This window comes from Ancylobacter rudongensis, assembly GCF_900100155.1.
Lineage (GTDB): Bacteria > Pseudomonadota > Alphaproteobacteria > Rhizobiales > Xanthobacteraceae > Ancylobacter > Ancylobacter rudongensis.
This window is the reverse complement of the sequence record NZ_FMTP01000002.1, coordinates 338786-395126: the sequence shown is the minus strand read 5'-3', so window position 1 is coordinate 395126 and position 56341 is coordinate 338786. Positions and strand designations below refer to the sequence as shown.

Sequence of the window (56341 nt, the reverse complement as noted above, 5' to 3'; positions counted from 1 at the left end):
CGCGATCGAGGGTGAGGTCGGGCGCGTCGGGGTTCTTCATACCGACAATATGGTAGCCCGCATCCACATGGTGCACCTCGCCGGTGACGGCGCGTCCGAGATCGGAGAGCAGGTACATGCCGGCATCGCCCACCTCATCGATGGTGACGGTGCGGCGCAGCGGGGCGTTCAGCTCGTTCCACTTCAGAATGTAACGGAAATCACCGATGCCGGAGGCGGCCAGCGTCTTGATCGGGCCGGCCGAAATGGCGTTGACGCGGATATTCTTCGGGCCGAGATCGGCGGCGAGATAGCGCACGCTGGCCTCCAAGGCGGCCTTGGCAACGCCCATGACGTTGTAGTGCGGCATCCATTTCTCGGCGCCGTAATAGGTGAGGGTGAGCATCGAGCCACCATTGGACATCAGCTTCTCAGCCCGCTGGGCGACGGCGGTGAAGCTGTAGCAGGAGATCAGCATGGTCTTGCTGAAATTCTCTGCCGTGGTGTCGACATAGCGGCCATCCAGCTCGTTCTTGTCCGAGAAGGCGATGGCGTGGACGAGGAAGTCCAGCCCGCCGAGCTGGCGCTCGGTTTCGGCGAACACCGCGTCGATGGTGGCGGGGTCTGTGACGTCGCAATGGCCGACGATGGCGGCGTCAAGTTCGGTGGCGAGAGGCTCGACGCGCTTGCGCAGCGGTTCGCCCTGATAGGTGAGGGCGAGCTTCGCCCCCTGCGCGTGGGCCGCCTTCGCGATACCCCAGGCAATGGAGCGGTTGTTCGCCACTCCCATCACCAGGCCGCGCTTGCCGCTCATCAATCCGCCCGATGCCATGCTCGTCACGATGCTCCGTACTGCTGCCCACCTTTCTGGGCGCAGGTTCCTATCGCACAGCAACAGGACCCGCTCAAGCGAGCGGTGGCGCGCGGGCGGTTCCCGCCGCAGGCATGGCTCAGGCCTTGGCCTCGCGCCGGCGGCGCATCAGTTCCTCAAGTTCCGGGTCCGGGGCCTCGGGAAGCATGATCCGCATGGTGGCGAGCAGATCGCCCGACGCGCCGTCGGCCTTTGGCAGGCCCTTGCCGCGCAAGCGGAAGGTGCGGCCCGACTGGGTGTGGGCGGGAACGGAAAGCGAGACCTCGCCACCCAGCGTCGGTACCCGCACCTTGCCGCCGAGCACGGCATCGGTGAGCGGGAGCGACACATCGGTGCGCAGGTCGGTGCCCTCGATGCGAAAATGCCGGTGCGGGGCATAGGCAACGACCACATAGGCATCGCCTGGCGCGCCGCCGAACGGGCTCGGCTCGCCCTGTCCCTTCAGTCGCATGCGATGGCCTTCGACCGCGCCGGCGGGGATCTTCACCTCCACGGCGCGTCCATTGGGCAGGTGGACCTTCACCGACCCACCCTCGACGATTCGCTCCAGCGCGACCGGCACGGTGATGTCGACGTCGCCGCCGCGCGGCATCTCGCCGCCCGCGCCGCGTGCCTTGCCCCGACCTCGCCCGCCGAGGCCGCCGAGTATGTCGGCGATCACATCGTCGAAGCCGCCCGCATCATGGGGGCCATGGCCGGAACGGCGCGCGCCCTCGGGGCCGAAGGAAAAGCTCTCATACGGATTTTCGCCCGGGGAAGCGCGACGGAAGCCGCGATTGAATCCGCCGCCGGGAAAGCCCTCGAAGCCGCGCGGCTTGCCTTCGGCATCGATTTCGCCGCGGTCGAACTGGCCACGCTTGTCGACGTCCGACAGGATTTCATGCGCCGCGTTCAATTCGGCGAACTGCTCCTGCGCCTTCGGGCTGTCCTTGTTGGCGTCCGGGTGCAGCTTCTTGGCGAGCTTGCGAAAAGCCCGCTTGATCTCGTTCTGGTCGGCGTTGCGAGCGACGCCGAGGATGTCATAGGGATCGCGCATGGATGGTGTTCTCGTCCGGCGGTTCCGGCTTTCGAGCATGTAGTGACGGTGTTGCCGTGATGCAACGGCAGGAAGCGCGGGTTGAGAACGCGCGTGAGCGGATCAACTCCGGTCGAGCAGGCGCGCCTGGTCGACCTTCCAGCCGCTCTTGCCGGAGCGGCAGGCCTCACCCTGCAGCCAGTCTTCGCGGCTCTCGCGGACGAAGCTCATCAGGAACTCGCGGCATCTGCCACCGTCGCGCGTCTCGCTGAGCGGCGTCACCGTGCCGCGCGTGGCGCTGGCATAGTTCTCCCACGGCACGCTGGGGGCGGCTTCCTTCTCGTGCAGCGCTTCGGCGAGAGCGGTGCGGGCGGCGGCCCAATCGTCAGGTGCGATGCCCTTCGGCACCGGCTCTCGGGCATAGGCGCGGGGCGTCACCGAGCCGGTGGCCAGCGTGTCGAGGTTCGGCCCCGATGAGCAGCCGCCCAAAAGCAGGGCCACGCCGACCAAAGTCAGCGCGCAGGGTGCTGTGCGGAGCGATGCCGCGGGCTTATATGGGAGGCCGGTGCTCGCCGCACCGCCTGCCGTCCGCCTCCGCCGCCTGTGGAACATGCCCATGGGTCCCGTATTCTTCCGCCTGAAGAGACCCTCATGGAAGCGCCTGAACAGTTAACATCCGGTGATTTCACTGCCTCGACGGAGCCTTTTCTCCTGTTTGAGGAATGGTTTGATGAGGCCAAGAAGAGCGAGCCGAACGATCCCAACGCCATGGCCCTCGCCACGGTGGACGCCGATGGCCTGCCCGATGTGCGGATGGTGCTGCTGAACCAGCGCGATGCGCGTGGCTTCGTGTTTTTCACCAATACAGGCAGCGCGAAGGGGCGCGAGCTTGCCGCCGTGCCGAAGGCGGCGGCCGTGTTCCACTGGAAATCGCTGCGCCGGCAAGTGCGGGTGAGGGGCGCGGTGGAAACGGTGAGCGACGCGGAAGCCGACGCCTATTTCGCCTCGCGCCCGCGCCTGTCGCAGATCGGCGCCTGGGCGAGCCAGCAGTCGCGGCCCATGGAAGGGCGTTTCGCGCTGGAGGCGGCGGTGGCGAAGGTCACGGCGCAATACGCTCTGGGCTCGGTGCCGCGCCCGCCGCACTGGACCGGCTTCCGCATCCGCCCGGTCCAGATCGAATTCTGGCACGATCGGCCGTTCCGGCTGCATGACCGTGTCTTGTTCGCGCGCGATAATGCCGACATGCCCGACTGGACGAAGACCCGCCTTTTCCCGTGAGTGGCCTTTCACCGAGCGGCTTTGTCCCTGACACCGCCCTGCCTCTGAGCTAAGACATCGTCCCATGAACAATCAGCCTCGCCGCACCCTCCTGCTCACCGGCGCCTCGCGCGGTATCGGCCACGCCACCGTCAAGCGCTTCTCGGCGGCAGGGTGGCGCGTCATCACCTGCTCGCGCCATGCTTTTCCCGAGAACTGTCCGTGGGAGATGGGGCCTGAGGACCATATCCAGGTCGACCTCTCCGACCCGGTGGACACGCTGCGGGCGGTCGACGAAATCAAGGACCGGCTGGCCAATGGCGAACTGCATGCGTTGGTCAACAATGCCGGCATTTCGCCCAAGGGGGCGGGTGGCGCGCGGCTCGGCACGCTCAACACGCCCGAGGAGGACTGGCGGCGGGTGTTCCAGGTGAACTTCTTCGCCCCCATCCTGCTGGCGCGCGGCCTGCTGGAGGAACTGAAGCGCACGCATGGCGCGGTGGTGAACGTCACCTCCATCGCCGGCTCGCGGGTGCATCCCTTCGCCGGAGCGGCCTACGCGACCTCGAAGGCGGCGCTGGCCGGCCTTACGCGGGAGATGGCGGCCGATTTCGGCCGGCTGGGCGTGAGGGTGAATGCCATCGCACCGGGTGAGATCGACACCTCGATCCTGTCCCCGGGCACGGAGAAGCTCGTCGAGCAGATCCCGATGCAGCGCCTCGGCACGCCCGACGAGGTGGCCAAGATCATCTATGTCTTGTGCACGGAGACCTCGTCCTATCTGAACGGAGCCGAAATCCACATCAATGGCGGCCAGCACGTCTGATGCGGGCGGCATGACGGCGTCATCCCGGACGGCAGCGGGCCGATCCGGGATCGTTGGCGGAGTGTAGAGCGATCCCATCCCTCCGCTGCACGGCGACCGGAAGGACGGGCTATCGTCTCACAGCCAGCGCTTCCACTTGAAGAACAGATAGGGGCCTATCGCCGCCGCCAGCATGGCGATGAGGGCGAGCGGGTAGCCCCAGCGCTCGTCGAGTTCCGGCATGTCCTGGAAGTTCATGCCATAGACCGACGCGATCAGGGTCGGCGGCATGAACACCACCGAAAGCACGGCAAAGATCTTGATGATGTTGTTCTGCTCGATCCCCACCATGCCGAGCGTGGCGTCGAGCAGGAAGGTGATCTTGCTGCCGAGATAGGACACGTGGTCGTTCAGCGAGACCACGTCGCGCTGCATGCTTTTCAGCAATGCGCGCTGGTCCTTGTCGAAGCGCTGCGCTTCGCCCTCGGTGGCCAGGAAGGTGACGAGCCGCCCCATCGAGACGAGACTCTCGCGCACCTTGGAGGCGAGATCGCCGCGACGGCCGAGCAGCTTGAGAATAGTACGGAAGCGACCACTGTCGCCGGCGCCTTCCGATTCGGTCTCGAACACCTGTTGCGAGACCGAATCGATATCGGCCGACAGCCTCTCGATGATGTCGGCGGCGCGGTCGATGATGGTGTCGAGCAGAATCAGCAGCAGCCGTTCGCCGCGTGTGCCCGGCGGGCAGGCACGATCCAGCTTGGCGATGACAAGGCGGAACGGCTTTGGCTCCTCATAACGCACGGTCACGAGCTGGCTGCCAGCGAGGATGAAGGAAATCTCGGCCAGGGCCGGCTTGTCGCCCTCGCTGTTGGTGACGATGGCGCCCGTCATGTAGCGCGCGCCATTCTCCACCCGCAGGCGGCTGGAGGGTTCGATCTCGACCATTTCCTCGCGCGTCGGCACCGAAAGGGCCAGCGCGGCCTCGATGATCCGGTCCTCGCCCTCGCAGGGCCGGAACAGGTCGACCCAGACGGCGTCGGCGGGCATGTCGTCCACGGTCCGCACGGGAACCGGGGCGAGCAATCCCTCGCGGATGCAATAAGCGGTGATCATGGCCCCTCCGGCAATGTCGCGTCGGCGCCGACCATGCTCTGGATCGCAAGCGGATTCCAGCGGGCCCTGCCCGACGCCTTTCCGATAGGCGGAAACACCCGATCATTCAGAAAGTGCCAAGGCGCAGAGCCGCACCATTGCGGTCTCCCAGCGCGAATCGGGCGCGCCTGTCCTGTCCGGGCGCACGCCAGCGCGGCACCCGGTCGGGGCGGTTCGTCCTTCATCGGCTCTGGGAAAAGGGGCGGCGTCAGGCCGCGAAATATTCCACGTCGCGAAGCGTAATGATTTTGGCTTCCGCATCGTCGGTCCGCGCCGCGCCCGGAACGGGGGCATCGGATACCGTCTTCTTGGAGGAGGCGTAGCGGGCGGCGGCGGCAACGGCCGAAATGCCGATCTCGCGCCAATGGGCGCTCTGCTCTGCGCGGTCCCAACGCTCGCTGGGGCGGCTCTCGGTCGCGCGGCTCTGTTGGGCCGGGCTTTCTTCTTCGGTAGACATCACGTTCTCCAGGTTGAACCATCCCGCTCCGGGTGGCTGCCGACGAAGTGGGCGCCGACTGCGTCAAAAATATGCAAAGTTGGGGTCCGAGATAAGGCCTCTCGTTGCGTAGCCGGCATCCTCTCGGCTTTTTCGACCTCTTCCAACGGAACTGATGTTTTTCCGCAACAACTTATGGCGACGAACCCGTGTCTCTCATGTGGCCCCTTCAAGGCGGACCGCACTTGGTCTAATCGACGGGTAGCGAGCGATTTGACGCGCGAGGCGCGCGTGGCGGGATTCGGAGCTTTGGAAATGGTTTTGCGCGGGGCGGCGGTTGTCCTGTTGGCGGTTCTTCTGGGTGCGTGCAGCAATGCACAGCGGCAGGCGGCACCCGAGGCGTCGTTGACGCCGCGGGACAAGAAGCTGCTGGCCAGTGCGCCGTACAAGAAGGTGCTGCCGCCGGAGATGTATCAGCGGGCGATCGTCGATTATGCCGGCAGCGAGAAGCCCGGCACGATCGTCGTCGATACGGACAAGAAGTTCCTGTATCTCGTCGAGGGCAACGGCAAGGCGATCCGCTACGGCGTGACCGTCGGCGAGGAAGGCCTGGCGTTCAAGGGCGAAGCCAAGGTGGGGCGCAAGGCCGAATGGCCGACCTGGACGCCGACCCCGGAGATCAAGCAGCGGCTCACGGGCATTCCGAACTTCGTCGGTCCTGGCCCGCACAACCCGATGGGTGCCCGCGCCCTCTATCTCTACCAGGGCAACAAGGACACGCTGTTCCGCATCCACGGCACCAACCAGCCCGAATATATCGGCTTCGCGATCTCCTCGGGCTGCATCCGCATGCTCAACGAGGACGTGATCGACCTCTATACCCGCGTCCCGCAGGGGGCCAACGTCGTCGTCCTCTGACGCTGGCGTCACGGTTGTTATGAAAAGGGCGCTGCCGTCGGCAGCGCCCTTTTTGTTTGTGCGGGGCAAGTCTGGGCCCTTGGTGACGTCGTCCCAGACGGCAATTCAGGCTGGGGACATCATGGCCGGGCCTGTCCCGGCCATGATGCGTCTTTTCGTGCGGCTCGCCCGACGTCCTGCATCCCCGGGTCCAGCCCGGGGATGACGATCGGAATGCGTCGCCGCCTCACGCCGCCAGCAGGTTCTCGCGCACGGCATAGTCCAGCGTCTTGTCGAGGGCCCGGGTGAGGCGGTCGAACAATTCGTCGATCTCCGCCGGGGAAATGACCAGCGGCGGGCAGATGGTGACGGCGTCGCTGAACACGTTGCGCAGGATCAACCCTTCCTGCTGGCAGAAGGCGACGCACTTGGCCGCCATGGCGAGCTTGGGGTCGAACTGGTGTTTGGTCTTCTTGTCCGCCACCAGCTCAATGCCGGCCACCAGCCCCTTGCGGCGGGCCTCGCCCACCAGCGGGTGATCTTCCAGCGCAGCGCAGCGGGCGTCGAACTGCGGAATCTTCGCCCGCACCCGCTCAAAGATGCTCTCGCGCTCATAGATCTCCAGCGTCTTCACCGCCACGGCGGCGGCCACCGGGTGGCCGGAATAGGTGTAGCCATGGCCGAAATTGCCGAGCTTGGTGCTCTCGGTCAGCATGGCCTCATACATCATCTCCGGGATCATCACCGCGCCGATCGGCTGGTAGGCGGAGGAGAGCGCCTTGGCCACCGAGATCGAATCGGGCTGCATCTCCATCGCTTCGCTGCCGAAGGCGGTGCCCAGGCGCCCGAAGCCGGTGATGACCTCGTCGCCGATGAAGAACACGTCGTACTTCTTCAGCACGGCCTGGATCTTCGGATAGTAGGTCTTGGGCGGCACGATCACCCCGCCGGCGCCCATCACAGGCTCGGCGATGAAGGCGGCGACCGTCTCCGGACCCTCGGCGATGATGAGGGCTTCCAGGTCAGCGGCGAGGCGGGTGGCGAAGTCCTCCTCGCTCTCCCCCGCTTCCGCCAGCCGGTAATAGTGCGGGCAGCTGGTGTGCCGCACGCCGGCGATAGGCAGGTCGAAGTCGTTATGGTTGCCGGCAAGGCCGGTCAGCGAGGCCGAAGCGATGGTCACGCCGTGATAGGCGCGCATGCGGGAGATGATCTTCTTCTTCTTCGGCCGGCCCAGCGCATTGTTCATGTACCAGACGAGCTTCATCTGGGTGTCGTTGGCTTCGGAGCCGGAATTGGTGAAAAATACCTTGGAGATCGGCACCGGGGCCATCTCCTTCAGCTTTTCCGCCAGCTCGATCGCGGGATCGTGGCTCTTGCCGCCGAAGATGTGGGTGAAGGGCAGCTTGCGCATCTGCGTCGCCGCGGCATCGACCAGTTCGTCGTTGCCATAGCCTAGCGCCGTGCACCAGAGCCCGGCCATGCCTTCGAGATAGGGCTTGCCGTCGACATCGTGCACCCACACGCCCTTGCCGCGTTCGAGGATGAGCGGCCCGGTCTCGCGAATGCTGGCGAGATTGGTATAGGGGTGGATAAGGGTCTCGACGTCGCGAGCCTGAAGATTGGTAAGCATGGCAGCTACTCCGCCGGCCGGGTGGAACCGGATCCCACCCTAAAGCGCCGGCGGGCGCGCCGGAAGCGCGCCCTTGGTCGGACGTGCATTCCTATTGACTTGTGCCGGGGTTTTCGGTGGCCGAAGCGCCCTCCGGGGCTGGGTGATCCGCTCTCTCGGCATCTTCCCCATCGTCAGTCGCGGCGGGAATATCCGGCCTTTTCGGCGGGCTCGGCACCTTGGCCTTCGCCTCGACGGCCCAGCGGCAGAGCACCGCCCTGCTGCGCCGCTCGGCCCGGTCCACATGCAGGTGCAACTCGTGATAGCCATCCGAGCCGGGCCCGAGGATGGTGGTGAACTCCGCGCAGGCGCTTGCCTTCAGCAATTCCTGGAAGGCGACCGGCATCGGCTGGTCAGCGCTGCCCGGCGCAGGCGCGCCGATGATGAAGCGCCGACCATCCTTCAGCACATAGCCGCGGGTGTCGATGGCGTTGCCCCTGCCATGCTCGCTGATTTTGGCGCCGGCCACGCGATTGCGGGGACGGCATTGCTGCGAGGCGGCGACCAGCACCTTGTCGAGCGGCGCGCCGAGCGTGGCGACGGCGGGCTCCACCCCTTCGCGCACCCAGCGCGCAACGGCGGCAGCCATCTCGCAGCGAAGTGTTGCCGCTGGCTCCAGCGTCACCAGCCGGCCATCCTTCATCCGCACGGCGGAAAGGCTGACGCCCCGGTCGACGGTGCAGGCCGTGTTGGTGGCCGTGACCGCAACGGGGGTGAAGACACCGAGGTCTTCATTCGAGAGTTCCGGGCAGATGGTAGGCAGGGCGGCGCTGGCCTGCGGCGCGTCGGTGGGTGCAGGGATCGGGGGCGAGGGCGGCACGGGCGGAAGAGCGGCCAACTGGCGCTCCGGCCCGGGCGTGGGGAGAGGGACGGCGGCCGCTCCAGCTGGCTCTGATGGCGTGTCCGGGCGGACCTGCGGCGAAGGTGTCTCATCCGGCCCTGTGACGCTTTCCGGCGCAGGCGATGCCGCGATAGCCTGGTCCCTGCGGCTCGGGCGCGGCTCCACCGGGACCACAGGGGAGGCGGGCGACGCCAGTGTCACGGGAGCAGAAACGTCAGTGTCCGTTGGGGCGCTTGCGGTTTCGGTAGCATCGACTGGCGTGGCCGAGGTGGCCTCCGCCGCTGTGCCCGCCGCCGTCGCGGCCGCTATATCCTGCGGGCGGGGGCGCGGAAGCGGTATGCTGGCGCTTGCCCTTGGCTTTGTCGACGCCTTGCGTCGGGCAGGCCTTTCGGGCGCCACGCCAAGCCATTCACCGAGCTGGCGGTTGACGGCGGTGCCCGCCTGGTCGATCGACTGCTTCAGCTCCTGAACCGGCTCTGCCGAGAGTGCCAAGCTACCTGCCAGCAGGAACGCGAGGCCCGCCACGAGTGCGGGGAGACGCAAGAGGGGAAAGCCGGGGCCGGATGGGAGCCGGGGAAAATCCATGCTATCAGGCCTCCAATGCCGGCTTACAGGCCCGGACCAACCGGATTGCGACAGACAGTGAACGCGCCACGCGCCATTCTGTTCGACAAGGATGGTACTCTTGTCGACTTTGACCATACCTGGGGACCCGCCGCCGGTGCGGTGATGCGGCGTCTAGCGGGAGACGAAGGCGAAACGCTGGAACGGCTGTTCCACGCCAGCCACTATGTCGCCCATGAACGGCGATTCCTGCAGACCTCGCCACTTATCGCCGGTTCCTCGCGCCAATACGGTCCGCTCTGGGCGGAGATTCTGACGCGCGTGGCTGATGCGGCCTTCTATCATCAGGTCGACCTTCTCTTCTGCGAAGAAGGAGAACGATTCCTGACCCCCATCGGGCGGCCTGCTGAAACGCTGGCGCGACTGCACGCTTTCGGCCTGCCGCTCGGCATTGCCACCAATGACGCGGAGCCGAATGCGCGTCTGCAGGCCGACCGTCTCGGCCTTTCGCCCTATCTGAGCGCCGTCTATGGCCATGATTCGGGTTATGGCTCGAAGCCAGCGCCCGGCATGGTGCAGGCCTTCGCCGCGCTGACCGGCCTGCCCCCGGCCGCCATCGCGCTGGTGGGCGATACCCGGCATGATCTTGAAACTGCCCGTGCCGCCGGCGCGATGGCGGTCCTTGTGCGGTGCGGTCCCGCACCGGTGGACGATTTCGCTCATGAGGCCGACCTCGTCGTCGACACTGTAGAGGAACTCGCCGCGTTGATCCTCGGCGCGGCGGAGGTCCAGGTCGCCTTGGCGTGAGGCGAGCGGGGGAAATATGGCAGTGATCCGCCGACGGCTTTATATTGAGGAGCGCATGTCGCGGCTCGCCGTCTGGAGTCTGCGCACCGCCATCTTCGCCTTTCCCGTGACTTTCATCGGCGCCGTGCTCTACGCGACCGAGACGCTCGATTTCCGCAGCGCGCTATATACCGTGCTGGCCGGGGTGGGCGTGGCGGCGCTGGCGTTGGGGCTGGCGCTGGCGGGCTTCGTGGTGATCTGGGCCGAGGGGCTGAAGGGGCTATGGCGCGTCATCGGTGCCGTCTTGCTGGCGCTGGTGCTCATCGTGCCGACGGCCACCCTGGCCGCCTTCGGCATGGGCGTGCGCAACCTGCCCGATGTGACCACCGACACGGTGGATCCGCCTGATTTCGTCACGCTCGGTGCGGTTCGCTCGCGCGTCGCCAACAGCCTGGTCTATCCGGGCGACAGGCTGGCGGGGGTGCAGCTCGATCTCTATCCTGGGATCAAGCCGATGACTTTCGATGCGCCACCTGACGAGATATTCCGTGGGCTGCTGCTGTTGGCCAAGCGCCATAAATGGCTGATCGTCGATGCGGTGCCGCCGCGCGAGGGCCGTGACGGCCGCGTCGAGGCCGTGGCCCGCAGCCTGCCCTTCGGCCTGCGCGATGATCTGGTGATTCGTGTTCGCCCGATCGCGACCGGCACGCGGGTCGACATGCGCTCCACGGCGCGCAGCGGTGATGTCGATTTCGGCTCCAACGCCCGGCGCATTTCCCAGCTCTTCGCCGAACTCGCCGACCAGCAGGGCCGCCCGCTGCGCCGCTGAGGTGGCTCAGCGCCCCCGACCGGCCGTCCAGGCGACCTGGAGAGCAGGCCGGTGCTAGCGCGGCTCAGGGCAGACGGTAGAGGCCCGTGAGCGTGGCAGGGCCCTCCGTGACCACGTCGCCGCGCTCCACCAGGTCCTCAAGGTGGGCCAGGGTGGACAAGCCCGCCGCGCCGGCAAGCCGGGGGTCGAGGCCGAAATAGATCGCCCGCACGATCTCCGGTATCGCGCGCGGGCCCCGTTCGAGCGCCCGCAAGATGGCCGTCTCGCGGGCCTGGCGGTGACGAAGGAAGCGCTCCACGAAGGCCGGGCCCCGCGTGATCACCCCGCCATGGCCTGGAAGATACAGTGTCTCTGGCCGCTCTCCGAGCCGGCGCAGCGAGTGCATGTAGTCGTTCATCGAGCCGTCGGGTGGGGCCACCACGGTAGTGGACCAGCCCATAACATGATCGCCGACAAAGATGGCGGCCGCCTGCTCCAGCACGAAGGCCATATGATTGGCGGTATGGCCCGGCGTTGCCAATGCCGTGAGCGTCCAGTCAGTGCCCTGGACCCGGGTGCCGTCGGCCAGTGCGACATCGGGCAGGAAGGCCCGGTCACCGGCGGAGTCGAGAGCGGGGATCTCCTGCGCGTGCAGCGGGCGGGCGGAGCGGTGCGGTCCCTCGCCATAGGTCGGCGCCCCCGTCGCCGCCTTCAGCGCCGCCAGTGCGCCACTATGGTCGCGATGGGTATGGGTCAGGAAGAGGTGCGTCACCCTCTCTCCGCGCACCGCCGCCAGCACGGCAGCGACATGCGAGGCGTCGTCCGGTCCCGGGTCGATGATCGCCACCTCGCCGCGTCCGACGATATAGGTGCAGGTGCCGGTGAAGGTGAACGGCCCGGGATTGGGCGCCAGCACCCGGCGCACGCCAGGTGCCACCTCGTCTACCACCCCTGGCAGGGCGTCGAAGCGCCGGTCGAAGGGAATGTCTTCCGCCATGGCATGCCTCTTGCGGCAGCCGCTCCGCGCGTCGGCTCCGCCCCGTTTGCGCGCCGGCCCCGGCACGTCTATTCAGCTACTGCGCGGACTGCCTATCGCAAGGATGAGGGATGGACAAACTGCTCGACGGCTATCGCCGATTTCGCGTCACCGCCTGGCCGGAACGCAAGGCGCTTTTTGAACGGCTGGCGGCTCTTGGGCAGAAGCCCGAGACGCTGGTCATTGCCTGCTCCGACAGCCGCGTCGATCCGTCCATGATCTTCGATGCGGGGCCGGGCGAGCTTTTCGTCGTCCGCAACGTCGCCAATCTGGTTCCGCCCTACACCATCCCCGACCACCTGCACCACGGGACCAGCGCGGCGATCGAGTTTGCCGTGCGGGTTCTCGAAGTGCGCGAGATCGTGGTGCTCGGCCATGCGCTGTGCGGCGGTGCTGGCGCACTGGTCGACGGGGCGCCGCCGCAGGCGCAGGACTTTCTGCCGGACTGGATACGCATCGGCGGCCCGGCCCGCGACATCGCGCTGAAGCTCAGCGACGATCCTGCCGAGCGCCGGACCATTCTCGAATATCAGTGCGTCAAGCTCTCCCTGCGCAATCTCGAGACCTTTCCCTGGGTGCGCGAGCGGATCGAGGATGGCCGGCTCACCTTGCAGGGCGCCTATTTCGCCGTTGCCACTGGCGTGCTCGAAAAACTGCGCCCGGATGGCACCTTCGCTCCGGCCTAATACTATCGGCCTAACGAGCATGGAACCCGGCTGGCCACCCAGGCGTTTCGCGAATGGCCGGGTTCTCCCGACCTTCAGTCACGGCGGGAGGATGTGCCATGGGACTGCTCTCGAAAGATATCAGGTCATTCGATGATCTCCTCGTCCAGGGTCTGGGCGAGCTTCTCTACACCGAGCGCCGGGTCGCCAAGACACTGGCGATCATGGCTGGCAAGGCCTCGGACACAGCTCTCGGGCAGGCACTGGATCAGTGTGCGAACGCCGGCACCGCCAACCTCGCCCAAATCGAGCAGGTCTGTCGGCGGCGTGACTGCCGGCCGCAGGTGGCGGAGAGCCCGGCGATTGACGGCATCTTCATCGGTGCGGAGGAGCTTTCCGGCGAGATAGACGACTGCCGTGTGCTCGATACGGCCATCGCCGGTGCCGTCGAGTCGGCCGCGATCTACACATCGGGTCGCTACACCACATTGATGGGTTGGCTCGACGCTGTCGGGCGCCCTGACTGCGCGCGGCTGCTCCAGGCCGGGTTGGTCCAGCATCAGCGGACGGCGGAGACGATGCGCCAGCTGGCCGAAAAGCGGCTCAATCCCCGCGCGTTGGGAAAGGGTGGGCATGGCCCGGTGGCCGTGGCGATCGCCAGCTGAAACCCTCGGCGGGCTTGTAATGTTCTAGCCACTGGCCCGCCGGCACGCCTCGGCGAGCCGGTCCGGATCGGCGGCGAGCGCCTCGACAGCGACCCAACGGTTCCAGTCCGCCGCCAGGCTCCAGCCGGGCCGGCCCACATAGGCCAGCGGCAGCCGATAGTGCAGCACGGCGCGCGGCTTCACCTTGCCGCGAATGCGTGGGCCTACCTGATGGGGAAACAGCTGCAGGAAGAGCGGCAGCAAATCCAGCGACCGCTTGCGCGTCGGATTGGCGGCCAGATAGTCCGCGCACAGTTGCTCAATGTCGGGTCGGTAGTTGGGCGAAAGCGTCCGCCTGATATAGGCCGCCGGATAGGGCGGCGGCGCGTGAAAGCGCTCCAGCCGGCTGGTGAGGCTTTCCGCGCGCAGGCCAGGCTCCAGCACCAGATAGGCCTGCAGCAGCCTCAGCAAGGCGGGCGCATCGGTTGCCACCGGCATGATGTTGAAATGCAGACCGAGCGAATCGCTCAGGATTGCGCCTTCGCCGCCTGCTCCCGCCCCGCGCAGCCTCTGCGTGACCGTGTCGATCTCGCCGAGCCGCTCCGGCGCCAGCGGCCCGGTGATCATCTCCCGCGGCACGAAGGCCTGCACCGCCGCGCCGAGCCAGGTGGAGAGCGGCGGTGCCAGCCAGCGCCCTGGCCCGTTGCGCCGGGGATGGACATGGCGCATGTCCAGCTCAACGCCGATATCGCCGAGCCGCGAGCCCCGGAGCCGAAAGGCGTGCGGGTCCTCTTCCTCGACCATGCCGCCGAGTAATCCCCGCAGGCATTCGGCGGCCTTGCGTTCGGACAGACGGGTGAACTCGATCTCGACGCCGACCAGCCTTGGGCGGCCGTCCACCGTCAACCGCGAGGTCAGCGAATGAAAAGGCGGGGAAGGCGCGCTCACGTGAGGTGCCAGCGGGTCTGTCTCATCGGCCGGATATGGGGAGCGCGCGCGTCTTGTCCAGACGCGCCTCACACGCCGCCGGCACCGCCCCGAGGGGCGGCGGGTCGTCTCGGCAGAAACGTGGATAGTCTCGGGAAATTATGGTCGGAGTGGCAGGATTTGAACCTGCGACCCCCTCGTCCCGAACGAGGTGCGCTACCAGGCTGCGCTACACTCCGCCTTGGCGCGAGCCTCTAGCATGCGAATGAGCGGGCCGACAAGGGCCCTGTCGCCACTTGCTTGGGGATCGGTGGATAAGCTGCCTGTGGCCTGCCCAAGCGTCGAGGTTGAAAGCGGCGGCCAGCTGTGGCTATCTCCGCGCCCACGGAACGCGCCGGCCCGGTCGCGACCCGTTGGGGCGTCGCCAAGCGGTAAGGCAGGGGATTTTGATTCCCCCATGCGGAGGTTCGAATCCTCCCGCCCCAGCCATCTCCATTATCCAGCTGATGTCATAATCGTAGTTCTGCATCTGCCGTGCCTGCCGACGACTCGGCGTGCTTTGTGAGCCGCTATGGAATTCTCCGAGAGAGGGACGATGGGTCCGCCGCGCCTCTATGTGATGGGAGCATCGTGCTCCGGCGTTTCCACGCTGGGGAGCACTCTGGCCGCTCGGCTCGGCCTGCCGCATCTCGATGTCGACGACTTCTACTGGATGCCGACCGATCCCCCTTACAGCGTCAAACGTCACCCGGAGGACCGCGTTCGCTTGATCGCGCAGCGGCAGAACGACGCCGAGGGGTGGGTCCTCACAGGGTCATTCATCGGCTGGGGTGACGCTTTGGTGCGGGTCGTTGATCTGATCGTCTTCCTCTCGACGCCCACTGCCGTTCGATTGGCGCGGTTGGCGGCGCGCGAGGCGGAACGGCATGGCCCGCGCATTTTACCCGGCGGCGACATGCATGAAGCCCACTGCGCATTTCGTGAGTGGGCGTCGCGCTACGACGATCCCTCCTTCGAAGGGCGTAATCAGGCGCAGCATGAGCGTTGGTTAAACGAGCAATCCGCACCGGTGCTTCGTCTGCGCGGCGAACGCCCGCCCGATGAATTGGCGCAGTCGGTTGTGGCTGCGCTCTCCCGCCGCCCACTTCGCGACTGATCGAGCGGCCCCGCCCATCTGCGTCGTCGCGACGCGGCGCGCTTCGCAGAACACTTCCGCCGATCGCATGCTTGTCTCCTCAAGCCGGTGCAAAGGCGGCTTGGGCAGGCTGCCCGTGTGCGTTCCCCCGGCGTGCCGCAGCGTGCTAGAAAGGCTGCGGCTTCTTCCATCGCCGGGCTTTTCCATTGCGCATCCATCTCGTCAATCCCAACACAACCCGCTCCATGACCGAGAAGATCGCGGCGGCGGCCCGTGCAGTGGCGGCACCGGGAACGGAGATCGTCGAGGCGACGTCGACCATGGGGCCGGCGTCGATCGAAGGTCACTATGACGACGCCCTCGCCCTGCCCGGCCTGCTGGCAGCCATTGCCCAGGCGGAGGCTTCGGGCGTTGATGCCCATATCATCGCCTGTTTCGACGATACCGGGCTGGACGCGGCCCGAAGCCTTGCCCGCGCGCCGGTCGTCGGCATCGGCGAGGCCGGGTACCATTTCGCCAGTCTCATTGCCCATCGCTTCACGGTGGTGACGACGCTCTCGCGCTCGATCCCTGTCATTGAGGCAAATCTCCTGCGCTCGGGGCTGGAGAGGCGTTGCGCTCGTGTGCGGGCCTCGGAAGTGGCGGTGCTGGAGCTGGAGGACCCTGCCTCCGATGCGCGCGCCCGCATCTCCGAAGAAATCGGCCGCGCCGTGCGCGAGGACCGGGCGGAGGCCATTGTGCTTGGCTGCGCCGGCATGGCGGACCTCGCCCGCGCGTTGGGCGAGACACATGGCGTGCCGGTGATTGACGGCGTGGCAAGCGCGGTGGCCCTGGCCGAGGGTCTCGTGCGGGTGGGGCTCGCGACCTCGAAAAGCGGGGCCTATGCGCCCCCGCGCGCCAAGGCGTATAGCGGCCGGATGGCCGATTTCGCCCCGACCGGCGGGTGACGTGCGTCAGCCGAGCTTGCGCAGAAGCCGCATGGCCTGCTCGCGCTCCGTGGCGGTGAGCGGTTCGAGCGTCGCGGCAGAGATCTCTCCGGCGACAAGTATGGCGGCGTCGACGACCTCGCGGCCGCGAGCGGAAAGGTCAACGGCGCGGCGGCGCCGGTCCAGCGGGTCGTCGGTGATGACCAGCAAGTCGCGCGCCTGCAGCCTGTCGACGACGCCCTTGATGGTCGCGGCGTCGAGATGGATCAGGCGTCCCAGGTGGTTCTGCGAGCAGGCGCCGATTTCGCGCAGTTTGGCGAGCGCGGCGAATTGCGGCGGGGTCAATCCCTCGATCATGCGGGCGGTGAAAAGGGCAGTATGGCGCTGGCTGGCCACGCGCATCAAGAAGCCCACCTGCTCGTCGAGCCTGTAGGCGGCGGCGCCCTCGCGACCGGCGCCGTCCGGCTGGTCCGGACCGCCCCTGTTCATCACCGCAATCCCCCTCGAGTACCTCCGACCTATGAGAGCACAGCGCAGCCGGCGCGCAAATGCAAATTGTCAGCGAGTTGGTGCGTTCCCCGGCGCCAGGGCGGCCTTCAGCGACGTTTCCGATGCCTGCCCGGTCCTAGGACCGTGTGCACGCAGTTCGCCCTGTTCGATGCGGTACGCCCGATCGCAGATCGCCGCGCATAAATCCGAACTCTGCTCGGAGATCAGCAGGGAAAGGCCGCCTGCCTTCAACCGCGCCAGTGCGCGGGTCATCTGCTCGACGACGATCGGCGCCACTCCTTCGGAGGGCTCGTCGAGCAGCAGAAGCGAGGGATTGCCGACAAGGGCGCGAGCCACTGCCAGCATCTGCTGCTCGCCGCCAGACATCTGGCCGCCGAGGCGCCCACGCATATCGGCAAGCTGGGGAAAGAGGTCGAACACCGCATCCGTTGTCCAGTCCGGCAAGGTCATGTCTGCCGGGCGCTGGCGGCGGCCGAGATCGAGGTTTTCCAGGACGGTTAGGTCGGCAAAGATGTGCCGATCCTCTGGCACGTAGCCGACACCGAGACGGGCGATGGCATGGGTCGGCAAGGCCAAGAGGTCGGCGCCGCCCAGGGTCAGTCGGCGCGCCTGCCGCCGAACGAGGCCGATGATCGCCTTCATCGTGGTGGACTTGCCCGCGCCATTGCGGCCGACAAGGGCGACGGCTTCGCCGGGTGCGATGTGGAGCGTCAGGCCGAACAGGATCTGCGCCTCGCCGTACCAGGCGTTGAGGCCTTCGATCTGAAGCAGGGGTGTGGTCGCGCTCATGGCGTCTCGCTGATGGAGGCGGAGACACCGCCGAGATAGGCCTCGCGCACCGCCGGGTCGCCCTGTACCGCCTCGACGCTGCCATTGGCGATGAGCCGACCGCGCGCCAGCACGACGACCCGGTCGGCATGGCCGAACACCACGTCCATCGCGTGCTCGGTGAATAGAACGGCAAGGCCGCGGGACCGGGTGAGCCGGCGCACCAGGGCGATCATCGCCTGCCGCTCTTCGGCCGACATGCCGGCGGTGGGCTCGTCCATCAGCAGCAGGCTGGGGTCGCCCGCCAGCGCCATGGCGAGTTCGAGCCGCTTCACATCGCCATAGGCGAGCGCGGCGGCGGGGCGCTCGGCCAGCGCGGCCGTGCCGGTCTGTTCCAGAAGGGCGAGGGCCGCTTCGCGCGCCATGCGGCGCGCCGGCGCCCACAGGCGAAAGACGCGGCCCTGCGCGGCGATCAGCGCCATCTGGACATTTTCCAGCGCCGTCATCGAGCCGAAGACGGTGGCGACCTGGAAGGTGCGCCCCACTCCCAGCCGGGCGATGCGGCGCGGGGCGAGCCCGGTGATGGCGCGGCCATGCAGGCGGACCTCGCCCGCATCCGGCCGCAGCTGGCCGTTGATGATGTTGAAACAGCTGGATTTTCCGGCGCCGTTCGGGCCGATCAGCGCCAGCAATTCGCCGGGCGCGATGGCGAAGCTCACGCCGTCCAGCGCCCGCACGCCACCGTAATGCTTGGTGAGCGCCGAGACCTCCAGCACCGGCGCAGGTGCGTTTCCGCTCATGCTGCGCTCCCCCTTTTGCGGCGCAGTCCGGCGGCGAGGCCGGAGGGGAAAATGAGGACGATGAGGAGGATGATCAGGCCGAGCAGACCGCGCCAATAGGGGCTCTCGCGCATCACCATGTCCTGCAGCAAGGTCAGCCCGCCGGCGCCGAGCAGCGGCCCCATCAGCGAGTGCACGCCGCCGAGCAGCACCATCACCAGCCCGTCAATGGAGCGGCCGACCGAGATCGCCTCCGGCGAGATCGAGCCCTTGGCGAAGGCGAACAGCCCGCCCGCCGCGCCGCACAGCGTGCCGGCGATGGCGAAGGCGAGCCAGCGCACCCTGTCCACGGCGATGCCAAGCGCTTCCGCCCGCAGCCGCGAATCCCGCCCCGCCCGCAAGGCGAGGCCGAAGGGCGCGAAGACCAGCCGCCGGATCAGGACCAGCCCCAGCACGGTCACGCCCAGCGCGGCAAGATAAAGCCCGCTGGCGCTGTCGAAGGGCGGGTCGGGCCAGACGCCGAACAGACCGTTCGAGCCGCCGGTGACCTCTTCCCATTGATGGGCGATCGACCACACGATCTGCGCGAAGGCCAAAGTCAGCATGGCGAAATACACCCCCTCCAGCCGCACGCAGAACCAGCCGAACAGCACGGCGCCGGCCGCTGCCGTCGCCATGCCGACACCGAAGGCCAGCGGCGTCGGCAGGCCGAGCACGGTCGCGGCATAGGCGGTGCCATAGGCGCCGAGGCCGAAATAGGCGGCGTGGCCGAAGGAGGCGAGGCCGCCGGGCCCCATCAGCAGATGCAGCGAGGCGGCGAACAGGGCGGCGATCACCATATCCAGCGCCAGCACCGGGGCGTAGCTGGCGACGGCGCTGAACAAGGGGATGGCGGCGAAACACACCAGCACCGCCAGCGCGATGAGACGCCCGGTCCGGCCGAGCGGCACCAGCGGCGCCTCGGCTTCCCCGCGCCGGGCCTGCGCCGGCTGCGGCCGGCCGAACAGGCCGTGCGGGCGGATGACGAGCACCACCGCCATGACGAGGAACTCCGCCACCAGCGTCAGCCGCGACATGTTGAAGGTGAAGCCGCCCAGCTCCACCAGGCCGAGCGCCGTGCACAGCGCCTTCACCTCCGCCACCAGCAGGGCGGCGAGATAGGCGCCGCGGATCGAGCCCATGCCGCCGACCACCACCACGACGAAGGCGTCGCCCAGCACGGAGAGGTCGAGGGCGAGATTGGCGGGCTCGCGCGCCATCTGCAGCGCGCCGCCGAAGCCTGCGATGCCGGTGCCGAGCGCGAACACGGCGGTGAACAGCACCGCCTCGTTGATGCCGAGCGCCGCGACCATTTCGCGGTCCTGCGTCGCCGCCCGGATCAGCCGCCCGAAGCGGGTGCGCGTGAGGAGCATATGGAGGGCGACGAGGACGACGGGGCCGATGAGAGCAAGGAAGATGTCGTAGTCCGGCAGCCGCCGGCCCAGGAACTCCACCGAGCCCGACAGGCCCGGCGCGCGCGGGCCGAGAATGTCCTCCGGCCCCCAGAAGGCGAGGGCGGCGTCGTTGATGATGAGCAGCAGGGCGAAGGTGGCGAGCAGCTGGTAGAGCTCGGGCGCGGCATAGATGCGCCGCAGCAGCACCACCTCCACCAGCGCGCCGAGCGCCGCCGTCACCAGCGCGGCCCCGAGAATGCCGCCCCAGAAGCCCAGCGCACCGCCAAACGCCTCGCCCAGCAGCGGGGCGAGGGTGACGGCGAGGTAGAGCCCCAGCATGTAGAAGGAGCCATGCGCCATGTTCACGATGCGGGTGACGCCGAAGATGATCGACAGTCCCGCCGCGACGAGGAACAGGCCGGAGGCCGAGGCGAAGCCGTTGACCGCCTGAAACAGCAGTGCCTCGAACGACATGACGTCTTCCTGCCTTCCGAAGCGTCAGTTCGCCGCCGGCCGCAGCTTCGATACCTCGGCATCCGAGGGCAGGACGCTGGCGCCGTCGATATAGACGGGATCGAGCATGATGCCGCGCCCGTGCTTAACCGCCAGCGTGCCGACAAAGGCCCCCAGCGTCGCCTGGTGGTCGCTGGCGCGGTAGACGAAGGGGCCGAACGGCCCGTTCACCTCAAGCCCCTGGAAGGCGTCGACCAGCTTCTCCGTGTCGGTGCTGCCGGCCTTGGCGATGCCGGCGGCGATGGATTTGATGGTGGCGTAGCCGACGATGGAGCCCAGGCGCGGATAGTCGTCATAGGCGGCGCGGTAGGCATCGAGGAAGGCCTGATGCGCGGGAATCGTGATCGCGTACCAGGGATAGCCGGTGACGACCCAGCCGATCGGCGCCTCTTCCTTCAGCGGGTCGAGATATTCCGGCTCGCCCGACAGCAGGCTGACGACGAAGGTGCCTTCCAGCGCCCGGCGGGTATTGGCCTCGCGCACGAAGCGGGCGAGGTCGGCGGCGAACAGCACGTTGAACACGGCATCGGGCTTGGCGTCGGCGATCGCCTGCGCCACCGGGCCGGCGTCGATCTTGCCGAGCGGGGTGGCCTGCTCGGCAACGAATTCGACATCCGGCTGCGCCGCCTTGAGCAGGCGCTTGAAGGTCTCGGCGGCCGACTGGCCATATTCGTAATTGGGATAGACGATGGCCCAGCGCTTGCGGTTGGCCTTCACCGCCTCCGGCATCAGCATCGCCACCTGCATGTAGGTGGAGGGGCGCAGGCGGAAGGTGTAGCGGTTGCCGTCCGACCAGGTGAGCTTGTCGGTCAGCGGCTCGGCGGCGAGAAAGAACACCTTGCGGCGCTTGGCCAGATCCGACACCGCCAGCCCGACATGGGAGAGGAAGGTGCCGGTGAGGAGGTCCACCTTGTCGCGGGTCAGCAACTCGGTGGCGACCCGCACCGCGTCGCCGGGATTGCCGCCATCGTCGCGCGAGACGAGTTCCAGCGGCCGGCCGATCACCCCGCCGGCGGCGTTGATCTCCTTCAGCGCCAGCTCCATGCCCTTGCGATAGGGATCGAGGAAGGCGGCCTGCGCCTTGTAGCTGTTGAGCTCGCCGATGCGGATCGGCTCGGCGGCCGTCGCCCTGGAGGAGAGGACCGGCGCCACGAGCGCGGCGGCGAGGGTCGCGGCGGTGAACAGGGCCGCGCGCAGGCGCTTGGTGGGGCGCATCGCAGAACTCCGGGTGGATCGACGGGACAGCGCCGACATGGGGGACGTCGAGGGGGCGTTTGGCGGCCTAACCTATCGTCTTGCGGCGCGGGGTCCAGCCCCGCGCCGGTGAAGCGCGGCCTAGGGGCCGACTTCGACCTCGGCCTCGCGCAGGCGGCTGCGCCGCGAGGCGATGAGCGCGCCGCCGGCAATGAGCGCGGCGCCGGCGAGCGTGCTGGGGGAGGGGATTTCGCTGAACGCCACCAGCCCGATCACCAGCGCCCAGAGGAAGGCGGTGTACTCGAAAACGCCGAGCCGGCTGGCATCCGCCCGCCCATAGGCCCAGGCCATGCACAGATGCCCCGCCGTGCCGAGCACGCCGATGAGCACGAACAGGCCCAGTTCCCCGCCCGACACCGGCACCCACTGCCAGGCGCCGAGCGGCGTCACCAGCACGCAGGCGAACGCATTCTGCAGCAGCACGATGGTGGGGATCGGGTCGCGCGCCGCCCGGCTCTTCAGCGTCACCATGGCGAGGGCATAGGTGACGGCCGCGACCAGCGCGGCGGCGATGCCCGGCCCGTTGGCGAGGCTGCCGCCGGCGCCCATGTCCAGCTCGTTCCACAGCACCACCAGCACGCCGGCAAAGCCGAGGCCGAGGGCCAGCAGGATCGACTTGCCCGGTCGCTCGCCGAGGAACAGCGCGGCGAACAGGGCGATGAACAGCGGCGAGGTGAAGGACAGCGCCAGCGCCACCGCCAGCTGCAGCACGGACAGCGAATAGAAGAAGGTGAGGGCGGTGATCGACACCAGCACCGAGCGCCACAGATGCGGGCGCAGCATGGACCGGCCGGGCAGCGGCGTGCGGCAGGCGGCGAATACCGCGCCCGCCGCCAGCGCGCCGACGGCATAGCGCAGCATCGCGATCTGCCCGGTGCCATGGGTGGCCGCCACATATTTTATGACGCCGTCCATGATCGACAGAATGCCGATGGCGGCGATCGTCACCAGCGCGGGGCCGTTGAGAACGGCGCGTCGAAGGGTTGCCTGCCACATGGGGATCAGCCTTCGCGCGTTCCGACCGCCGCGAGGGGCAGGCGGTAGGAATATTCCCAGGTGGCGGACAGATCGTGGCACTCCCGCGCCGGCCCCGCGCGGGTGAAGCCGCAGCGCTCATAGAAGCGGTGCGCGTCGGCAAAGCGCGTGTCCGTCCACAGCCGGATTTCCCGCGCGCCGGCGGCGCGGGCCGCGGCGAGGGCGGTCTCAAACAGGGCGCGGGCGATGCCGCGCCGGCGGGCCGCGCGCGCCACATAGACCTTGAAGATTTCCAGCCCGCCGCGCGGGGCGTCGGGGTCGCGTGTGGGGGCCAGCGCCATCGAGCCGATGACGCCGCCCCCGCCCTCGGCGACCCAGATGGTGCCGCCGCGCCCGGCGAAATGGCTGGCGATGGCGTCGAGTTCGGGGAATTCGGCGGCGCGGTCGAACACGCAGCCCTCATATTCGGCAAAGGCGGCGGCGATCAGTGCGGCGATGGCATCGCCATCCGCATCGGTCGCCGGCCGGATCAGGAAATCGGTCACGTCGTTCACTCCGGCCCGGCGGTCCATTTTCTCGCCGGGAAGGCTGGGAGAGTTCGACGGCGGGGCGCGGGCGGACTATGTTCGGCTGGTCTTCTGGCGTAAAGACCATTCATTATGCCCGATACATGGATCTGAAATGGCAGGCCCGCGCTTGATCCGTGACTGCCCGCCCGCCCGCCAGCCTTCCGTTCCGGAGTGCTCTATGAACGTGTCTCGCTGTGTTGCCCGCCTCGCCTTTGTCGCCACGCTTGCCGCCGTGCTCGCCGGCTGCGCCTCCCCGCCGCCGCCCCGGCCGATCGAGCCGGCGCGGCCCCAGTTCACCTCGCCGATCACGGCGCAGCAGGTGATGGGCAAATGGGGCCTTGCCGCCTATCACCGCCCGGAGGACGCGGCCCGCACCGAGGCGCAGGCCCGCCAGGGCTGCCGCCAGCCTTATGTCATCAATGCCGGCCCGTCGGGCGGCTTCATGATGTATCTGGCCGACGACGCGCAGCCGTCCGAGGTGGTGTCGAAGCAGGTCGGCAACGGCCCGATCTATATCGGCCTGCCGGACGAGCCGCCGGGCGCGCGCTCGGACCGCGAAGTGGTGCGATTCGACGGCCAGGTGCTGGTGCTCAAATGGATGGACCCGGAAGTGGCCGGCCGCTACGGCACCATGGTCTATGTCCGCTGCCCGTGAGCGGGCGGGACTGATTCGCCGCAGCCGCGGGTAGCCACCCGCGCACGGGGCTGGGTTGCTTGAGCGGCCCGGCCCGCCGCTTGGAGCCGCGCGGCCTCTCCGCTATGGTCCGGCCCGAATTCGGATCGAACGCGGGAGCCGCGCACCCATGGTTGGCGACACACAGGCCGGGGACACACACGGCAACGGCGCTGGCGCCGACACCCATTTCGGCTTCCGCACCGTGCCGCTCGGCGAGAAGCAGCGCATGGTCGACGAGGTGTTCCACTCGGTGGCGCGCCGCTACGACCTGATGAACGACCTGATGTCGCTCGGCCTGCACCGGGTGTGGAAGGACCTTCTGGTCTCGCGCCTGCGCCCGCCGAAGAGCGAGCGCGCCTTCCGCCTGCTCGACGTCGCCGGCGGCACCGGCGATGTCTCCTTCCGCACGGTGGAAGCCGGCGGGCCGGGCACCAGCGCCGTCGTCGCCGATATCAATGGCGGCATGCTCGGCGTCGGCCGCGAGCGCGCGGCCGCTCTCGGCCTTGCCGAGCGGGTGGAGTTCGTCGAGGCCAATGCCGAAGAGCTGCCCTTCGCCGATAAGAGTTTTGACGCCGCCACCGTCGCCTTCGGCATCCGCAACGTGCCGCGCATGGACAAGGCGCTCGCCGAGATGCGCCGCGTGCTGAAGCCCGGCGGGCGCTGCTTCGTGCTGGAATTCTCCCGCGTCGACGTGCCCGGTCTGGACGCGATCTACGACACCTATTCGTTCAAGCTGATTCCCGGCATGGGCAAGCTGGTGACCGGGGACGCCGATTCCTACCAGTACCTCGTCGAATCGATCCGCAAATTCCCCCCGCCGGAGGCCTTCGCCGAGCTGATGCGCGAGGCGGGGTTCAAGCGCGTGGCGTGGCAGCCGCTCACCGGCGGCATCGTGGCGCTGCATTCCGGCGTGCGGATCTAGCGCCGTGGCCACGCCCCTCGGTGATTATCTGCGCCTCGCCCGTGCCGGCTTCGTGATGGCGCGCGAGGGCGTTGCCTCGCGCATCGATCCCGGCGTGCGCCCGCCCGGCTCCGAGCCGCTGTTCGCGCTCGCCGCCCTGATCGAGCGGCGCGGCCCGGCCTCCAGCGCCGCCCGGCTCGGCGCCGCGCTGTCGCGGCTCGGCCCTTCCTATGTGAAGCTCGGCCAGTTCCTCGCCACCCGGCCGGATGTGGTCGGCCCGCAGCTGGCGCGCGACCTGGAGCTGCTGCAGGACCGCATGCCGCCCTTTCCGCAGGATGTGGCGGAGGCGACCATCGCCCGCACCTTCGACCGGCCGGTGAGCGACGTTTATGCCCGGCTCGACCTGCCGCTGGCCGCCGCCTCGATCGCGCAGGTGCACCAGGGCGAGGTGATCGAGGCCGACGGCACGGCGCGCCGCGTCGCGGTGAAGGTGCTGCGCCCGGACGTGCAGCGGCGTTTCCGCATCGACCTCTCCTCCTTCTACCGCGCCGCCCGTCTCGGCGAGAGCTCTTCCCCCGAGGGCAAGCGGCTGCGGCTGGTGGCGGTGGTGGACACGCTCGCCCGTTCGGTCTCGATGGAGATGGATCTGCGGCTGGAAGCGGCCGCCATGTCCGAGCTGGCGCAGAACACCGCCGAGGACGCCGATTTCCGCGTGCCGGCGGTGGACTGGGACCGCACCGGCCGCGAGGTGCTGACCACCGAATGGGTCGACGGCATCAAGCTGAACAATCTGGAGGCGCTGCGCGCGGCCGGGCACGATCTGCCGCAGCTCGGGCGCATCGTGATGCAGTCCTTCCTGCGCCACGCCCTGCGCGACGGCTTCTTCCACGCCGACATGCACCCCGGCAATCTGTTCATCGACCCCGAGGGGCGGCTGGTGGCGGTCGATTGCGGCATTATGGGGCGGCTCGGCCACAAGGAGCGGCGTTTCCTCGCCGAAATCCTGTTCGGCTTCATCACCCGCGACTGGCTGCGCACGGCGCAGGTGCATTTCGAGGCCGGCTATGTCCCCCCGCACCATTCGGTGGAGGATTTCGCCCAGGCGATCCGCGCCATTGGCGAGCCGATCTATTCGCGCCGCGCCGACCAGATTTCCATGGCCAAGCTGCTGACCCTGCTGTTCGAGGTGACGGCACTGTTCGACATGCAGACACGGCCCGAACTTCTGCTGCTGCAGAAGACCATGGTGGTGGTGGAGGGCGTCGCCCGCAATCTCGACCCGCAGCTCGATATGTGGAAGACCGCCGAGCCCGTGGTGCGGGCCTGGATCGAGCGCAATCTGGGCCCAGCCGGGCGGATCGAGGAGGTGGCGGTCGGCATCGGCGCGGTCGGCCGCTCGCTGCAGACCCTGCCCGAACTGATCGCGCACGGCCAGCGCATCGCCGCCCAGCTCGACGCCGCCACCCGCGACGGGCTGACCCTCTCGCCCGCCACCACCGACGCCATCGGCCGCGCCGAGGGGCGCGGCAATCGCTGGATGACGCTGGCGCTCTGGGCGATCGCCGGGCTGATCCTGGTGCAGATGCTGTTCTGAGGCGGGGCTGGGTGAGTCTCGTCCACAATGAGCGGGCGAACTCTCCGCGACCGATCTGAACGGCGTTGCCATTGCCGTGATGGCGGTGGGCGGGCTCGGCCCTCTCCTCTCAGTGCTGAACGGCGGCACGGTCTCCGCTCCTCGCATCGGCCCGGCCGAGGGAAGGATTAACCTCGTCCATCATCCGGAACTATCGCGCGCCCGGCTGCCGGCCTAGTCTCGGCGCCGACGCCGGCCACGGAACTTCCCATGCTCGCCACCAAGCGAATCCTACTCGTCATCGGCGGCGGCATCGCCGCCTATAAGAGCCTCGACCTGATCCGCCGGCTGAAGGAGCGCGGCGCGGCGGTGCGGGTGGTGATGACATCGGCCGCCCAGCATTTCGTCACGCCGCTGGCCGCCGGGGCGCTGTCGCATGACCGCGTGTTCACCGAGCTGTTCGACCGCGAGGCGGAGCAGGATATCGGCCATATCCGCCTCTCGCGCGAGGCGGACCTTCTCATTGTGGCGCCGGCCACCGCCGACCTTATGGCGAAGATGGCGCATGGCCTCGCCGACGACCTCGCCTCCGCCGTGCTGCTGGCGAGCACCCGGCCGATCCTGCTCGCGCCGGCGATGAACCCGGCGATGTGGGCGAATGCCGCCACACGCCGCAACGCGGCGCAGCTCGCCGCCGACGGGGTGCGTTTTGTCGGGCCGAATGCCGGCGCCATGGCCGAGCGCGGCGAGGACGGGGCGGGGCGCATGGCCGAGCCGCTGGAGATCGTCGCGGCGGTGGAAGCGCTGCTGGCGGCCGGCGGGCCGCTCACGGGGCGGCATGTGCTGGTCACGTCAGGCCCGACGCATGAACCGATCGACCCGGTGCGCTATATCGCCAACCGTTCCTCCGGCAAGCAGGGCCACGCCCTCGCCGCCGCCGCCGCCCGGGCCGGGGCCCGGGTGACGCTGGTCTCCGGGCCGGTGAACCTGCCCGCGCCGTCCGGCGTCACGGTGCGCCCGGTGGAAAGCGCGCGCGACATGCTGGCGGCGGTGGAGGCCGCGCTGCCGGCCGATGTCGCCATCTTCGCCGCGGCGGTGGCCGACTGGCGCGCCGCCAGCGAGGCGCCCGAGAAGATGAAGAAGGATGGCGGCGCCCTGCCGCCGCTGGCGCTGACCGAGAATCCCGACATCCTCGCCACCATCGCCCACCGGACGGAGGGCCGTCCGCGCCTCGTCATCGGCTTCGCGGCGGAGACGCAGAATGTGGTGGGGTATGCGCAGGCCAAGCGCGTCCGCAAGGGCTGCGACTGGATCGTCGCCAATGACGTCTCGGCCCAGAGCGGCATTCCCGGCGGAGTGATGGGCGGGGACGCCAACGAGGTGCACCTGATCACCCCCGAGGGCAGCGAAGCGTGGCCGCGCGCCTCCAAGACGGAGGTGGCCGAAAGGTTGATCGCCCGCATCGCCGCCGCGCTGGGCGAGAAGGAGAGTGAATCATGAGTATCGAGGTTGCCGTCCGCGTCCTGCCGCATGGGCAGGGCCTGCCGCTTCCCGCCTATGCCACGTCGGGTTCCGCCGGGCTCGACCTGATGGCGGCGCTGGCGGAGGGCGAGACGCTGACGCTGGCCCCGCTCGCCCGCGCGGCGGTGCCGACCGGGCTGGCGCTGGCGCTGCCGGAAGGGTTCGAGGCGCAGGTGCGCCCGCGCTCGGGCCTCGCGCTCAAGCAGGGTCTGACGGTGCTGAACGCGCCGGGCACGGTCGATTCCGACTATCGCGGCGAGGTGAAGGTGATCCTGGTCAATCTCGGGGCCGAGCCGGTGGTGCTGGAGCGTGGCCAGCGCATCGCCCAGATGGTGGTGGCGCCGGTGACGCGCATTCATCTGGTCGAGGTCGGTAATTTGGAGGAAACAACGCGGGGAGAAGGTGGATTTGGCTCGACAGGGCTCGACGGCCGGCAAATATCGCGCTAGCCAAGAGCCATGCCGCGCCTCTCCGATAAAAGCCTCCTCGCCATCGCCGCCGTCGTCGACGTCGCGCTGCACGCCCGCGGCATGCCGGTGGCGGCCAAGGCGCTCGCCGCGCGGCACGAATTGCCGCCCCGCCATCTGGAGCCGGTGCTGCAGGCGCTGGTGCATGCCGGGGTGCTGAAGGGCGTGCGCGGCCCGCGTGGCGGCTATGAACTGGCGCGCGAGCGGCGACGGATCACGGTGGCGGAAGTGGTGCGCGTGGTCGAGGCCGAGAGCGAGGAGGCGCTGGACGCCTTCCCCCCCATCGTCCGCGATATCGTGCAGCCGGCCGTGGCCGAGGCGGAGCGCGCCTTCGAGGCGGCGCTCGACGCGGTGACGGTGGAAGACCTCTGCCGCGCCGCCGCGCAGAACACGCTGCGAAAGGGCATGCCCGAAGGCATCGATTTCACCATTTGATTTTGTAGATAATTTGTTTTCTCGACTTTGAGTCGTGAATATGTTAGCCCTGCCGGCGAAAACCGTTCGTTGAAGAACAATTCGCTACTGACGGGCCGCGCCAACGTGCCGGTCCGCTTGCTGGAGGCACCCATGGCCGACACCGCTCCCCACACCGCGCCCACCGCCAAGCCGGGGCGCGGGCGGGTCTATTCCTCCATCACCGAGACCATTGGCGACACGCCGCTGGTGCAGCTGAACCGGCTGCCGGCCGAGCGGGGGGTGAAGGCGCGCATTCTCGCCAAGCTGGAGTTCTTCAACCCGATCGGCAGCGTCAAGGACCGCATCGGCGTCTCGATGATCGAGGCGCTGGAGGAGGCGGGCGTCATCAAGGCCGGCACCGTGCTGGTCGAGCCGACCTCGGGCAATACCGGCATCGCGCTCGCCTTCGTCGCCGCCGCGCGCGGCTATCGGCTGATCCTGGTCATGCCGGAATCTATGTCCGTGGAGCGCCGCAAGATGCTGGCGCTGCTCGGCGCCGAGCTGGTGCTGACCCCGGCGGCGCAGGGCATGCGCGGCGCGGTGGCGCGGGCGGAAGAGCTGATGAAGGAGCTTCCCGACGCCATCATCCCGCAGCAGTTCCGCAACCCCGCCAACCCGGCCGTCCACCGCCGCACCACGGCGGAGGAAATCTGGAACGACACCGACGGCGCGGTCGACATCGTCATTTCCGGCGTCGGCACCGGCGGTACCATCACCGGCCTCGGCCAGGTGCTGAAGCCGCGCAAGCCCGGCCTGCGGCTGGTGGCGGTGGAGCCCGAGGACAGCCCGGTGCTGTCTGGCGGCCAGCCCGGTCCGCACAAGATACAGGGCATCGGCGCCGGCTTCGTGCCTGATGTGCTGGACCGCTCGGTGATCGACGAGGTGGTGACGGTGGGCAACCAGACCGCCTTCGAGACCGCCCGCGCCATCGCCCGGCTGGAAGGCATTCCGGTCGGCATCTCCTCGGGCGCGGCCATCGCGGCGGCGCTGGAGGTCGGTGCGCGGCCGGAGAACGAGGGCAAGACCATCGTGGTCATCATTCCCTCCTTCGCCGAGCGCTATCTTTCTACCGCCCTGTTCGAGGGACTCTGACGTCTCCTCCTGTGTAGCGCGCGCCCGGCCCTTCTAGTGCGACTCCGGCTTCGATAAAGTCGCGTTGATTCGGTGCCTCGCCATGGGCGGGGCGCCTGCCGGAGGGCGGCAGTCGGCAAGGGGAGACGGGCGCGGATGGCGCATCCGGCCGGCAGGGGCGGGACGGAAGACGGCTGGCGCGTCGACGCGCGCGCCGGCACGGTTCCACGCCCTGTTCCCAACGTCGTTCCCGGCTTTGCTGCCGGCTTGACCCCGCGCCATTTGCGACGCCACGTCGTGCGTCTGTTCAGGCGGCTCGCCCGCCGGATGGCGCGCCTTCTCGCCGCCCCGCCGGCCACGGTGGCGGGGGCTTCCGGCTCGGCTTTGTCGAGCCTCGGCCTTGCCGTCCACAGCTTTCCCGCGCAGGCGCAGACCGTCGCCTCGCCCGCAGCCCAGCCCGCCCCCGACGGGCTGTTCGCCGTGCTGGCGGTGCAGGACCCGAGCGCGCTGATCGGCCTGGCGCTCGTCGTCGGGCTGATCGTCTTCGCCGCCACCACCGCCATCGTGCATCTGCGCTACCGCCGGCAGTCGCTGCGGCGCGAGGCCGATGCGTTCGGCGAGATCGCCCGGCTGGAGGCGCAGATCGACGAGGCCCGCGCCCTGCTGATGGCCGAGCCGCAGATCGTCGTGGTCTGGCGCGATCCCGCCGCCGACCCGGAAATCATCGGCAACACCCCCGCCTTCACCGGCGTCGCCGCCCCCGCGCGCATCCTCGCCTTTGGCTCCTGGCTCAGCCCGGCCTCGGCGGGCGAGATCGAGGCGGCGGTCGATCGGCTGAGGGCGCGCGGCACGCCGCTCGCCGCCACGCTGGCGACGCAGGATGGCCGCTTCGTCGAGGCGGAGGGCCGGCCGGTCGGCTCGGCCGTGGTGCTGCGCCTGCGCGATATCACCGGCGTGCGGCTCGACCAGGCGCGGCTGGAAGCCGCCTATCGCGCCCTTGACGACGAGACCTCGGCGCTGCGGGCGCTGCTGGAGGCGCTGCCCGCCCCGGTCTGGGTCGGGGGCGAGGACGGAAAGCTGCGCTGGAGCAACGCCGCCTATGCCCATGCGGTGGAGGCCCGCGACGGCCACGACGCGGCCCAGCGCGACCTCTCGCTGCTCGACCGGCAGACCCGCACCCGGGCGCAGGCGCTGCACGCGGACAGCCAGCCCTTCAAGGCCCGGCTGCCTGTGGTGATCGCCGGCACGCGGCAGGTGCGCGACGTGCTGGAAGTGCCTGTCGGCGGCGGCGCCGCCGGTATCGCGCTCGACGCCACCGAGGCCGAGACGGTGCGGGCGGAACTCGCCCATGTCGTCGGCGCCCATCGCCGCACGCTGGACCAGCTGGCGACCGCCGTGGCGATCTTCGGCAAGGACCAGCGGCTGGTGTTCCACAATGCCGCCTATGCCAGCCTTTTCGAGCTCGACGCGGCCTTTCTCGACGACCGGCCGACCGACGGGGCGGTGCTCGACCGGCTGCGGGCGGCGCGCCGCCTGCCCGAGCAGGCCGATTTCCGCGTCTGGCGCGAGGACCTGCACGGCGCCTACCGCGCCATCGAGCCGCGCGAGCACTGGTGGCACCTGCCGGGCGGGCGCACGCTGCGCGTCGTCACCGCCCCCAATCCGGAGGGCGGCGTCACCTATCTGTTCGACGAGGTGACGGAGCGCCTGGCGCTGGAAAGCCGCTTCAATTCGCTCACCCGCATCCAGAGCGAGACGCTGGACGCGCTGGCCGAGGCGGTGGCGGTGTTCGGCAGCGACGGGCGGCTTGGCTTGTCCAATTCCGCCTTCCGGCAGCTGTGGAATCTCGACAAGGCCGCGCTCGGCGCCCATCCCCATATCGACGCGGTGGCCGAGGCCTGCCGGCGGCTGACCGCCGATGGCGCGGTGTGGCCGAAGCTGCGCTCCGCCGTCACCGGCATCGAGGCGCGGGTGCCGACCGAGTTCCGCATGGAGCGCAGCGACGGCATCGTGCTCGACGGCTCCACCCAGCCGCTGCCGGATGGCGGCACGCTGGTGACGCTGCGCGACATTACCGACAGCGTGCATGTCGAGCGCGCGCTGGTGGAGCGCAACGAGGCGCTGGTCGCCGCCGACCACCTCAAGAGCACCTTTGTCGGCCATGTCTCCTATGAGCTGCGCTCGCCGCTGACGACGATCATCGGCTTCGCCCAGCTGCTCGACGACACCGGCATCGGCCCGCTCAACCCCAAGCAGCGCGCCTATGTGAACCACATCACCGAGAGCAGCGCGGCGCTGCTGGCGATCATCAACGACATTCTCGACCTCGCCACCATCGACGCCGGCGCGATGACGCTGGAGCTGGGCGAGGTCGATCTGCGCGCGGCGATGGAGGCGGCGGCGGAAGGGGTGCGCGACCGCCTCGCCGAGGGCGGCCTGCGCCTGTCGATCGAGCTGCCGCCCGCCGCCGGCACCTTCCGCGCCGATGCCAAGCGGGTGCGGCAGGTGCTGTACAACTTGCTTTCCAACGCCGTCGGCTTCGCGCCGGAGGGCTCCACCGTCACGCTCTCGGCCGAGCGGCGGGACGACAAGGTGGTGTTCCGCGTGCGCGACGCCGGGCCGGGCATCCCGCCGGAAATCGGCGCGCGGGTGTTCGACCGCTTCGAGAGCCACACCGCCGGCTCGCGCCATCGCGGCGTCGGGCTCGGCCTGTCCATCGTGCGCTCGCTGGTGGCGCTGCATGGCGGTACAGTGAGCCTGAGCGCGGCGCCGGGCGGGGGCACCCTCGTCACCTGCACCTTCCCCCGCGCGGCGGACGCCGGCCGGGACGCGGCGGAGTAGAGCGATGATCGACAACCGTAGCACGGGAGCCGTTCCGACCTCGCCGGTGGCGCATTGGGACGTCGTGCTGCCCGACGAGACCGCCACCGGGCGGCTCGCCATGGACCTTGCCGCCCTGCTGAGGCCGGGCGACCTGGTGACGCTGGGCGGCGATCTCGGCGCCGGCAAGACCACGCTGGCGCGGGCGATCATCCGCGAACTCGCCGGCGACCCGAACCTCGAAGTGCCGAGCCCCACCTTCACCCTGATGCAGACCTACGACCTGCCGCGCCACCGCGTCGTGCATGCCGATCTCTACCGCCTCGGCGACCCGTCCGAGCTGGACGAGCTCGGCTGGACCGAACAGACGGACGGGGCGGTGACGCTGGTGGAATGGGCCGAGCGCGCCGAAGGCGCCGTGCTGCAGCCGGACCGGATGGAAGTGCACATCACCCTTCCCCTGGAGGGCGCCGAGAAGATGCGCCGGGTGCGGCTGTTCGGCTATGGACGGATGGCGGGCGGGCTCTACCGGATGAAGGCGATACGGGCGCTGATCGACCAGGTCGGCTTCGGCCCGGCCCAGCGCCGTTTCCTGCAGGGCGACGCGTCCGCCCGCAGCTATGAGCGGCTGATCGGCCCCAAGCGCAACGCCGTGCTGATGAATTCGCCGCGCCGGACCGACGGCCCGCCGGTGCGCGGCGGCAAGCCCTACAGCGCCATCGCCCATCTCGCCGAGGACGTGAAGCCTTTTGTGGCCATGGCGCGGGCGCTCAGGGCGCGCGGCTTCTCGGCGCCGGCCATCTATGGCGGCGATCTCGACGCCGGGCTGCTTGTCATCGAGGATCTCGGCCATGAAGGCGTGCTGGAAGGCACCCCGCCGGCGCCGGTGGCCGAGCGCTATGAACTCGCCGTCGACGTGCTGGCGGCGCTGCACGGGCAGGACCTGCCGGCGACGATCGCCGTCACCACCGGGCTGGACCACCGGCTGCCGCCCTATGACCTCGACGCGATGCTGATCGAGGTCGAGCTGCTGCTCGACTGGTACCTGCCCCATGCCGGCACGCGGGTGTCGCCGGACGCCCACCGTTCCTTCCGCCAGCTCTGGGCGGCGGCGCTGGCGCCCTCGCTGGCGCAGAAGCCGGTCTGGGTGCTGCGCGACTATCACTCGCCGAACCTGATGTGGCTGCCCCAGCGCGCCGGGCTGGCGCGGATCGGCCTGCTGGATTTCCAGGACGCGGTGATGGGCCCGGCCGCCTATGACCTCGTCTCGCTGGCGCAGGATGCACGGGTGGATGTGCCCGAGGCGCTCGAACTCGCCTTGCTCACCCGCTATGTGAAGGCGCGCCGGGCGGGCGATGCCTCCTTCGACACCAAGGCGTTTGCCGCCTCCTATGCGGTGATGGGCGCCCAGCGCGCCACCAAGATCCTCGGCATCTTCGCCCGGCTGAACCAGCGCGACCGCAAGCCGGTCTATCTCGCCCATCTGCCGCGCATCTGGACCTATCTCCAGCGCTGCCTGTCCTTCCCCGAACTCGGCGGGCTGGCGAGCTGGTACAAGGACCATGTGCCGGCGCCCGGCGCCTCGCGGCTGCCGCCCGGCGTGCGGCCGGCGGTGTTTCCCGTCGCGGCGAAAGCGCCGACCGCTCCACCTCCCGCCACGCCGAACGAACCCGGCCGTTCATGACCGACATCACCACCGCCATGGTGCTCGCTGCCGGCCTCGGCACGCGCATGCGCCCGATTACCGATCGCCTGCCCAAGCCGATGGTCGAGGTCAATGGACGGACCCTGATCGACGTCGCGCTCGACCGGCTCGACGCGGCCGGCGTCACCACCGCCGTGGTCAACCTGCACGCCCATGCCGACCTGCTGGAGCGCCATCTGGCCTCCCGTACCCGGCCGCGCATCGTCCTCTCCGACGAGCGCGACGCGCTGCTGGAAACCGGCGGCGGCATCGTCCGGGCGCTGCCGCTGCTCGGGCCCGACCCGTTCTTCGTCGTCAATGCCGACACGATCTGGATCGAGGGCATCCGCCCGAACCTTGCGACGCTCGCCGCCCGCTTCGATCCCGCGCTGATGGATATCTGCCTGCTGCTGGCGCCGGCCGTCACCTCGATCGGCTATGAGGGGCGCGGCGATTTCCTGATGGACGGGGAGGGCCGCCTGACCCCCCGGCCGGAACGCCTCACCGTGCCCTTCGTCTATGCTGGCGCGGCGGTGGTTTCCCCCGCTATCTTCCGCGATGTGCCGGAAGGGGCGTTCTCGCTGAGCCGGCTGTTCCGCCGCGCCGCCGAGGCCGGCCGGCTTTATGGCCAGCGCATGGAAGGGGTGTGGATGCATGTCGGCACGCCGGAGGCCATCGCCGAGGCCGAAGAGGCCATTGCGCGCTCGAAGGATTGACGCCGTGCCCGCCCCCCGATGGCCAGCGGAGCGCGCGCATGACCTCTGACGCGCAGCTGACGCCTGACGCGCAGCGACGGGGACCCCGGCTGTTCTCCATTCCGCCCTCCGCCACCTTCGTTGCCGTGCTGGCGGACGCGCTGCTCGACGGCGTGCTGGTGGAGGGCTTCGCCCCGCGCGGCGATCCGCTGCTGCTGGCGACCGCCACCGTGTTCCTGCCGACCCGCCGCGCCGGGCGCCTGCTGGCCGAGGCGCTGCGCCAGCGCATGGGGGCGGGGGTGACGCTGCTGCCGCGCATCGTGCCGGTCGGCGACGTCGACGAGGACGCGCTGGCCTTCGCCGAGAGCTACACCGACCCGCCGCGCCAGGTGCCGCCGACCACCCGCCGGCTGGCGCTGGCCAGCCTGATCCGGGCCTGGCGCCGGGCGCTGGCCGGGCAGGACGGACGTGTCGCCGTCGCCGCCGGGCCGGGGGCGGAGTTCGCGCTGGCCGACGAACTGGCGCGGCTGATCGACGAAATGGCGGCGCAGGAAGTGCCGTGGGAGCGGCTGGACGCGCTGGTGCCGGGCGAGCATGACCGCTACTGGGACATGGCGCTCGACTTCCTGAAGATCGCCCGCACGTTCTGGCCCGCCTTCCTGGAGGCGGAGGGCTGCGTCGATGCCAGCGTGCGCCGCGACCGGCTGATCGCCGCCGAATCCGAGCGTCTGGCGAGCCAGCCCGGCGGCGGCCCGGTGATCGCCGCCGGCTCCACCGGCTCGATGCCGGCCACTGCCCGGCTGCTCGCCACCATCGCCCATCTGCCGCGCGGCGCCGTGGTGCTGCCGGGGCTCGACTTCGCGCTCGACGAGGGCTCGTGGCAGGCGCTGACGGATGAGCAGGCCAGCGCGCCGAGCCACCCGCAATATGGCCTCGCGCTGCTGCTCCAGCGCCATATGCGCGTCGCCCGCGACGCCGTGCAAGAGCTGGCGCCGCCGGCCGCCCATGGCCGCGAGCGGCTGCTGTCCGAGGCGCTGCGCCCCGTCGCCTCCACCGAGCAATGGGCGAGCCTTTCCGACCGGCTCGGCCCCGCCGCCATCGACGCCGCGCTCGCCGAGGTCAGCGTGATCGAGGCGGAGGATGCGCGCGAGGAGGCGCTCGCCATCGCGCTGGCGTTGCGCGAGGTGCTGGAAGTGCCGGGGCGTACCGGCGCGCTCATCACCCCCGACCGCGACCTCGCCCGGCGCGTGGCGGCGGAATTGCTGCGCTTTGAGGTCGCCATCGACGATTCCGCCGGTGAGCCCTTGTCGGAAAGCGGGCCGGGCCGCTTCGCCCGGCTGGTGGCGGATGCCTGCCGCGACGCACTGGCGCCGCTGCCGCTCTCCGCCCTGCTGCGTCACCCGCTCGCCCGCTTCGGGCTGGAGCGCGCCACGCTCAATGCCGGTGCCGACGCGCTGGAAATGATGGTGCTGCGCGGCCCGCGCCCGGCCGCCGGGGCCTCCGGGCTGACCGAGGCGGTGGCCGGCTTCAAGCCGGCCGATTTCCACCCGCGCGACCCCCGCGCCCGGCTGGGCGAGGAACGCCGCACGCTGGCCGAGGCGCTCGCAAACCGCCTCGCCGCCGCCCTCGCGCCGCTGCTGGCGCTGGGGGAGGGGGAGCACCCCTTTGCCGCCCTGCTGGAGGCGCACCGCGCCGCCATCGCCGCCGCGTGGAACGGACCTGACGCCACGGGTCCCGAGATCGACTCCCCCGCCGAGGCGACGGCCTTGGCGGAACTCGCCCGCGCCTTCGAGGCGCTGGCGGAGGGCGCCGGCCATGCGCCTGATATGACGCTGGCGGATTATGCCGCCGCGCTGGTGCTGCTGCTCTCCAGCCAGCCGGTGCGTCCGCCGCTGGTGCCGGGCGCGCGGCTGCGCATTCTCGGGCCGCTGGAAGCCCGCCTCGTCGGCGTCGACCGCGTGGTGCTGGCCGGGCTGGTCGAGGGCACCTGGCCGAACGCGGTGCGCGCCGACCCCTGGCTCAGCCGGCCGATGCGCGCCGCGCTGGGGCTGGAAGCGCCGGAGCGGCGCATCGGCCTTTCCGCCCATGACTTCGCCCAGGGCTGCGGCGCGCCGGAGCTGGTGCTGTCCTATCCGCGCAAGCTCGGCGGGGCGCCGACCGTGCCCTCGCGCTTTTTGCAGCGACTCGCGGCGGTGAGCGGGGAGGCGCGCTGGAAGGCGGCCATCGCCCGCGGCGACCGCTTCCGGCGCCTCGCCGGCTTCATTGAGGAGGAGCCGCCCGCCGCCCGCATCGCCCGGCCGGAGCCGGCGCCGCCGGTGGAACTGCGGCCGCGCCAGCTCAGCGTCACCGAGATCGAGACCTGGCTGCGCGACCCCTACACCATCTATGCCCGCCATGTTCTTGGCCTCGCGCCGCTCGACGGGCTCGACGAGGCGCCGGGGGCGGGGGAGCGCGGCAGCGCCATTCACGACGCGCTCGGCACCTTCGCGCAGGCATTCCCGGAGGCGCTGCCCGAGCCGGCGGAGGCGGCGCTGCTCGCCTTCGGCCGGCGCGCTTTCGCCCCGCTGGAGCGCTTCCCCGCCGAGCATGCGTTGTGGTGGGCGCGTTTCGAGCGGCTGGTGCCGCGCCTCATCGGCTGGGAGCGCGCCCGGCGCACACGGACCCGGCGGGTCTTCGCGGAGAAATATGGGCGGCTGGCACTCGCCGGCGGGCGCTTCACCCTCACCGGCCGCGCCGACCGCATCGAGCAACTCAGCGACGGCGGGCTGGCGATCCTCGACTTCAAGACCGGCGCGGTGCCGACCGCCAAGCAGACGGCGGTGCATTATTCCCCGCAGCTGCCGCTGGAAGCGGCGATGGCGGCGGCCGGCTGCTTCCCCGACGTGCCGGGCGAGGAGGCGGCCGGGCTCGCCTATGTCCGTCTCGGCACGGCCGAGGTGAAGGAGGTGAACGCGGTGGACAAGGAGACGACCGCCGCCGGCCTCGCGAGCGACACGCTGGCGCGGCTGCAGACGCTGATCGCCGCCTTCGAGAACCCCTCGCGCGGCTATGCCTCGCTGGCGCGGCCGATGTTCGGCGGGCGCTATGGCGATTACGACCATCTGGCGCGGGCCAAGGAATGGTCCACCGGCGGGGAGGGCGAGGAATGAGCGATATCACCGACCTCGCCCCCGGCGCGCTGCGGGCGGCGACCGTGCTGCAGAGCTCCGCCTCCGACCCGATGTTCTCGGCCTGGGTCTCGGCCAATGCCGGCTCCGGCAAGACCCATGTGCTGGCGCGGCGGGTGATCCGCCTCTTGATGCGCGGCGTGCCGCCCGGGCGCATTTTGTGCCTCACCTATACCAAGGCCGCCGCCGCCAACATGGCCAACCGGGTGCTGGGCGAGCTGCGCAAATGGACCACGCTGGACGATGACGCGCTCGATAAGGAAATCCTCAAGACCGATGGCGGCGAACCCGGTCCGCTGCGCCGGGCGCAGGCGCGGCGGCTGTTCGCGCAGGCGCTGGAAACGCCGGGCGGGCTGAAGATCCAGACCATCCACGCCTTCTGCGGCGCGCTGCTGCACGCCTTCCCCTTCGAGGCCGGGGTGCCGGCCGGCTTCGGCGAGCTGGAGGAAGCCGCGCGGCTGGAACTGCTCGCCCGGGTACGGGCGGAAGTGGTGCTGCAGGCGGCCGGCGCCCCCGACAGCGACCTCGGCCAGGCGCTGGCGCTGATCGTCGGCCTCACCTCCGATTCCGGCCTGAACGACCTGCTCAAGGAACTGGTGGCCGACGCGCCGGCGCTGGAGGCGAGCGACGACGATCTCGCCCGCGCCGTCGGCCTCGACGCCCCCGTCGCCTCCGCCGACATCGAGCGGGCGATCATCGAGGCGGCGCTGATCCCGCGCGGGGCGTGGAGCGGGCTGGCGGAGGCGCTGATCCTTGAAGGCGGCAATTGCGCCAAGCGCGGGCAGGGCCTGCGCGCCGCCGGGCTGGCGCCTGAGGAAGCGGTGGCCGAGGCCTATGCCGGCGTGTTCCTCAAGGAGGATGGCGAGCCCTATGCCGACGGGCAGTTCGGCAATGCGGCGGCGCGGGCGAAATACCCCCAGCTGATCGCCGAGCGCGACCGCATCGCCCCGCTGGCGCGCGAACTGGCCGCCGCCCGCGCCTTCGAGCGCAGCCGGGCGGTGCTGATCCTCGGCCGCGAGGCGGCGCGGCGCTATGTCAGGGCCAAGGCGGTGCGCGGCGTGCTCGACTTCGCCGATCTGGTCGACGCGGCGCGGCGGTTGCTGGCCTCGGGCGCCTCGGCCTGGGTGCACTATAAGCTCGACCAGGGCATCGACCATGTGCTGCTGGACGAGGCGCAGGACACCAGCCCCGAGCAATGGGAGGTGATCCGCCCGCTGGTGGCCGAGTTCTTCGCCGGCATGGGCGCGCGTGAGGAGGGGAAGCTGCCGCGCACGCTGTTTGTGGTCGGCGACGAGAAGCAGTCGATCTTCTCCTTCCAGGGCGCCGATCCGCGCCGCTTCGACACGGTGCGGCGCGAATTCGAGGCGGCGGGCGGCGCCGGCTTCGTGCATGTGGAGCTGCAGCACTCCTTCCGCTCGGCGCCGGGCATTCTTGAAGCGGTGGACGCGGTGTTCGGCCGCGAGGCCTCCTATCGCGGCCTTTCCGCCGAGGCCAAGCCCCCGGTGCATGCGCCGATCCACGCCGCGCTGCCGGCGCTGGTGGAGATGTGGGAGCCGGAAGCGCCGAGCGAGAAGGTGGATGTCGACGCCTGGCAGCGCCCGCTCGACGCGCCCGGCGCCGACGACCCCAAGGGACGGCTGGCGAAGAAGATCGCCGCCCATATCGCCGCCCGCATCCGCGAAGGCTTTCCCGTCACCGGCCGGCACGGCACGCGCCCGGCACGGCCGGGCGATTTCCTCATTCTGGTGCGCCGGCGCGACGGGCTGTTCACTTCCATCATCCGCGAGCTGAAGCAGGCGCGGATGGAGGTGGCCGGCGCCGACCGTCTGGTGGTGGCCGAGCATATCGCGGTCATGGACCTGATGGCGCTGGGCGACGCACTGCTCGCCCGCGACGACGAGCTGGCGCTGGCCAGCGTGCTGAAGAGCCCGCTTTTCGGCTTTGACGACAATGACCTCATGAAGCTGGCGCCCGGCCGCGCCGGGCTTCTGGAAGACACGCTGATCGCCCGCGCGGGCGAGAACCCGAAATGGCGTGCGGCCGCCGGGCGGCTGGCGCGCTTGCGCGGCGAGGCGCGGCGGCTGCGGCCGTTCGATTTCTACACCCGCGTGCTCGGGCGCGAGCGGGGACGGGCCGCCATGCTCGCCCGGCTTGGGCCGGAGGCGGCCGATGCGCTCGACGAGATGCTGGCGCTGGCGCGCTCCTATGAGAGCCTGGAAGCGCCCTCGCTCGCCGGCTTTCTCGCCTTTCTGCGCCGCGGCGGCGCCGAGGCCAAGCGCGACATGGAGGCCGGGCGCGACGAGGTGCGGGTGATGACCGTGCACGGCGCCAAGGGGCTGGAGGCGCCCTATGTCATTCTCGCCGACACCACCTCCGGCCCGATGACCCGCCGCAGCGCCGGGCTGCTGCGTGTCGAACTAGAAGACGGGCGCCGGGTGGCGCTGCACGCCCCGGCGAAGAAGGGCGACACGCCCGCCATGGCGGCGGCGCGCCAGCACGGCGACGAGGCCCAGCAGGACGAGTATCGCCGCCTGCTCTATGTCGCGCTCACCCGCGCCGAAACCGCGCTGGTGCTGTGCGGGGCGGAGGGCGCGCGCCAGCGCCCGGCGGGATGCTGGTACGATCTGGTGCGCGGGGCGCTGGAGACGGAAGCGATGGAGCACCCCGCCACCGGCTTTGCCGGCACGGTGCGGCGCTGGCGTGGCGGTGGGCAGGAGCCCCCCGTCGCGGCGCTGCCGCCGCCTGTCGCCTCGCCGCTGGCGGCGGAGGAGCGGGCGCTGGCGCGGCTTCTGGCGCGGCCGGTGATCGAGCCGGTGGAGCGGGCGAGCCTGCGCCCGTCGGCCGCCGATGTCTTCGCGCCCGTCCCCACCGGCCCCGCCGCGCGGGCGCTGGAGCGCGGCGACCTGCTGCACCGGCTGATGGCGGCGCTGGCGCCGCTGCCGGTCCCGGCGCGGGCCGAGCCGGGCCGGCGGCTGCTGGCCTCAAGCTGCGACTGGCCGGAGGCGGCGCGCGACGACGTGCTGGCCGAGGCGCTGGCGACGCTCGCCCTGCCGGAACTCGCCGCCCTGTTCGCGCCCGGCAGCCTTGGCGAGGTGCCGCTGGCCGGCGAGCTGGCGGACGGCACGCCGGTCTCCGGCCGTATCGACCGGCTGAGCGTGATTGGCGAGCGCGTGCTGATCGCCGATTTCAAGACCGACCGGCATGTGCCGGCCGTCGCATCTGCCATGCCGTCGGCGCATGTCCGGCAAGTCGCGCTCTATGCCCGGCTGCTCGCCAAGCTATTCCCACGCAAGCAAGTTGAGGCATTGCTGGTCTACACCGCCGGCCCGCTTGTCCACACTCTCGACGGCACGACGCTGGAGAGGGCGGTGGAAAGTGTCACGTTGGGGTGACGCCGCCTTGACGCACCGGGGGGCGGCTACCTACTTTCAGCCTCAACTTCCTGAATTTCCTAGATTCGTGAAAGGTGTCCAAATGGGCGTCGAAAAGGTTTCGGACCAGAGCTTCGAGTCCGACGTGCTGAACTCCTCCGCTCCCGTGATCGTCGATTTCTGGGCCGAATGGTGCGGTCCCTGCCGCATGGTCGCCCCGGTGCTCGACGAGATGGCGAGCGAACTCGGCGACAAGGTGAAGATCGTCAAGCTGAACGTCGACGAGAACCCGCAGACGGCCTCCAAGTACGGCATCATGTCGATCCCGACCCTGCTGCTGTTCAAGGACGGCCAGCTGGCCTCGCGCCAGGTCGGCGCGGCGCCGAAGGCGAAGATGCTGCAGTGGGTCAACACCGCGCTCTGATCGCCTGATCCCTCTGTGCACGATCAACCCCGGCCGGTCCTCCGCGCCGGGGTTTTTCATGTCACGGCGCGGGAAGGGAGGGTGGGGGCAACGCCAGCGGGAACGCGAGCACTTGCCGCGTATAGCTCTCCACCAGCGCGCTGAACGGGGTGCCGTCCGGCAGCGTCAGCACGGCGCGGTGTTCCAGCAGGAAGTCGGGGAAGTCCAACGCGCCGGGGCCGGGCGGCGGCAGGGGGGTGCCCATCGCCCAGCCTTCCGGCAGAGGCTGCCACAGCAGGCGCGTGGCGAGCGTGGTTCGGCGGAAGTCGAGCGGCTTCACCACCCGGCCGAAGGAGGTGTCGGTGGTCTCCAGCGTCTCGTTCATCGCGGGCGTCAGCCGGGCGGGCAGATACCAGTTGTCGGCCTCCGAGAGCACCTTGTCGCCGCAGCGCAGCCGCACCCGGCGGTAGCGCACCGGCTCATCCGCATCGACCTTGAGCAAAGCCCGGATCTCCGGCCCCGCCGGCTTGTCCTGCCCGCGCACGCGGTCGGCGACGATCAGCGGCTTTTCAGCGAGGCGATGGGCCGCGCACCAGCGGTCCAGCGTCAGCGTGGCGCTGGCATGGCTGAGCAGGTCGGCGTTGAGCGTCTGCACCAGCGCCAGCGCGGCGAGCCGGTGCACCGCGTCGTCCGGCCATGCCGGGGCCTCCTCGGCGCGGGCCGGCGGGCCGGCGAGGGCGAGCACAAGAGCGAGGGTGGCAAGGGCCCGCCATCCGCCGGCGCGTGCCGCTGCCGCGATGCTTAGAGCTTCCATCACGCCCTCCCTCGCCAGCGCCTCGGCGGCGCCGTGGCAGGACATGGCGCAACGGCGCCGGCTTGTCGAGGCCGTCGCGCGGGGCGCGGATGGGGTTGTGTGCCTCGTGCTTCCCCTTGCCGCCGGGCCTGCCCCGGGCGGATAGTCCGGTGGGCGGCCGCAGGGCCGGAATCGGGCGAGGCCGTGCCGTGGACCAGATGGAAATCCTGCAGCGCATGGCCCTGGCGATCGCTATCGGCGCGCTCGTGGGAGTAGAACGCCACTGGCGCGAGCGCGACGAGGACGAGGGCTCCCGCACCGCCGGCATCCGCACCTATACCTTGATCGGCATGCTGGGCGGCCTTGCCGGGCTGCTGGAGCGGCTGCTCGGGGCGGCCGGCGCGCTGCCGGGCCTCGTGCTCGTCGGGTTTCTGGTCACGCTGACGGCGGTGTTCGCGCTGTTCCAGTACCGCGAGGGCGTCGCCGAGCACCGTTTTAGCGCCACGGCGGTGGTGGCGGCGATGCTGACCTTCGCGCTGGGGGCGCTGGCGCTGATCGGCGACACGATGCTCGCCTCGGCCGGCGGGGTGGTGCTGGCGGTGATCCTCGCCAGCCGGGAATTTCTGCATCGGGCGATCAAGCGGCTGCGCTGGGTGGAGCTGCGCTCCGCCCTCATCCTGCTGACGCTCGCCTTCGTGCTGCGCCCGATCGTGCCCGCCGAGCCGGTCGGGCCGTTCGGCGGCGTGTCGCCGGCGAAGATCCTGATCATGGCCATCGTGCTGGCGGCGATTTCCTTCTGCGGCTACATCGCCGTGCGGCTGCTGGGGGCGACGCGCGGCGAGCTGGTGGCCGGCACCATTGGCGGGCTGATCTCGTCGACCGCCACCACCATCGCCAATGCCCGCCGCTCGCGGCAGAGCCCGGCCGTGCGGGCGCTGGCGGCCGGGGCGGTCAGCGCCGGCGGCATGTCACTGCTGCGGACCGGATTTCTGGTGTCGGCCGTGCTGCCCTCGCTGGCGGACCGGTTGCTGCTGCCGCTGGCGGCCGGCGCGGCGACGATGTTCGCCGGGGCGCTGCTGCTGGCGCGCGCCAGCGCCACCGCGCCGCCGGCCGAGCGGGAGGCGACGGGGCAAGAAGGGGCGAACGCCGAATCGGCCAGCCTTGAACCGGGTAGCCCCGAGCCGAAGAACCCGTTCGACCTCGCCTCGGTGTTCAAGATGGCGCTGCTGCTGGTCGGCGTGGCCTTTGCCGCGCGGGTGGCGAGCCAGCTCTGGGGCGATGGCGGGCTGTATGCCGCCTCGGCGCTGGCCGGGCTGGCCGATGTCGACGCGGTGACGGTGACGGTGGCCGGCATGCTGCCGACGCTCGACCCCGCCGTGGCGGCGCGGGCGCTGGGCCTTGCCGTGCTCGCCAACATGCTGGCCAAGGCGGCCTATGCCGGCCTGCTGGGCGCGCGGGGCTTCGCGCTCGCCCTTGCCGGCGCGAGCGCCCTCGCCCTGCTGGCGGCGGGGGCGTCGCTGCTGCTGCTGCGGTGAGGTCTGGCTTCTCCGGCCTTTAGTGTTCGAGCAGGTTCTCGCGCAGCGTCGTGCCCTGATAGCGGGTGCGCAGCCGGCCGCGCCGCTGCAGTTCCGGCACGACGAGATCGACGAACTCCTCGAAGCAGCCCGGCGTGTAGGTCGCGGCCAGCATGAAGCCGTCGGCGCCGCCCTCGTCCATATAGTGCTCGATCTGGTCGGCAATGTCGGCCGCCGTGCCTATGGCAACCGGCATGCCCATGCCTTGCGCATAGATCATCGCCGCCTCCTTCACCGTGACCGGCGCGCCGCCCTTGGCGTAGATGATCGAATCGAACAGGCCCTGAATGCCGGGCACCTCGATGTTCTGCACGATGGCGTCGGGCTCGAATTTGGAGAAGTCGAGGCCGAAATGGCCGGACATCCAGGCCAGCGCGCCCTCGGGCGGGATGCAGGCGCGGATGCGCTCGTACTTTTCCTGCGCCTCGCTGCGGGTTTCCGCCACGACGGTCTGCAGGCCGTAGATCAGCTTCACCGAGCCGGGCGCCCGGTTATAGGTGCCGGACAGGCGCTCATTGAGATCGCTGGCATAGCCCTTCATCCGCTCGACAGTGGGATGCACGGCGAAGATCGCCTCGGCATGCTTGGCGGCGAAGTCGCGGCCCTGGCCGGAGGAGCCGGCCTGCCACAGCACCGGCCGGCCCTGCGGCGAGGGGGCGCAGAAATGGCGGCCATTGCACTTGTAGTATTTGCCCTCGTGGGAGACCACCTTGACCTTTTCCGGGTCGGCATAGATGCCGCTCGCCTTGTCGGCGATGATGGCGCCGGGCTCCCAGGAGTCCCAGAGCTTGTAGCAAAGCTCCATATACTCCTCGAGCCGCTCATAGCGCCCGCTGCGGTCGGTCATCTTCTGTCCATAGGCGTCCCACTCGCTCTTGGAATAGGAGGAGACGATGTTCCACGCCACCCGGCCGGAGGAGAGGTGATCGAGGCTGGAGAGGCGCCGGCACATGGAATAGGGGTGCTCGAAGGCGGTCGACAGCGTCACGCCGACGCCGAGGTGCTTTGTCGCCCCGGTGATGATCGGCACGATGGTCGAGGGCTCGTGGGTCGGGCACTGCACCGCCCATTTCACGATGGCGTCGGAGCTGTCCTCATGGGTGTTGTAGGGCGCCAGCTCGTCGGCGATGAACATGGCGTCGAACAGGCCGCGTTCCATGGTTCGCGCCATGTGCTGCCAGTATTCCGGGCGCGCGAAGTTCCACTCGACCTTGTCGCGCGCGTGCCGCCACATGCCGGTGGCGTGGCTGTTCACGCCGTGCTGGATGAAGCCGAGAAGATGGGCGTGCTTCTTGGTCGCTGTCGTCATGGTCGGGCCTCGCGCCTTTAAGGTCATGAACGGGCATGGCCGTTGCTGAACGGCCATGCGTACGTGTCGGAGGGGCGGGTGCCCGGCGTCAGACGCTCGGGCGCTCGACGAAGAAGGCAATCCCGATGCCGGCGGCGGTGCCGAGCACCAGCAGCGGCCCGGCGTAGATCCACATCGGGGCGACGCCGGCCAGCGCGATGAAGGTCGCTGACAGCACCACCGAGACGGCGGCCATGCCGACATAGTTGTAGGCCGGGACCTCGGTCGGCTCGGGCGTGCCGCGCCTGTACTCAACAACCGCGTTGCGCACGCCGCGCGAGAAGCCGGCGAGGAACAGGAGAGCCGCCGCGATACCGAGGACGACAATGAGCGTGTACATGTTCGATCCTTCCTAAGGTTGGGGGACAGCCGCCGCGCTGCGGGTGCGGCGCGGCGGCGCGGCCGGTCTCACTCGGCGCCGGGAACCGGGCTGGCGATCTCGTCGCGCACGCGGCGCAGGCTGGTGACGTCGAAATCCTTGCCGCCCAGAATGCCGAACACGACCACGGTGAGCCCGCCAATGGCGACGATGGAGAGCGTGCCCGCCAGTTCGCCGACCCATTCATAGATCGGCATGCCGATGGCGATGGAGGCGACGATGCCGCCGACAAAGCCGAGCGTGTTGGTCCGCGGCCAGAGAATGGCGAAGACGAGCGGCAGCAGTATCGAGGTCTTGAGGGCGTAGGTGGTCAGCACCAGCGTGGTGAAGTCGACGCCCGACAGCACGATGATGGTGGCGACAAGGCCGCCCAGCAGCACGGAGATCTTGGTGATCGGGAACAGCAGGCGCTCGGAGACGCTGGGGAAATAGCGTTTCACGATGTCCACCGCGACGATCGACGACAGGGCCGAGGAGGCGCCGTCAATGGTGGAGTAGCAGGCGGCGAGAATGACCAGCACATAGAGCAGGACAAGGGTGAGCGGCAGCCCGATATGGGAGACGATGTACGGTCCCACCGCCGCGATATCGCCGCCAAAATCGGCCGGCGTCAGGCCATAGGCGATGCCGACGAGGCCGAGCATGCCGAGGCAGATCGGGATCGGGTAGAACAGCGCGCCGGCCCAGAGGAAGGTGCGGCCGACATCGCGGCTCTTGATCGCCCACACCTTCTGCCAGAAGGTCTGGTCGGAGACGGTGGCCGCCAGCAGGCCGAAGGCGAGGGTGATGCCGAAGCCCGCCGCCGCCTCGGGGCGCAGCACCGAGAGATATTCCGGCCCGGCGGTGTTCACCGCGCCGAATACCGCATCGGCCCCGCCCGGAATGGTGGCGAACACCGCCGCGACGACGATCGCCGCCGGCACGGTGATCATCAGCGTGTTGAGCGTGCCGGTCATCACGCTGGTCCACAGCCCGCCGAAATAGGAATAGGTGAGCACGCAGACGATGCCGACCACGGTCGCCACCCGCCAGTCGATGCCGAACACGGTGGAGACGACCAGCGAGGTGCCCTTCAGGTTGATCAGGATCTCAAGCACAATGCCGAAGATCATCGTCAGGGTGACAATGCCGGTGGCCACCTTGGACTTGGAGAAGCGGTACTGGATGAACTCCGAGATGGTGTAGCCCTCGGGCATGTTCTTGCGCAGCACCCGCGCGAACGGGATCATCGCCATGACAGCGAGGCCGTTCGGCACCACGAACCAGAACAGCCCTGACAGGCCCCACTGGAAGGTCATGGCCGAGCTCATCATCACCGCCATGGCCCAGGTCCAGACCGAGATGACGGAGGCGACGCCGAAGCCGAAGCCGACGCGCCGGTCGGCGATGATGAAGTCGTGCGTGTTGCGCACGAGCAGCAGTTTCACGGCATAGGAAAGCGCCAGCGAGAACAGCCCCAGCCCGATCATCGAGGCGAAGCCGAGCGTCGGCGTGAGACTCGGCATAGACGCAAATAGTGATTTGTCCATTGCGATATTCTCCGCAGGTTTAGAGGCTGTGGTGAAGGCGGTGGTAGTTTCTCTTGCAGTAGAGAAGCGGTTCGCCATCGCTGGATGCCTGGGCGTCAGTGACGTCGCACAGCACGATGGAGTGGTCGCCCGAGGGGATGATCTGCGCCACGCGCGCCGCGATCTGGCCGATGGCGCCATCGAGCACCGGGGCGTGGCGGATGGCCGGGGACAGGGGCACATCGCCATAGCCCTCGCCCTCGCCGACGCGGCGGGCGAAGCGTTCGGACAGGATCTGCTGCTCGGCATGGAGCACCGAGATGCCGACCGGCAGCCCCGGCCGCAGGCAGGCATGGCTGTCGCTGCCGCGCGACAGGCAGAACAGCACCCGCAGCGGCGCGAGCGACACCGAGGTCACGGAGGTCGCGGTGAAGCCGTGAATGCTGTCGCCGCGCCAGAACGAGACGACGCACACGCCGGAAGCGAGCCGGCTGAAGACATCCTTGAAGCCCCGGGTGATGTCGTGGGGATGTTCCGTCATCGCCCACTCCCCCGGGCACGCAGCGGCACCGGCGCGCCGCAGGGGCAGGCGAGGCCCGATCGGGCGGCAACGCGTGGGCGGGCTGAAGCAAGGAACACGGGCGGCCTCATCTGGTTGTATGTATTATCTATAGATTTTATATAAAACCTTATTTCAGGGCGATTTCAAGCGGCCGTGAGGTCCGAAGCGGGCGAATGACGTGCTTCATGAACGGCCCGGCATCGCGCATCGGGTCATCGAACTGGCAGACGATGCGGTTGACCCCGAGCGCCTCCAGCCGGGGAATGCGCTGGCGGATGTCCTCGAACGAGCCGATCAGCCCGAGTTCGAAGCCGGCATTGGAATCGACCATCTGGTCCTCGCTGAGCGCGGCCCAGGCGGCCGCGCCCGAGGCGCCGATCACCTCGCGGAAGAAGGCGATGGTGTCGGGGTTCCGGCGCGCGACCACCGATTTCCACCGCTGCCGCGCCTGTTCCGTCGTGTCGGTGGCGATGACATAGGCATTGGCGGCGATCAGCAGCTCGCGCCCCCAGCGATTGGCCTCCTGGCGGGCATTGTCGATGTGCCGCTTGAGGTCGTCGTCAGCCATGCCGTTGAGAAACAGGCAGTGCCCCCACTCCGCCGCCATGCGGATGGCGCGATCGGAATGGCCGGCGATCCACACTTCCGGCAGGGCGGCGGGGTCGAGCCCATAATTGGGCGGCTCGCCGATCCCGGCTTCCTCCGTGCCGCCGGCGGCGTTGGCCTCGGCGGGCGGGTTGAACAGCCCGTGCAGCGAGCGCAGGAACTCGGCCGCCCGGTCGTAGCGGCCATCATGGTCGAGCCAGTCGACGCCGGAGAGATCGAACTCCTCGCGCCACCAGCCGCAGACGATGTTCATGCCGAGCCGCCGCTCGGAGATGCGGGTGAGGGTGTCGAGCATGCGCGCGACGAGGAAGGGCGAGCGGAAGCCCGGCTTCACCGCGCCGCACAGGCCGACCTTGTTGGTGACGGCGGCGATGGCGGCGAGGATCGTCCAGGCATCGGCGACGCTTTCGCGCGGGCCGTGGATGCAGTTGAGCAGGTTCTCCGAGGCGTAGAGAAAATCGAAGCCCAGCGCCTCGGCCTGCTGCGCGATGGCGAGGCAGGCGGCCACGTCCGGCCCGGTGGGCGCATCCCGCGAGCGCAGCCATCCGCCATAGACCGGAAGCCAGATGCCGATTTCCATGTGTCCACTCACCCGTTCACCCTGCGACGTGAGCGCCCGGCGCGGTGGGACGGCGACCCTCGTCCGCCCGCTCTCCCCGCCGCTGCAGCGCTGTGTCCCTGGAATGGCAAGCCGCGCGCCAACAGAGCGAGGCGGGTGCAGAAATAATGAAATGCCGTCAATTTAGGCTGATATGGGCGATAATAGTCAGTAAAATGATTATGTTAGATGCAGAATAGGCAAGCTCATATATTCAGTTCATGCGCGCGGAATATTATTAATGGTTCGGCGTCGACATCATCGTTCCTGTTGCGGAAGATGAGCCGGGCTCATCGTGCCGCACCGGGCTGATCGATTTGGCAGCACCGGCATCGCCGGTGTGGGCCGAATTCGAACGCGGCCGCCATTCCCCGGGGGCGGCCCGGCACAGCGCAGCCGGCGAGGGAGACGGGCGCGACTCGAGATTTGGCGTGACCGGAGATTTGCGTGACCGGAGACCTGGCGTAATCGGAGACCTGCCGTGACCTTCGAGCAGATGAAGATCTTTCTTGAGGCGGCGCATTACGGCAGCTTCACCCATGCCGCCCAGCGGCTCGGCATCACCCAGTCGGCGGTCAGCGTCTGCATCAAGAAGCTGGAGGAGAAGCACGAGGTCGCCCTGTTCGACCGGACGGGGCGGCGGCTGGCACTCACCGAGGCGGGGCAGGTGCTGCTGAGCGAGGCCGAGCGTATCCTGCGCGATGTGGACCTCACCATATTGCGCATCGAGAGCCGGCGCCCGCTCGACGCCTTCGCCATCGCCGCCTGCACCGGCCATGCCTATGACCACTGGATGCCGGAGATGACGGCCGCCGGCGGCGAGGATTTTCCCGCCCTGCGGCTGCTGCGCGCCGGGGTCGACGATGTCACCGCGCTGGTGATGCGCGGCAGCGCCGATGTCGGCATCACCAATGTCATGCCGAGCCACCCGCAGTTCCGCCTCGCCCGCGTCTTCGCCGATACGCTGATCGTCTGCGCCCACCCGACCCTCGCCCGTCGCCTGCCGGCGGAGGCCGGCTGGCGCGAGCTGGCCGATCACGCCCCGCTGGTGTGGGAACAGAGCGACCTGACGCCGACGATCACCGCCGGGCTGACGGCGCAGCGGCTGGACCCCGGCCGGCTTCTCGACCCGAAGCTGCGGCTTGCCTCCAGCATGGCGGTGCTCTCGCTGCTTGGGGCCGGGCGCCACCTCGCCGTGCTGCCCGAGCGGGCGGCGCGGGCCCATCTGGACGCGGGGAGGGTGGAGCGGATCGGCAGCCTCGCCATCGCGCTGCCCTATTGGCTGTTCGCCCTGCGCGAGCGCGACATGGACGCGCTGGCCGCCGCGATCGCCCGCTTCGCCGGCTGAGGGCGCGTGCGGCCGGCATGGCCGTGAGCCGACGGGCAATGGTCCCCGAGCCGTGGCTCGACGGAGGCGCACACGGCGTCCCGGTTGATTGTCGCGCAACGAAACGCCAAAGTGAGCGTTGTCCCACGATGGGCAACATCGCGCATCGCACATCGCTCTCGTTTGGAAGGTATCGTCGATGAAAGTCCTGTCGGCACTAAGGGTCGGGCTCCTCGCATTGGTCGCGCTCATCGGCGCCGCGTCTATGGCGAGCGCGGCCGATGGCACCATCACCATCCGTATCGTGAAGGCCGGTTTCGTGGTCGGCGGGTCCGCCGGTGACGGCGTGCTGACCTTTCAGGGCCGCAAATATCCGCTCTCGGTCGGAGGACTGAGCTATGGCTTCACCTTCGGCGCTTCCGAGACCCGGCTGCATGGAACGGTGAAGAACATCCAGCGCCCGTCTGACGTTTCCGGGGTCTATGCCCAGGGCGGTGCGGGCGCCGCCTTCGGAAAGGGCGCGCAGGCCGTTATCCTGACCAACCAGAACGGCGCCGTTCTGGAGCTGAGCGGCGAGCAGAAGGGCGTCATCGTCAGCCTTGATCTGAGCGGGCTGGCTCTGTCGCTGAAGTGAGGCTCTCAGTTCGGCCGTCCTGCGCGCGCGCCGCGCCGGATGGCGACAATAATTGGCGCCGGCGGAAGGCGCGCCTCACCCCCTTCCGCCGGCGCCGTTCGGTTCGGGTCGTTGACCCACATAGCGGCGCCGGCCGCGCCCGTGGCCCCAGCTGTGGGCGCCGCATTTTTATGCCTTCGGGCGTGATCGACCCAAGACCGCCGCGCGGTTGGCCTCGCGCCATGGAAGCCGTCGAAGCTTTCACAGCCGCCCAACGGCGTGTGAGCGGAACGGGGGATCACGCGAGCACCCCGACAGTGGCAAGGTCGGCCGGGGCTCGGCGTTGGATCAGCTTTCGCAGTTCCGGCACGCAAGAGCCGCAGTTTGTTCCGGCCCGCAGCATCTGCCCCAGCCGCTGAACATCGGCGCCCGGTTCCGCCGCGAGTGCGGCGTCGATCTGCGACGTGGAGACCGCAAAACAGGCGCAGACCAGCGGGCCGGACGCCGCCGCGCGGTCGTCGCCTCGGCCGGACAGGAGATGACGGCGCCCGGTTGAACTGAGCGTCCGCGCTGCCAGCCGCGCCTTCAGCCCGTCCCACGACGCGCGGGCGCCACCGGGCGAGAGGAAGACCGCGCCCACAAGCGCGCCAGCGTCATCGAACGCGGCCGCGCGATACATGCCCCCGGGGGCGTCGACATATTCGGCATAGTCGCGGGTCCCCAGTATCGCAGCTGCGTGATGCCTCCACTCGTCCGGCTCCTGGTCGGTGGCAATCAGATAGCCTTCCCCGCCTTCCACCGCGACTTTCGCCCACCAAAGCGCCGGCAGGTCGGCGACAGCGGCACGGCTGAGGATGAACCCGCGAAACCTCACAGGCAGGACAGCCGCCCGCACCGGCATCGCCTTCGATTCAGGCTGACCTGAAACCGGGTCCGTGACCGCCGCAACGAGGTCATTGATCCGCGCGTTCGACGAGGTGGCATTGGACCAGTGAATGGGTGCAAACAAGGCGCCGCGTTTCTGGCCGGCGCTGAGCCGGGCTTCCAGCACGGCGCTGCCATGGGCGGATTGCAGCGCTACCAGCGCGCCGTCCTCTGCGCCGAGCTGCGCGGCGTCCGAGGGGTGTATCTCGACAAAGGGCACGGGCAGGTGCGCGCCAAGCCGGGGGCTGAGCCCGGTTCGCGTCATGGTGTGCCACTGGTCGCGAATGCGGCCGGTGTTGAGGATGAACGGGACGTCCGTGCCGACCTCGGTCGCCAGTCGCGCCGCCATCGGCGCAACAAAACGCGCCCGGCGATCCGGCGTGAAGAAACGACCATTGGCAAAGAAGCGCTTGTCGGCCGTGTCGCCTTCGGACCGCACCGGCCACTGCACCGGCGCCAAAAGGTCGAAGGCGGCATCATCGAGAGAGGCGAGGCCACCAAGGTCGAAATCCCGGCTGCCGTCGTTCTCGAAGCCGGACAGAGCGGCATGTTCGCGAAAGACATCGGCGGCGCTGCGCCAGGCGAAGGCCTCATCGAAGCCGAGCCGGCGACCGACCTGTGCCATCGCCCACCAGTCCGCTCGCGCCTCGCCGGGAGCCGGCAGAAACGCCCGCTGGCGGGAAATCCGCCGCTCGGAATTGGTGACGGTGCCGTCCTTCTCCCCCCAGGCAAGCGCCGGCAGCACCAGATGCGGCCGGCAGGACACGGTGTCGTTCGTGGCGACGTTCTCGGAGACGACGAGAAAATCCAGAGAGCCGAGGGCGCGGGCAGCCGAAGCTGCCTGCGGCAGGCTGACCGCCGGGTTGGTGCCCATGATCCAGAGGGCCTTGATCCGGCCGGCGGCGACGGCCTCGAACATCTCGACCGCCTTCAGCCCCTCGCGTGCCGCCATGCGGGGTGCCCGCCAGAAACGGCGCACCCGATCAATGTCGGCGGGCGTAAAAGTCATATGCGCCGCCAATTGGTTGGCGAGGCCGCCAACCTCCCGGCCGCCCATCGCGTTCGGCTGACCCGTGAGCGAGAACGGGCCCATGCCGGGGCGGCCGATACGGCCGGTAGCGAGGTGAACATTGAGGATCGCGTTCACCTTGTCGGTGCCCTGCGCCGACTGGTTCACCCCCTGCGAGTAGCAGGTGACCGCGCGCTCATGCGTGGTGAACAAGGTGTAGAATTCGACGAGGTCCGCCGTCGGAATGCCGGTCTCGCGCGCGATCTGCTCGATATCGGGCGCCATCGCGCGGGCACTCGCCAGCGCCTGCGCGAAGCCGCTGGTGTGGGCGTCGATATAGGCGTGGTCGAGCGCTTCATGGTCCGCCAGCCAAGCCAGCAGCCCTGCGAACAGCACCGTGTCCTTGCCCGGGTTCACCGGCAGGAACAGGTCGGCCTCGTCACCTGTCGCGGTGCGGCGCGGGTCGATCACGACCAGCTTAGTGCCGCGCCCGGCGCGGGCGGCCTCCAGACGCCGGAACAGGATGGGATGGCACCACGCCGCATTGGAGCCGACCAGAACAACGAGATCGGCCTCGTCCAGATCGGCATAGACGCCGGGCACGGTGTCGGAGCCGAAGGCGCGGCGATGGCCGGCAACGGAAGAGGCCATGCAGAGTCGCGAATTGGTGTCGACATTCGCGGTGCCGAGGAAGCCCTTGGCGAGCTTGTTGGCGGCGTAATAGTCCTCGGTCAGCAATTGCCCTGAGAGATAGAAGGCGACGGCATCGGGCCCGTGCCTTTCGATGGTTTGCCCGAAGGCCTGCGCGATCTGACCGATGGCCGTGTCCCATTCGACGCGGGCCATCCGGCCATCGCCGCCGCGCGCCATCGGATGCAGAAGCCGCGTCGCCAACCCCAGCGTTTCGCCAAGTGCCGAGCCTTTCGAGCAGAGCCGGCCGAAATTCGCCGGGTGATCGGGGTCGCCGGCAACCGAGGTGCCACCGGCGCCATCCGGGCGCGCGAGCACGCCGCACCCGACGCCGCAATAGGGGCAGGTGGTGCGCATGACGGGCGCGTCGGTCTCAGGGGCGATGGGGGGCACCGGCGCGTTCATCAATAGACGTCCGCCTGATAGCGGCCGGCCTTTTTCAGCGCGGTCACATAGGCTTGCGCGTCGGTGGACGCACGCTTGCCATGGGTCGCCACGACATCGACCAGCGCATGCTCGACATCGCGCGCCATGCGTTTGGCGTCGCCGCAGATGTAGAAATGCGCGCCGTCCTCCAGCCAGCTGAACAGGTCGGCGCCGACTTCGCGCATGCGGTCCTGCACGTAGACCTTCTCGGCCGCATCGCGCGACCAGGCCAGCGTCAGGCGCGAGAGATGGCCGGAGGCGCGCATGCCGGCGAGTTCGTCCTCGTAGAAGAAATCGCAGTCGCTGCGATGATGGCCGAAGAACAGCCAGTTGCGGCCCGGCGCCTTCATGGCCAGGCGCTCCCACAAGAAGGCGCGGAACGGGGCGATGCCGGTGCCGGGGCCGACCATGATGATGGGCGTCGCCGGGTCCACCGGCAGGGCGAAGCCATGCGCCTTCTGGACATAGGCGCGCATCGGCGTGTTCCCGTCCAGCCGGCCGGTTAGAAAGGTGGAACCGACGCCAAGGCGGGTGCGGTCGCCGACGCGGTAGCGGACCGTGTCGACGGTCAGGGACAGCTGGCGCGGGGTCGCCTTCGGGCTGGACGAGATCGAGTAGAGACGCGGCTGCAGCGGCTCCAGCGCCTCTATGAGCACCTCCGGCGCGATGCGGGGGCGGCCGAATTTCTCGATGGCGGCCAGCACGTCGAGGGTCGCCGCGTCGCCGTCCGGATCCTCGCCGGCGGCCAGAGCGCGCGCCTTGCGGCGCATGTCGCCGCCGGTGTGGTAGGTCAGCAGCTGATAGAGGCTGTCCGGCGCGGTGCCGAGGCAGATGTCGCGCGCCAGCACGTCGGCGGCGTGGCGCTCGCCGATCATGTCCTGCGGCGTGCCGCCCACCGCGTCGAGCACAGCGGCCACGAGGCCCTGGTCGTTCTCGGGGAAGATCCCGAAACTGTCGCCGACGGCGTAGTCGAGGCCGGATGGCCCCAGGTCGAACGCGACATGCCAGGTGTCCTTCTCCGACCCGTCCTTGTTCAGACGATGTCGGGCCGTCAGCGTCACCAGCGCCGGGTTGTCGCGCGAAAAGCCGGGCACGTCGACCGGGGCTGGCGCCACGCCTGCCGCCGGCGCCGCCGGCGCGACGCCGTCAAGCTCGGCGGCGAGCGCCTTCAGCGTCCGGGTCGTCTCTTTCCCACCCGGCGCGCACAGGTTGAGGCGCGCTTCCTTGCCGCCGGCGATGGCCGCGGCGTAGGTCTCGCAGAGATAGCCGCACTGGCCGCAATCCTGCTGCGCCATCGCCGCCATCATCCGGCGCGGCAGCGGCTTTCCCTCCGCCAGCTTGAGGCGCTCGTCGAGCGGCATCGAGGCGTCGTGCCAGGGCGCGCCATCGTCGAGCGGAGCGGGGGCGAGCGCGGCAGTGTCGGTGACGGACAAGGCCGTGGGGGCGGCCTGCGGCGCCAGCATGCCGGCGAAGAAGCCATTGAGCCAGGAGCGCTGTTCCTCGCTGAACGGCGCCGTCTCGGAGATGAAGGCGAAGACGGGCGGAATCTGGGTCGGCGCGTTCATGGCGCGGCCTCCTCGACCAGGGCGCGCAACGCCTCCGGCTCATGGCGGCGGGTGAACTGGGCGAGCGTCTCGGTGGGGGCGGCGCGCCGGGCCATCCACACCTTGAGCAGCCCCTCCACCACCATCGGCGCGTCGACCGCCTTCACATCGCGATAGAGTTCGCGGCCGATGGCGGCGTCGGCGCCGAAGCCACCACCGACGATGAGGTGATAGCCCTCCACCGTGTCGCCATCCTCGCTCACCGGCACGCGGGCGCCGACCAGCCCTATATCGCCGATATAATGCTGCGCGCAGGAATGATGGCAGCCGGTGACATGGATGTTCACCGGCAGGTCGATGGCGATCCTTTCCTCGCAATGGCGGGCAATGGCCTCGGCGGTCCCCTTGGTGTCGGCAT

Annotated in this window: 50 protein-coding genes and 2 tRNA genes (2 of these 52 cut by a window edge); 26 read left to right on the top strand and 26 right to left on the bottom strand. The window is 69.5% G+C overall.

Annotated elements, in window-relative coordinates; genetic code table 11:
• From fabI to BLO63_RS06830, 3 genes are all read right to left on the bottom strand, one after another.
• Positions 1 to 811: the 5' portion of an enoyl-ACP reductase FabI gene (gene fabI, locus BLO63_RS06840; protein ID WP_205409285.1), read on the bottom strand. The gene continues 5 nt to the left of window position 1, outside the view; the window shows 811 of its 816 coding nt (coding positions 1–811); it begins with the start codon at positions 809 to 811; its stop codon lies off the left edge, out of view.
• 118 nt (positions 812 to 929) lie between these two features.
• Positions 930 to 1886: a DnaJ C-terminal domain-containing protein gene (locus BLO63_RS06835; RefSeq protein ID WP_091438074.1), complete on the bottom strand. Its 957-nt coding sequence runs from the start codon at positions 1884 to 1886 to the stop codon at positions 930 to 932.
• 102 nt (positions 1887 to 1988) lie between these two features.
• A complete protein-coding gene (locus BLO63_RS06830) occupies positions 1989 to 2366 on the bottom strand; it encodes an RT0821/Lpp0805 family surface protein (protein WP_244517696.1) in 378 nt (125 codons plus the stop codon).
• A gap of 150 nt (positions 2367 to 2516) precedes the next feature.
• Between BLO63_RS06830 and pdxH the strand changes: the two genes are divergently transcribed.
• Both pdxH and BLO63_RS06820 read left to right on the top strand, forming a co-directional pair.
• Complete coding sequence (gene pdxH / locus BLO63_RS06825) at positions 2517 to 3143, top strand: pyridoxamine 5'-phosphate oxidase (protein WP_091438068.1); 627 nt, start codon at positions 2517 to 2519, stop codon at positions 3141 to 3143.
• A gap of 64 nt (positions 3144 to 3207) precedes the next feature.
• On the top strand, positions 3208 to 3948 hold the full coding sequence (locus tag BLO63_RS06820; protein WP_091438067.1) for an SDR family NAD(P)-dependent oxidoreductase: 741 nt from the start codon (positions 3208 to 3210) through the stop codon (positions 3946 to 3948).
• 117 nt (positions 3949 to 4065) lie between these two features.
• On the opposite strand, the gene BLO63_RS06815 is transcribed toward BLO63_RS06820, so the two are convergent.
• Together BLO63_RS06815 and BLO63_RS06810 are read right to left on the bottom strand one after the other, a co-directional pair.
• Positions 4066 to 5043, bottom strand: coding sequence for a magnesium transporter CorA family protein (locus BLO63_RS06815; RefSeq protein ID WP_091438065.1), 978 nt, complete (start codon positions 5041 to 5043; stop codon positions 4066 to 4068).
• A 247-nt stretch (positions 5044 to 5290) separates the two neighbouring features.
• Positions 5291 to 5539 (bottom strand): hypothetical protein, encoded by a 249-nt coding sequence (locus tag BLO63_RS06810; RefSeq protein ID WP_091438062.1) that lies wholly within the window; start codon positions 5537 to 5539, stop codon positions 5291 to 5293.
• Positions 5540 to 5833: 294 nt separating this feature from the next.
• Here BLO63_RS06810 and BLO63_RS06805 point away from each other — a divergent pair, with 294 nt between their 5' ends.
• Entirely contained in the window at positions 5834 to 6436 is a 603-nt protein-coding gene (locus BLO63_RS06805) for a L,D-transpeptidase (RefSeq protein ID WP_244517749.1), read from the top strand.
• A gap of 226 nt (positions 6437 to 6662) precedes the next feature.
• Here the strand turns inward: BLO63_RS06805 and BLO63_RS06800 are convergent, their stop codons facing one another.
• Positions 6663 to 8045: an aminotransferase gene (locus BLO63_RS06800; RefSeq protein WP_091438058.1), complete on the bottom strand. Its 1383-nt coding sequence runs from the start codon at positions 8043 to 8045 to the stop codon at positions 6663 to 6665.
• A 91-nt stretch (positions 8046 to 8136) separates the two neighbouring features.
• Positions 8137 to 8922, bottom strand: a complete 786-nt coding sequence (locus BLO63_RS21285) for an extensin family protein (protein WP_244517694.1) — start codon at positions 8920 to 8922, stop codon at positions 8137 to 8139.
• Between the two features lie 645 nt (positions 8923 to 9567).
• Here BLO63_RS21285 and BLO63_RS06790 point away from each other — a divergent pair.
• Both BLO63_RS06790 and BLO63_RS06785 read left to right on the top strand, forming a co-directional pair.
• Positions 9568 to 10296: an HAD family hydrolase gene (locus tag BLO63_RS06790; RefSeq protein ID WP_091438054.1), complete on the top strand. Its 729-nt coding sequence runs from the start codon at positions 9568 to 9570 to the stop codon at positions 10294 to 10296.
• A 55-nt stretch (positions 10297 to 10351) separates the two neighbouring features.
• Positions 10352 to 11104, top strand: coding sequence for a DUF1499 domain-containing protein (locus BLO63_RS06785; protein WP_244517692.1), 753 nt, complete (start codon positions 10352 to 10354; stop codon positions 11102 to 11104).
• A gap of 64 nt (positions 11105 to 11168) precedes the next feature.
• On the opposite strand, the gene BLO63_RS06780 is transcribed toward BLO63_RS06785, so the two are convergent.
• Positions 11169 to 12080, bottom strand: a complete 912-nt coding sequence (locus BLO63_RS06780; protein WP_091438052.1) for an MBL fold metallo-hydrolase — start codon at positions 12078 to 12080, stop codon at positions 11169 to 11171.
• Between the two features lie 110 nt (positions 12081 to 12190).
• Here BLO63_RS06780 and BLO63_RS06775 point away from each other — a divergent pair, with 110 nt between their 5' ends.
• Both BLO63_RS06775 and BLO63_RS06770 read left to right on the top strand, forming a co-directional pair.
• The gene (locus BLO63_RS06775; protein ID WP_091438050.1) at positions 12191 to 12805 is read left to right on the top strand and encodes a carbonic anhydrase; all 615 of its coding nucleotides are present in this window, start codon (positions 12191 to 12193) and stop codon (positions 12803 to 12805) included.
• A gap of 98 nt (positions 12806 to 12903) precedes the next feature.
• Complete coding sequence (locus BLO63_RS06770; protein WP_091438049.1) at positions 12904 to 13449, top strand: YciE/YciF ferroxidase family protein; 546 nt, start codon at positions 12904 to 12906, stop codon at positions 13447 to 13449.
• A 24-nt stretch (positions 13450 to 13473) separates the two neighbouring features.
• Here BLO63_RS06770 and BLO63_RS06765 read toward each other — a convergent pair whose 3' ends face one another.
• Both BLO63_RS06765 and BLO63_RS06760 read right to left on the bottom strand, forming a co-directional pair.
• Positions 13474 to 14328 carry an amidoligase family protein gene (locus tag BLO63_RS06765; protein ID WP_244517747.1) on the bottom strand — a complete coding sequence of 285 codons (855 nt, stop codon included), beginning with the start codon at positions 14326 to 14328 and terminating at the stop codon, positions 13474 to 13476.
• Between the two features lie 189 nt (positions 14329 to 14517).
• A tRNA-Pro gene (locus BLO63_RS06760) sits at positions 14518 to 14594 on the bottom strand.
• A 175-nt stretch (positions 14595 to 14769) separates the two neighbouring features.
• Between BLO63_RS06760 and BLO63_RS06755 the strand changes: the two genes are divergently transcribed.
• From BLO63_RS06755 to BLO63_RS06745, 3 genes are all read left to right on the top strand, one after another.
• Positions 14770 to 14844: transfer RNA gene (locus BLO63_RS06755), tRNA-Gln, on the top strand.
• 82 nt (positions 14845 to 14926) lie between these two features.
• Positions 14927 to 15511, top strand: coding sequence for an ATP-binding protein (locus tag BLO63_RS06750; protein WP_244517690.1), 585 nt, complete (start codon positions 14927 to 14929; stop codon positions 15509 to 15511).
• Positions 15512 to 15696: 185 nt separating this feature from the next.
• Positions 15697 to 16437, top strand: a complete 741-nt coding sequence (locus BLO63_RS06745) for an aspartate/glutamate racemase family protein (RefSeq protein WP_091438045.1) — start codon at positions 15697 to 15699, stop codon at positions 16435 to 16437.
• 6 nt (positions 16438 to 16443) lie between these two features.
• On the opposite strand, the gene BLO63_RS06740 is transcribed toward BLO63_RS06745, so the two are convergent.
• The 7 genes from BLO63_RS06740 to BLO63_RS06710 form a co-directional block, all read right to left on the bottom strand.
• Positions 16444 to 16905 (bottom strand): MarR family winged helix-turn-helix transcriptional regulator, encoded by a 462-nt coding sequence (locus BLO63_RS06740; protein ID WP_091438042.1) that lies wholly within the window; start codon positions 16903 to 16905, stop codon positions 16444 to 16446.
• Positions 16906 to 16974: 69 nt separating this feature from the next.
• Positions 16975 to 17715 (bottom strand): ABC transporter ATP-binding protein, encoded by a 741-nt coding sequence (locus BLO63_RS06735; RefSeq protein ID WP_091438040.1) that lies wholly within the window; start codon positions 17713 to 17715, stop codon positions 16975 to 16977.
• Complete coding sequence (locus tag BLO63_RS06730) at positions 17712 to 18494, bottom strand: ABC transporter ATP-binding protein (protein WP_091438038.1); 783 nt, start codon at positions 18492 to 18494, stop codon at positions 17712 to 17714. The genes BLO63_RS06735 and BLO63_RS06730 overlap by 4 nt, the downstream gene beginning before the upstream one ends.
• Positions 18491 to 20380 carry an ABC transporter permease gene (locus tag BLO63_RS06725; RefSeq protein ID WP_091438037.1) on the bottom strand — a complete coding sequence of 630 codons (1890 nt, stop codon included), beginning with the start codon at positions 20378 to 20380 and terminating at the stop codon, positions 18491 to 18493. Before BLO63_RS06725 ends, BLO63_RS06730 begins: the two co-directional genes overlap by 4 nt.
• A gap of 24 nt (positions 20381 to 20404) precedes the next feature.
• Positions 20405 to 21634, bottom strand: a complete 1230-nt coding sequence (locus tag BLO63_RS06720; protein ID WP_091438035.1) for an ABC transporter substrate-binding protein — start codon at positions 21632 to 21634, stop codon at positions 20405 to 20407.
• Positions 21635 to 21754: 120 nt separating this feature from the next.
• Positions 21755 to 22669 carry a DMT family transporter gene (locus BLO63_RS06715; protein ID WP_091438033.1) on the bottom strand — a complete coding sequence of 305 codons (915 nt, stop codon included), beginning with the start codon at positions 22667 to 22669 and terminating at the stop codon, positions 21755 to 21757.
• Positions 22670 to 22674: 5 nt separating this feature from the next.
• The gene (locus tag BLO63_RS06710) at positions 22675 to 23193 is read right to left on the bottom strand and encodes a GNAT family N-acetyltransferase (RefSeq protein ID WP_091438793.1); all 519 of its coding nucleotides are present in this window, start codon (positions 23191 to 23193) and stop codon (positions 22675 to 22677) included.
• A 202-nt stretch (positions 23194 to 23395) separates the two neighbouring features.
• Between BLO63_RS06710 and BLO63_RS06705 the strand changes: the two genes are divergently transcribed.
• From BLO63_RS06705 to trxA, 13 genes are all read left to right on the top strand, one after another.
• A complete protein-coding gene (locus BLO63_RS06705) occupies positions 23396 to 23872 on the top strand; it encodes a hypothetical protein (protein ID WP_091438031.1) in 477 nt (158 codons plus the stop codon).
• A gap of 148 nt (positions 23873 to 24020) precedes the next feature.
• Positions 24021 to 24815, top strand: coding sequence for a bifunctional demethylmenaquinone methyltransferase/2-methoxy-6-polyprenyl-1,4-benzoquinol methylase UbiE (gene ubiE, locus BLO63_RS06700; protein WP_091438030.1), 795 nt, complete (start codon positions 24021 to 24023; stop codon positions 24813 to 24815).
• 4 nt (positions 24816 to 24819) lie between these two features.
• Positions 24820 to 26388 (top strand): 2-polyprenylphenol 6-hydroxylase, encoded by a 1569-nt coding sequence (ubiB, locus tag BLO63_RS06695; RefSeq protein ID WP_091438028.1) that lies wholly within the window; start codon positions 24820 to 24822, stop codon positions 26386 to 26388.
• Positions 26389 to 26637: 249 nt separating this feature from the next.
• Positions 26638 to 27867 carry a bifunctional phosphopantothenoylcysteine decarboxylase/phosphopantothenate--cysteine ligase CoaBC gene (gene coaBC, locus BLO63_RS06690; protein ID WP_091438026.1) on the top strand — a complete coding sequence of 410 codons (1230 nt, stop codon included), beginning with the start codon at positions 26638 to 26640 and terminating at the stop codon, positions 27865 to 27867.
• Complete coding sequence (gene dut, locus BLO63_RS06685) at positions 27864 to 28337, top strand: dUTP diphosphatase (RefSeq protein ID WP_091438024.1); 474 nt, start codon at positions 27864 to 27866, stop codon at positions 28335 to 28337. Before coaBC ends, dut begins: the two co-directional genes overlap by 4 nt.
• 9 nt (positions 28338 to 28346) lie before the next feature.
• A complete protein-coding gene (locus BLO63_RS06680; RefSeq protein WP_018389350.1) occupies positions 28347 to 28790 on the top strand; it encodes an RrF2 family transcriptional regulator in 444 nt (147 codons plus the stop codon).
• Positions 28791 to 28922: 132 nt separating this feature from the next.
• Complete coding sequence (cysK, locus tag BLO63_RS06675) at positions 28923 to 29903, top strand: cysteine synthase A (RefSeq protein ID WP_091438791.1); 981 nt, start codon at positions 28923 to 28925, stop codon at positions 29901 to 29903.
• A 135-nt stretch (positions 29904 to 30038) separates the two neighbouring features.
• Positions 30039 to 32723, top strand: coding sequence for a sensor histidine kinase (locus BLO63_RS06670; protein WP_091438023.1), 2685 nt, complete (start codon positions 30039 to 30041; stop codon positions 32721 to 32723).
• A gap of 4 nt (positions 32724 to 32727) precedes the next feature.
• Positions 32728 to 34386 carry a tRNA (adenosine(37)-N6)-threonylcarbamoyltransferase complex ATPase subunit type 1 TsaE gene (tsaE, locus tag BLO63_RS06665; protein ID WP_091438020.1) on the top strand — a complete coding sequence of 553 codons (1659 nt, stop codon included), beginning with the start codon at positions 32728 to 32730 and terminating at the stop codon, positions 34384 to 34386.
• Positions 34383 to 35102 (top strand): nucleotidyltransferase family protein, encoded by a 720-nt coding sequence (locus BLO63_RS06660; protein ID WP_091438018.1) that lies wholly within the window; start codon positions 34383 to 34385, stop codon positions 35100 to 35102. The genes tsaE and BLO63_RS06660 overlap by 4 nt, the downstream gene beginning before the upstream one ends.
• 38 nt (positions 35103 to 35140) lie before the next feature.
• Positions 35141 to 38230, top strand: coding sequence for a double-strand break repair protein AddB (addB, locus tag BLO63_RS06655; RefSeq protein WP_091438017.1), 3090 nt, complete (start codon positions 35141 to 35143; stop codon positions 38228 to 38230).
• Positions 38227 to 41640 carry a double-strand break repair helicase AddA gene (addA, locus tag BLO63_RS06650; protein ID WP_091438015.1) on the top strand — a complete coding sequence of 1138 codons (3414 nt, stop codon included), beginning with the start codon at positions 38227 to 38229 and terminating at the stop codon, positions 41638 to 41640. Before addB ends, addA begins: the two co-directional genes overlap by 4 nt.
• Before the next feature lie 82 nt (positions 41641 to 41722).
• Entirely contained in the window at positions 41723 to 42043 is a 321-nt protein-coding gene (gene trxA, locus BLO63_RS06645; RefSeq protein WP_091438013.1) for a thioredoxin, read from the top strand.
• Positions 42044 to 42104: 61 nt separating this feature from the next.
• Here the strand turns inward: trxA and BLO63_RS06640 are convergent, their stop codons facing one another.
• Positions 42105 to 42836, bottom strand: a complete 732-nt coding sequence (locus BLO63_RS06640; RefSeq protein WP_244517684.1) for a hypothetical protein — start codon at positions 42834 to 42836, stop codon at positions 42105 to 42107.
• A 188-nt stretch (positions 42837 to 43024) separates the two neighbouring features.
• On the opposite strand from BLO63_RS06640, the gene BLO63_RS06635 reads away from it, so the two are divergent.
• Positions 43025 to 44350: an MgtC/SapB family protein gene (locus BLO63_RS06635; RefSeq protein WP_091438011.1), complete on the top strand. Its 1326-nt coding sequence runs from the start codon at positions 43025 to 43027 to the stop codon at positions 44348 to 44350.
• 19 nt (positions 44351 to 44369) lie between these two features.
• Here BLO63_RS06635 and BLO63_RS06630 read toward each other — a convergent pair whose 3' ends face one another.
• The 5 genes from BLO63_RS06630 to BLO63_RS06610 form a co-directional block, all read right to left on the bottom strand.
• Positions 44370 to 45698, bottom strand: coding sequence for an LLM class flavin-dependent oxidoreductase (locus BLO63_RS06630; protein ID WP_091438010.1), 1329 nt, complete (start codon positions 45696 to 45698; stop codon positions 44370 to 44372).
• Positions 45699 to 45786: 88 nt separating this feature from the next.
• A complete protein-coding gene (locus BLO63_RS06625; RefSeq protein ID WP_091438008.1) occupies positions 45787 to 46077 on the bottom strand; it encodes a hypothetical protein in 291 nt (96 codons plus the stop codon).
• A gap of 68 nt (positions 46078 to 46145) precedes the next feature.
• Positions 46146 to 47621, bottom strand: a complete 1476-nt coding sequence (locus tag BLO63_RS06620; RefSeq protein WP_091438007.1) for a sodium:solute symporter family transporter — start codon at positions 47619 to 47621, stop codon at positions 46146 to 46148.
• A 43-nt stretch (positions 47622 to 47664) separates the two neighbouring features.
• Entirely contained in the window at positions 47665 to 48165 is a 501-nt protein-coding gene (locus BLO63_RS06615) for a flavin reductase family protein (RefSeq protein ID WP_091438004.1), read from the bottom strand.
• Between the two features lie 148 nt (positions 48166 to 48313).
• On the bottom strand, positions 48314 to 49372 hold the full coding sequence (locus BLO63_RS06610; protein WP_091438000.1) for an LLM class flavin-dependent oxidoreductase: 1059 nt from the start codon (positions 49370 to 49372) through the stop codon (positions 48314 to 48316).
• Between the two features lie 499 nt (positions 49373 to 49871).
• Here BLO63_RS06610 and BLO63_RS06605 point away from each other — a divergent pair, with 499 nt between their 5' ends.
• On the top strand, positions 49872 to 50738 hold the full coding sequence (locus tag BLO63_RS06605) for a LysR family transcriptional regulator (protein ID WP_091437997.1): 867 nt from the start codon (positions 49872 to 49874) through the stop codon (positions 50736 to 50738).
• A 178-nt stretch (positions 50739 to 50916) separates the two neighbouring features.
• Entirely contained in the window at positions 50917 to 51351 is a 435-nt protein-coding gene (locus tag BLO63_RS06600) for a lipid-binding SYLF domain-containing protein (protein WP_091437994.1), read from the top strand.
• A 277-nt stretch (positions 51352 to 51628) separates the two neighbouring features.
• Here BLO63_RS06600 and BLO63_RS06595 read toward each other — a convergent pair whose 3' ends face one another.
• The 3 genes in view from BLO63_RS06595 to BLO63_RS06585 are tightly spaced (each overlapping or abutting the next) and all read right to left on the bottom strand, a layout consistent with a single transcriptional unit that may run on beyond the window.
• A complete protein-coding gene (locus BLO63_RS06595) occupies positions 51629 to 54358 on the bottom strand; it encodes a nitrate reductase (protein WP_091437989.1) in 2730 nt (909 codons plus the stop codon).
• The gene (locus BLO63_RS06590; protein ID WP_091437986.1) at positions 54358 to 55944 is read right to left on the bottom strand and encodes a sulfite reductase subunit alpha; all 1587 of its coding nucleotides are present in this window, start codon (positions 55942 to 55944) and stop codon (positions 54358 to 54360) included. Before BLO63_RS06590 ends, BLO63_RS06595 begins: the two co-directional genes overlap by 1 nt.
• Positions 55941 to 56341: the final stretch of a NirA family protein gene (locus BLO63_RS06585; protein WP_091437982.1), read on the bottom strand. It continues 1387 nt past the right edge of the window; the window shows 401 of its 1788 coding nt (coding positions 1388–1788); the start codon falls outside the window, past its right edge — the gene reads right to left on this strand; the stop codon is at positions 55941 to 55943. Before BLO63_RS06585 ends, BLO63_RS06590 begins: the two co-directional genes overlap by 4 nt.

Bases quoted from the DNA above. Each gene is read 5' to 3' on its own strand.
- BLO63_RS06835 (WP_091438074.1), bottom strand. From the start codon at position 1,886: ATGCGCGATCCCTATGACATCCTCGGCGTCGCTCGCAACGCCGACCAG.
- pdxH (WP_091438068.1), top strand. From the start codon at position 2,517: ATGGAAGCGCCTGAACAGTTAACATCCGGTGATTTCACTGCCTCGACG.
- BLO63_RS06820 (WP_091438067.1), top strand. From the start codon at position 3,208: ATGAACAATCAGCCTCGCCGCACCCTCCTGCTCACCGGCGCCTCGCGC.
- BLO63_RS06815 (WP_091438065.1), bottom strand. From the start codon at position 5,043: ATGATCACCGCTTATTGCATCCGCGAGGGATTGCTCGCCCCGGTTCCC.
- BLO63_RS06810 (WP_091438062.1), bottom strand. From the start codon at position 5,539: ATGTCTACCGAAGAAGAAAGCCCGGCCCAACAGAGCCGCGCGACCGAG.
- BLO63_RS06805 (WP_244517749.1), top strand. From the start codon at position 5,834: ATGGTTTTGCGCGGGGCGGCGGTTGTCCTGTTGGCGGTTCTTCTGGGT.
- BLO63_RS06800 (WP_091438058.1), bottom strand. From the start codon at position 8,045: ATGCTTACCAATCTTCAGGCTCGCGACGTCGAGACCCTTATCCACCCC.
- BLO63_RS06785 (WP_244517692.1), top strand. From the start codon at position 10,352: ATGTCGCGGCTCGCCGTCTGGAGTCTGCGCACCGCCATCTTCGCCTTT.
- BLO63_RS06780 (WP_091438052.1), bottom strand. From the start codon at position 12,080: ATGGCGGAAGACATTCCCTTCGACCGGCGCTTCGACGCCCTGCCAGGG.
- BLO63_RS06775 (WP_091438050.1), top strand. From the start codon at position 12,191: ATGGACAAACTGCTCGACGGCTATCGCCGATTTCGCGTCACCGCCTGG.
- BLO63_RS06770 (WP_091438049.1), top strand. From the start codon at position 12,904: ATGGGACTGCTCTCGAAAGATATCAGGTCATTCGATGATCTCCTCGTC.
- BLO63_RS06750 (WP_244517690.1), top strand. From the start codon at position 14,927: ATGGAATTCTCCGAGAGAGGGACGATGGGTCCGCCGCGCCTCTATGTG.
- BLO63_RS06740 (WP_091438042.1), bottom strand. From the start codon at position 16,905: ATGAACAGGGGCGGTCCGGACCAGCCGGACGGCGCCGGTCGCGAGGGC.
- BLO63_RS06735 (WP_091438040.1), bottom strand. From the start codon at position 17,715: ATGAGCGCGACCACACCCCTGCTTCAGATCGAAGGCCTCAACGCCTGG.
- BLO63_RS06730 (WP_091438038.1), bottom strand. From the start codon at position 18,494: ATGAGCGGAAACGCACCTGCGCCGGTGCTGGAGGTCTCGGCGCTCACC.
- BLO63_RS06725 (WP_091438037.1), bottom strand. From the start codon at position 20,380: ATGTCGTTCGAGGCACTGCTGTTTCAGGCGGTCAACGGCTTCGCCTCG.
- BLO63_RS06720 (WP_091438035.1), bottom strand. From the start codon at position 21,634: ATGCGCCCCACCAAGCGCCTGCGCGCGGCCCTGTTCACCGCCGCGACC.
- BLO63_RS06715 (WP_091438033.1), bottom strand. From the start codon at position 22,669: ATGTGGCAGGCAACCCTTCGACGCGCCGTTCTCAACGGCCCCGCGCTG.
- BLO63_RS06705 (WP_091438031.1), top strand. From the start codon at position 23,396: ATGAACGTGTCTCGCTGTGTTGCCCGCCTCGCCTTTGTCGCCACGCTT.
- ubiE (WP_091438030.1), top strand. From the start codon at position 24,021: ATGGTTGGCGACACACAGGCCGGGGACACACACGGCAACGGCGCTGGC.
- coaBC (WP_091438026.1), top strand. From the start codon at position 26,638: ATGCTCGCCACCAAGCGAATCCTACTCGTCATCGGCGGCGGCATCGCC.
- dut (WP_091438024.1), top strand. From the start codon at position 27,864: ATGAGTATCGAGGTTGCCGTCCGCGTCCTGCCGCATGGGCAGGGCCTG.
- BLO63_RS06680 (WP_018389350.1), top strand. From the start codon at position 28,347: ATGCCGCGCCTCTCCGATAAAAGCCTCCTCGCCATCGCCGCCGTCGTC.
- cysK (WP_091438791.1), top strand. From the start codon at position 28,923: ATGGCCGACACCGCTCCCCACACCGCGCCCACCGCCAAGCCGGGGCGC.
- BLO63_RS06670 (WP_091438023.1), top strand. From the start codon at position 30,039: ATGGCGCATCCGGCCGGCAGGGGCGGGACGGAAGACGGCTGGCGCGTC.
- tsaE (WP_091438020.1), top strand. From the start codon at position 32,728: ATGATCGACAACCGTAGCACGGGAGCCGTTCCGACCTCGCCGGTGGCG.
- BLO63_RS06660 (WP_091438018.1), top strand. From the start codon at position 34,383: ATGACCGACATCACCACCGCCATGGTGCTCGCTGCCGGCCTCGGCACG.
- addB (WP_091438017.1), top strand. From the start codon at position 35,141: ATGACCTCTGACGCGCAGCTGACGCCTGACGCGCAGCGACGGGGACCC.
- addA (WP_091438015.1), top strand. From the start codon at position 38,227: ATGAGCGATATCACCGACCTCGCCCCCGGCGCGCTGCGGGCGGCGACC.
- trxA (WP_091438013.1), top strand. From the start codon at position 41,723: ATGGGCGTCGAAAAGGTTTCGGACCAGAGCTTCGAGTCCGACGTGCTG.
- BLO63_RS06640 (WP_244517684.1), bottom strand. From the start codon at position 42,836: ATGGAAGCTCTAAGCATCGCGGCAGCGGCACGCGCCGGCGGATGGCGG.
- BLO63_RS06630 (WP_091438010.1), bottom strand. From the start codon at position 45,698: ATGACGACAGCGACCAAGAAGCACGCCCATCTTCTCGGCTTCATCCAG.
- BLO63_RS06625 (WP_091438008.1), bottom strand. From the start codon at position 46,077: ATGTACACGCTCATTGTCGTCCTCGGTATCGCGGCGGCTCTCCTGTTC.
- BLO63_RS06620 (WP_091438007.1), bottom strand. From the start codon at position 47,621: ATGCCGAGTCTCACGCCGACGCTCGGCTTCGCCTCGATGATCGGGCTG.
- BLO63_RS06615 (WP_091438004.1), bottom strand. From the start codon at position 48,165: ATGACGGAACATCCCCACGACATCACCCGGGGCTTCAAGGATGTCTTC.
- BLO63_RS06610 (WP_091438000.1), bottom strand. From the start codon at position 49,372: ATGGAAATCGGCATCTGGCTTCCGGTCTATGGCGGATGGCTGCGCTCG.
- BLO63_RS06600 (WP_091437994.1), top strand. From the start codon at position 50,917: ATGAAAGTCCTGTCGGCACTAAGGGTCGGGCTCCTCGCATTGGTCGCG.
- BLO63_RS06595 (WP_091437989.1), bottom strand. From the start codon at position 54,358: ATGAACGCGCCGGTGCCCCCCATCGCCCCTGAGACCGACGCGCCCGTC.
- BLO63_RS06590 (WP_091437986.1), bottom strand. From the start codon at position 55,944: ATGAACGCGCCGACCCAGATTCCGCCCGTCTTCGCCTTCATCTCCGAG.